Annotated in this window: 54 protein-coding genes; 11 read left to right on the top strand and 43 right to left on the bottom strand. The window is 71.0% G+C overall.

From position 1 onward, the window contains the following. Positions 1 to 440: 440 nt before the first annotated feature. The 16 genes from ABZ135_RS31450 to ABZ135_RS31375 all read right to left on the bottom strand — a co-directional run bounded on the left by ABZ135_RS31450 (position 441) and on the right by ABZ135_RS31375 (position 13,288). The gene (locus ABZ135_RS31450; protein WP_356700527.1) at positions 441 to 911 is read right to left on the bottom strand and encodes a DUF6415 family natural product biosynthesis protein; all 471 of its coding nucleotides are present in this window, start codon (positions 909 to 911) and stop codon (positions 441 to 443) included. After that, a complete protein-coding gene (locus tag ABZ135_RS31445; RefSeq protein ID WP_356700525.1) occupies positions 908 to 1,894 on the bottom strand; it encodes a hypothetical protein in 987 nt (328 codons plus the stop codon). Before ABZ135_RS31445 ends, ABZ135_RS31450 begins: the two co-directional genes overlap by 4 nt. A 2-nt stretch (positions 1,895 to 1,896) precedes the next feature. Beyond that, positions 1,897 to 2,904 carry a WYL domain-containing protein gene (locus ABZ135_RS31440; RefSeq protein ID WP_356700524.1) on the bottom strand — a complete coding sequence of 336 codons (1,008 nt, stop codon included), beginning with the start codon at positions 2,902 to 2,904 and terminating at the stop codon, positions 1,897 to 1,899. 14 nt (positions 2,905 to 2,918) lie between these two features. Then, entirely contained in the window at positions 2,919 to 3,662 is a 744-nt protein-coding gene (locus ABZ135_RS31435) for an SDR family oxidoreductase (RefSeq protein WP_356700522.1), read from the bottom strand. Further along, positions 3,659 to 4,072, bottom strand: a complete 414-nt coding sequence (locus ABZ135_RS31430; protein ID WP_356700520.1) for a hypothetical protein — start codon at positions 4,070 to 4,072, stop codon at positions 3,659 to 3,661. Before ABZ135_RS31430 ends, ABZ135_RS31435 begins: the two co-directional genes overlap by 4 nt. Before the next feature lie 24 nt (positions 4,073 to 4,096). Next, the gene (locus ABZ135_RS31425) at positions 4,097 to 5,104 is read right to left on the bottom strand and encodes an amino acid--tRNA ligase-related protein (RefSeq protein ID WP_356700518.1); all 1,008 of its coding nucleotides are present in this window, start codon (positions 5,102 to 5,104) and stop codon (positions 4,097 to 4,099) included. After that, a complete protein-coding gene (locus ABZ135_RS31420; protein ID WP_356700516.1) occupies positions 5,101 to 6,066 on the bottom strand; it encodes an LD-carboxypeptidase in 966 nt (321 codons plus the stop codon). The genes ABZ135_RS31425 and ABZ135_RS31420 overlap by 4 nt, the downstream gene beginning before the upstream one ends. Positions 6,067 to 6,141: 75 nt before the next feature. After that, entirely contained in the window at positions 6,142 to 7,563 is a 1,422-nt protein-coding gene (locus tag ABZ135_RS31415; protein WP_356700514.1) for a radical SAM protein, read from the bottom strand. Further along, a complete protein-coding gene (locus ABZ135_RS31410) occupies positions 7,560 to 8,591 on the bottom strand; it encodes a radical SAM protein (RefSeq protein ID WP_356700512.1) in 1,032 nt (343 codons plus the stop codon). The genes ABZ135_RS31415 and ABZ135_RS31410 overlap by 4 nt, the downstream gene beginning before the upstream one ends. A gap of 305 nt (positions 8,592 to 8,896) precedes the next feature. After that, positions 8,897 to 10,000: a hypothetical protein gene (locus ABZ135_RS31405; protein WP_356700510.1), complete on the bottom strand. Its 1,104-nt coding sequence runs from the start codon at positions 9,998 to 10,000 to the stop codon at positions 8,897 to 8,899. Positions 10,001 to 10,005: 5 nt separating this feature from the next. After that, positions 10,006 to 10,887, bottom strand: a complete 882-nt coding sequence (locus tag ABZ135_RS31400; protein ID WP_356700508.1) for an NAD(P)-binding domain-containing protein — start codon at positions 10,885 to 10,887, stop codon at positions 10,006 to 10,008. Continuing rightward, positions 10,884 to 12,026 (bottom strand): hypothetical protein, encoded by a 1,143-nt coding sequence (locus tag ABZ135_RS31395; RefSeq protein WP_356700506.1) that lies wholly within the window; start codon positions 12,024 to 12,026, stop codon positions 10,884 to 10,886. Before ABZ135_RS31395 ends, ABZ135_RS31400 begins: the two co-directional genes overlap by 4 nt. After that, the gene (locus tag ABZ135_RS31390) at positions 12,023 to 12,511 is read right to left on the bottom strand and encodes a hypothetical protein (RefSeq protein WP_356700504.1); all 489 of its coding nucleotides are present in this window, start codon (positions 12,509 to 12,511) and stop codon (positions 12,023 to 12,025) included. Before ABZ135_RS31390 ends, ABZ135_RS31395 begins: the two co-directional genes overlap by 4 nt. Further along, entirely contained in the window at positions 12,508 to 12,681 is a 174-nt protein-coding gene (locus ABZ135_RS31385; protein ID WP_356700502.1) for a hypothetical protein, read from the bottom strand. The genes ABZ135_RS31390 and ABZ135_RS31385 overlap by 4 nt, the downstream gene beginning before the upstream one ends. Then, positions 12,678 to 13,115 (bottom strand): ATP-binding protein, encoded by a 438-nt coding sequence (locus ABZ135_RS31380; protein ID WP_356700500.1) that lies wholly within the window; start codon positions 13,113 to 13,115, stop codon positions 12,678 to 12,680. Before ABZ135_RS31380 ends, ABZ135_RS31385 begins: the two co-directional genes overlap by 4 nt. Then, complete coding sequence (locus tag ABZ135_RS31375; protein WP_356700498.1) at positions 13,112 to 13,288, bottom strand: hypothetical protein; 177 nt, start codon at positions 13,286 to 13,288, stop codon at positions 13,112 to 13,114. Before ABZ135_RS31375 ends, ABZ135_RS31380 begins: the two co-directional genes overlap by 4 nt. A gap of 277 nt (positions 13,289 to 13,565) precedes the next feature. Here ABZ135_RS31375 and ABZ135_RS31370 point away from each other — a divergent pair, with 277 nt between their 5' ends. From ABZ135_RS31370 to ABZ135_RS31360, 3 genes are all read left to right on the top strand, one after another. After that, positions 13,566 to 14,438: a helix-turn-helix transcriptional regulator gene (locus ABZ135_RS31370; protein WP_356700496.1), complete on the top strand. Its 873-nt coding sequence runs from the start codon at positions 13,566 to 13,568 to the stop codon at positions 14,436 to 14,438. Next, the gene (locus ABZ135_RS31365; RefSeq protein WP_356700494.1) at positions 14,431 to 14,661 is read left to right on the top strand and encodes a DUF397 domain-containing protein; all 231 of its coding nucleotides are present in this window, start codon (positions 14,431 to 14,433) and stop codon (positions 14,659 to 14,661) included. The genes ABZ135_RS31370 and ABZ135_RS31365 overlap by 8 nt, the downstream gene beginning before the upstream one ends. A gap of 259 nt (positions 14,662 to 14,920) precedes the next feature. Beyond that, on the top strand, positions 14,921 to 15,181 hold the full coding sequence (locus ABZ135_RS31360) for a hypothetical protein (protein ID WP_356700492.1): 261 nt from the start codon (positions 14,921 to 14,923) through the stop codon (positions 15,179 to 15,181). A 79-nt stretch (positions 15,182 to 15,260) separates the two neighbouring features. Here ABZ135_RS31360 and ABZ135_RS31355 read toward each other — a convergent pair whose 3' ends face one another. From ABZ135_RS31355 to ABZ135_RS31345, 3 genes are all read right to left on the bottom strand, one after another. Further along, the gene (locus ABZ135_RS31355) at positions 15,261 to 16,553 is read right to left on the bottom strand and encodes a HEPN/Toprim-associated domain-containing protein (RefSeq protein ID WP_356700490.1); all 1,293 of its coding nucleotides are present in this window, start codon (positions 16,551 to 16,553) and stop codon (positions 15,261 to 15,263) included. A 587-nt stretch (positions 16,554 to 17,140) separates the two neighbouring features. Continuing rightward, positions 17,141 to 17,737 carry a hypothetical protein gene (locus tag ABZ135_RS31350; protein WP_356700488.1) on the bottom strand — a complete coding sequence of 199 codons (597 nt, stop codon included), beginning with the start codon at positions 17,735 to 17,737 and terminating at the stop codon, positions 17,141 to 17,143. A 26-nt stretch (positions 17,738 to 17,763) separates the two neighbouring features. After that, positions 17,764 to 18,792: a bifunctional lytic transglycosylase/C40 family peptidase gene (locus ABZ135_RS31345; protein ID WP_356700529.1), complete on the bottom strand. Its 1,029-nt coding sequence runs from the start codon at positions 18,790 to 18,792 to the stop codon at positions 17,764 to 17,766. A gap of 365 nt (positions 18,793 to 19,157) precedes the next feature. Between ABZ135_RS31345 and ABZ135_RS31340 the strand changes: the two genes are divergently transcribed. From ABZ135_RS31340 to ABZ135_RS31305, 8 genes are all read left to right on the top strand, one after another. Next, positions 19,158 to 20,006, top strand: a complete 849-nt coding sequence (locus tag ABZ135_RS31340) for a hypothetical protein (RefSeq protein WP_356700486.1) — start codon at positions 19,158 to 19,160, stop codon at positions 20,004 to 20,006. Positions 20,007 to 20,008: 2 nt separating this feature from the next. Continuing rightward, on the top strand, positions 20,009 to 20,344 hold the full coding sequence (locus ABZ135_RS31335; RefSeq protein WP_356700484.1) for a hypothetical protein: 336 nt from the start codon (positions 20,009 to 20,011) through the stop codon (positions 20,342 to 20,344). Positions 20,345 to 20,550: 206 nt separating this feature from the next. Continuing rightward, positions 20,551 to 21,132, top strand: a complete 582-nt coding sequence (locus ABZ135_RS31330; protein ID WP_356700482.1) for a hypothetical protein — start codon at positions 20,551 to 20,553, stop codon at positions 21,130 to 21,132. Next, positions 21,122 to 22,978, top strand: coding sequence for a hypothetical protein (locus ABZ135_RS31325; RefSeq protein WP_356700480.1), 1,857 nt, complete (start codon positions 21,122 to 21,124; stop codon positions 22,976 to 22,978). Before ABZ135_RS31330 ends, ABZ135_RS31325 begins: the two co-directional genes overlap by 11 nt. A gap of 4 nt (positions 22,979 to 22,982) precedes the next feature. Beyond that, positions 22,983 to 24,509, top strand: a complete 1,527-nt coding sequence (locus ABZ135_RS31320) for an SCO6880 family protein (protein WP_356700478.1) — start codon at positions 22,983 to 22,985, stop codon at positions 24,507 to 24,509. Next, positions 24,509 to 26,053, top strand: a complete 1,545-nt coding sequence (locus ABZ135_RS31315; RefSeq protein WP_356700476.1) for a type VI secretion protein — start codon at positions 24,509 to 24,511, stop codon at positions 26,051 to 26,053. Before ABZ135_RS31320 ends, ABZ135_RS31315 begins: the two co-directional genes overlap by 1 nt. Position 26,054: 1 nt before the next feature. Then, the gene (locus ABZ135_RS31310) at positions 26,055 to 27,764 is read left to right on the top strand and encodes a type IV secretory system conjugative DNA transfer family protein (protein ID WP_356700474.1); all 1,710 of its coding nucleotides are present in this window, start codon (positions 26,055 to 26,057) and stop codon (positions 27,762 to 27,764) included. After that, positions 27,757 to 28,260 (top strand): hypothetical protein, encoded by a 504-nt coding sequence (locus ABZ135_RS31305; protein WP_356700472.1) that lies wholly within the window; start codon positions 27,757 to 27,759, stop codon positions 28,258 to 28,260. The genes ABZ135_RS31310 and ABZ135_RS31305 overlap by 8 nt, the downstream gene beginning before the upstream one ends. A 35-nt stretch (positions 28,261 to 28,295) precedes the next feature. Here the strand turns inward: ABZ135_RS31305 and ABZ135_RS31300 are convergent, their stop codons facing one another. From ABZ135_RS31300 to ABZ135_RS31185, 24 genes are all read right to left on the bottom strand, one after another. After that, positions 28,296 to 29,870 carry a hypothetical protein gene (locus ABZ135_RS31300; protein WP_356700470.1) on the bottom strand — a complete coding sequence of 525 codons (1,575 nt, stop codon included), beginning with the start codon at positions 29,868 to 29,870 and terminating at the stop codon, positions 28,296 to 28,298. Further along, positions 29,870 to 30,262, bottom strand: coding sequence for a hypothetical protein (locus tag ABZ135_RS31295; RefSeq protein WP_356700468.1), 393 nt, complete (start codon positions 30,260 to 30,262; stop codon positions 29,870 to 29,872). The genes ABZ135_RS31300 and ABZ135_RS31295 overlap by 1 nt, the downstream gene beginning before the upstream one ends. A 214-nt stretch (positions 30,263 to 30,476) precedes the next feature. Continuing rightward, a complete protein-coding gene (locus tag ABZ135_RS31290; RefSeq protein ID WP_356700466.1) occupies positions 30,477 to 32,294 on the bottom strand; it encodes a DUF87 domain-containing protein in 1,818 nt (605 codons plus the stop codon). Between the two features lie 204 nt (positions 32,295 to 32,498). Beyond that, on the bottom strand, positions 32,499 to 35,855 hold the full coding sequence (locus tag ABZ135_RS31285) for a LysM peptidoglycan-binding domain-containing protein (protein ID WP_356700464.1): 3,357 nt from the start codon (positions 35,853 to 35,855) through the stop codon (positions 32,499 to 32,501). 4 nt (positions 35,856 to 35,859) lie between these two features. Beyond that, entirely contained in the window at positions 35,860 to 36,333 is a 474-nt protein-coding gene (locus tag ABZ135_RS31280; RefSeq protein ID WP_356700462.1) for a pilus assembly protein TadG-related protein, read from the bottom strand. Next, positions 36,330 to 36,779 (bottom strand): TadE/TadG family type IV pilus assembly protein, encoded by a 450-nt coding sequence (locus tag ABZ135_RS31275; RefSeq protein ID WP_356700460.1) that lies wholly within the window; start codon positions 36,777 to 36,779, stop codon positions 36,330 to 36,332. Before ABZ135_RS31275 ends, ABZ135_RS31280 begins: the two co-directional genes overlap by 4 nt. Beyond that, positions 36,779 to 37,138 (bottom strand): TadE family protein, encoded by a 360-nt coding sequence (locus tag ABZ135_RS31270; protein ID WP_356700458.1) that lies wholly within the window; start codon positions 37,136 to 37,138, stop codon positions 36,779 to 36,781. Before ABZ135_RS31270 ends, ABZ135_RS31275 begins: the two co-directional genes overlap by 1 nt. A gap of 73 nt (positions 37,139 to 37,211) precedes the next feature. Continuing rightward, entirely contained in the window at positions 37,212 to 37,448 is a 237-nt protein-coding gene (locus ABZ135_RS31265) for a hypothetical protein (protein WP_356700456.1), read from the bottom strand. Positions 37,449 to 37,493: 45 nt separating this feature from the next. Beyond that, positions 37,494 to 38,375 carry a type II secretion system F family protein gene (locus ABZ135_RS31260; protein ID WP_356700454.1) on the bottom strand — a complete coding sequence of 294 codons (882 nt, stop codon included), beginning with the start codon at positions 38,373 to 38,375 and terminating at the stop codon, positions 37,494 to 37,496. Beyond that, the gene (locus tag ABZ135_RS31255) at positions 38,372 to 39,280 is read right to left on the bottom strand and encodes a type II secretion system F family protein (RefSeq protein WP_356700452.1); all 909 of its coding nucleotides are present in this window, start codon (positions 39,278 to 39,280) and stop codon (positions 38,372 to 38,374) included. Before ABZ135_RS31255 ends, ABZ135_RS31260 begins: the two co-directional genes overlap by 4 nt. Next, positions 39,280 to 40,776, bottom strand: coding sequence for an ATPase, T2SS/T4P/T4SS family (locus ABZ135_RS31250; RefSeq protein ID WP_356700450.1), 1,497 nt, complete (start codon positions 40,774 to 40,776; stop codon positions 39,280 to 39,282). Before ABZ135_RS31250 ends, ABZ135_RS31255 begins: the two co-directional genes overlap by 1 nt. After that, on the bottom strand, positions 40,766 to 41,608 hold the full coding sequence (locus tag ABZ135_RS31245; protein WP_356700448.1) for a hypothetical protein: 843 nt from the start codon (positions 41,606 to 41,608) through the stop codon (positions 40,766 to 40,768). The genes ABZ135_RS31250 and ABZ135_RS31245 overlap by 11 nt, the downstream gene beginning before the upstream one ends. Continuing rightward, positions 41,608 to 42,309, bottom strand: coding sequence for an SAF domain-containing protein (locus tag ABZ135_RS31240; protein ID WP_356700446.1), 702 nt, complete (start codon positions 42,307 to 42,309; stop codon positions 41,608 to 41,610). The genes ABZ135_RS31245 and ABZ135_RS31240 overlap by 1 nt, the downstream gene beginning before the upstream one ends. A gap of 38 nt (positions 42,310 to 42,347) precedes the next feature. Continuing rightward, positions 42,348 to 43,052 (bottom strand): ATP/GTP-binding protein, encoded by a 705-nt coding sequence (locus tag ABZ135_RS31235; protein ID WP_356700444.1) that lies wholly within the window; start codon positions 43,050 to 43,052, stop codon positions 42,348 to 42,350. 164 nt (positions 43,053 to 43,216) lie between these two features. Further along, positions 43,217 to 43,807 carry a hypothetical protein gene (locus ABZ135_RS31230; protein ID WP_356700442.1) on the bottom strand — a complete coding sequence of 197 codons (591 nt, stop codon included), beginning with the start codon at positions 43,805 to 43,807 and terminating at the stop codon, positions 43,217 to 43,219. Between the two features lie 221 nt (positions 43,808 to 44,028). Continuing rightward, a complete protein-coding gene (locus tag ABZ135_RS31225; RefSeq protein WP_356700440.1) occupies positions 44,029 to 44,652 on the bottom strand; it encodes a hypothetical protein in 624 nt (207 codons plus the stop codon). Further along, on the bottom strand, positions 44,649 to 45,767 hold the full coding sequence (locus tag ABZ135_RS31220) for a bifunctional lytic transglycosylase/C40 family peptidase (protein WP_356700438.1): 1,119 nt from the start codon (positions 45,765 to 45,767) through the stop codon (positions 44,649 to 44,651). Before ABZ135_RS31220 ends, ABZ135_RS31225 begins: the two co-directional genes overlap by 4 nt. After that, a complete protein-coding gene (locus tag ABZ135_RS31215) occupies positions 45,764 to 48,127 on the bottom strand; it encodes a hypothetical protein (protein WP_356700436.1) in 2,364 nt (787 codons plus the stop codon). The genes ABZ135_RS31220 and ABZ135_RS31215 overlap by 4 nt, the downstream gene beginning before the upstream one ends. Continuing rightward, entirely contained in the window at positions 48,124 to 48,501 is a 378-nt protein-coding gene (locus ABZ135_RS31210; protein WP_356700434.1) for a hypothetical protein, read from the bottom strand. The genes ABZ135_RS31215 and ABZ135_RS31210 overlap by 4 nt, the downstream gene beginning before the upstream one ends. Then, positions 48,498 to 51,068, bottom strand: coding sequence for an ATP-binding protein (locus ABZ135_RS31205; protein WP_356700432.1), 2,571 nt, complete (start codon positions 51,066 to 51,068; stop codon positions 48,498 to 48,500). The genes ABZ135_RS31210 and ABZ135_RS31205 overlap by 4 nt, the downstream gene beginning before the upstream one ends. Then, positions 51,065 to 51,604, bottom strand: coding sequence for a hypothetical protein (locus ABZ135_RS31200; protein ID WP_356700430.1), 540 nt, complete (start codon positions 51,602 to 51,604; stop codon positions 51,065 to 51,067). The genes ABZ135_RS31205 and ABZ135_RS31200 overlap by 4 nt, the downstream gene beginning before the upstream one ends. Continuing rightward, positions 51,601 to 51,912 (bottom strand): hypothetical protein, encoded by a 312-nt coding sequence (locus ABZ135_RS31195; protein WP_356700428.1) that lies wholly within the window; start codon positions 51,910 to 51,912, stop codon positions 51,601 to 51,603. Before ABZ135_RS31195 ends, ABZ135_RS31200 begins: the two co-directional genes overlap by 4 nt. 14 nt (positions 51,913 to 51,926) lie before the next feature. Continuing rightward, positions 51,927 to 52,907 carry a conjugal transfer protein gene (locus ABZ135_RS31190; RefSeq protein ID WP_356700426.1) on the bottom strand — a complete coding sequence of 327 codons (981 nt, stop codon included), beginning with the start codon at positions 52,905 to 52,907 and terminating at the stop codon, positions 51,927 to 51,929. Positions 52,908 to 53,427: 520 nt separating this feature from the next. Beyond that, a partial coding sequence (locus ABZ135_RS31185) for a DUF2637 domain-containing protein (RefSeq protein ID WP_356700424.1) occupies positions 53,428 to 54,744 on the bottom strand: 1,317 nt, incomplete at its 5' end.

Genomic DNA, 54,744 nt, shown 5'->3' with positions numbered 1-54,744 from the left:
GCTTCGAAGCACACCGCGATCATCCGGTAGGCGCCGACTATGGCCAGCGCGTACCAGGCCCAGTGGAGCTCCACGAAGCCTCCTTCATCAAGCAGTTGGAGTCCCCGGTCGCGTCCTTGCACCCGAGGACAGAACACAGCGTGTTCTCACCCCTACTCACCGATACGGGACCCCGTCAGGGTTACTCCTGCGACGCACGTTCTCTCCGGAAGGTGCCGATCCGGTTACGCAGAGTGCCCGCTACCTGCGAACACGTCCGAACGAGTGATCCAAATCACACAACGTCAAGGTTTGGTCGCCAGGCCCGCGCCACCGCGCACCACCTCGTTCACCAGCCCGTCCTGACGACCGCTCACCGACGGCTCTGCGGGATGCGCCCGCGTACGCCGCTGGCGCGGGGGCGCCCCGGCCGGTGCCCGGCGACCGCCGCCCTACTGCGGCTACTCGCGACGGTGGGCTCGCCACGCCTGACCAGCCGTGAGGGCGCGTTCCCGGTAGCGGCGGAGCTCGGGAACGCCCTGGTCTGCGCGCTGAGCGCTGCCGAAGTGCGCGGCGTCCAGTGCTCCGTGGAGTGCCTGGATGAGGTGGGCTGCCTTCTGAGCGCGGACCAGGCCGCCGCCTCGGCGTCGCAGTGCCGGGAGACGGCGGACGGCCTCCTCGCGGGTGATCGCGCCGCGTGCCCGTACCGGGTGATCGGCGGGGAGGCACTGGAGGGCCTTGCTGACCTCCCCGATGAGGAGCTGGGCGTAGCCGGTCAGTTGGAGGGCCGCATCGTTGGTGCCTTTCGGCTCGGGGGCGGTCTGCCGCCAGCCCAGCACCGTGGTGGCCAGCTCCTCGAGGCGGTCCCTGTCGAGCGGGATGTCGGCCGTGAGGGTTCCGGTGGGGTCGTGCAGGACGATGCCGCGGGTCATCTGGTCGTCTCCTCCAGGGCCTGGTTCCAGGTGTTGATGGCGTCAGGGGTCAGCAGGGGGGCGACGGGGGCGCCGACGAACTGGTGCTCCAGGAGGTAGAGGGCGGCGGTGCCGGCGTGGCCGTCGAACAGCTCGCTCATGCGGGTGCGGATCGTCTTCTCGTCCTGGTCGTCGGTGCCGAACAGGAGCTGCGAGTAGATCCGCCGGCTCCAGACGTCGACGGGGTAGTCGGAGGGGTCTCGGGAGGCGTGGGAGTTGAAGACGGCCGCGGTGACGGGGCCGACGCCCTTGATCTGCTGGAGGACTTCCGCGCGGTTGGGCATGGCGGCGACCTCCTCGGAGGTGTGGTCGCGGAAGAAGGCGGCGAGGGCGACGAGGTACTTGTCGCGGTAGCCGAGGCGGTCGACGGCGCGGAACGTCGCGGCGGGGATGTCGGCGATCTCGGCGGGGGTGAACCAGGCCCGCAGGGTGATGCCGTCGAAGTGGACGAGGTGGCCGTAGTTGGTCAGGAGGCTGCGGGTCATCTGCTCGCTGCGGGCGATGGTGGTGTTCTGCAGGAGCGTGGCGATGACGGAGATCTCGAAGAAGTCCTCGGGGCAGGACTGCCGCATGCCGGCCAGGGCGGCGAGGGGGGCGTTCATCAGTGGGACGCCGGTGGCGAGGTCGTGGAAGGCGGCGAGGTCCTCGTCGAGGCCGTAGGAGGCGATCAGGCGGCGTCGGAGGCGGTCGCGGTGCTCGGGCTTGTACTCGCCGTCGGTGTGGACGTCGGCGACGAGCGTGCGGTCGTCCTCCTGGCGTACGGCGACGCCGAGGACGAGGTCGTCGATCCGGAAGGTGCGCCACGATCGGTCGGCGGTGTGGGCCTCGAGGGCGGTCGGGTAGTGGCTGGGCTTCCAGAAGGTGTGGCGGAAGTCGAAGGGGCCGGAGCCGGTGACGGGCAGCGGCAGGGTGTCGGCGTGCTCGAGACGGCGGATCGTGGGCATCGTCAGGCTCCGGGGTGTCGGCCGTGGGTGGATCGCAGGCGGGAGTCGTCGTTGAGCGGCGCGGGCGGCGGGGCCGGGCCGGCGGCGGTGTCGTCGTACGCGGCGAGGGTGCGGCGGAGCCGGTCGGCGATGGCGTGGCGGAGCTCGGCGGGTTCGGTGGGGATGACGTCGGGCCCGTAGCTGGTGACCAGGGGGATGAGCCACTCCCAGCGGTCGACGAAGAGGTGGATGGTGAGCGATCCGTCGTCGTGCTCGTGGACCTGGGAGGTGGACTTCAGGCTCAGGCGCAGCAGTTCGTCCCGGGCCGCCGGGGCGACGTCGAGGGTGACGCGGACGTCGCCCTTGCCGTAGTCCTCCATCTCGGTGTCCCACCAGGTGCGGACGGTGAAGTCCTCGGGGTAGGCGAAGGTGAGGTCGGTGAGCTGGAGCCGGTCGACGAAGTTGAGCCGGAACCGATCGGGGGCGCCGCCGGTGGCGGGGGCGGCGACCATGTGCCACTCACCGGCCTTCCACACGGCTCCATAGGGCTTGAGCAGGGCGGTGGCCTGCTCGCCGGTCTTCGTGCGCCAGGCGGCGTCCAGGACGATCCCGGTGAGCATCGCGGTGCGCAGGACGGGCAGGTGCCCGGAGCCTTCGTCGCGCCAGTACCAGTCGGCGGTGTCGAAGTGGATGCGCCGGGCCAGGCGGCGGACGACGTCCTGGACGGTGTCGCTGACGCCTGCGGCGCGGGCCCGGTCGGGGCCTGCCGTGTCGGGTTCGACGAAGCCGAGCACGTACAGGCGCAGGGCGTGGTCGGAGTCGATGGTCAGCGGGTCGAGGGCGGTGTCGGGGCCGAGGCGGTAGCCGCCGGTCTTGCCGGGCGTGGCCTGGACGGGGATGCCGGCGGCCGCGAGGGTGGCCATGTCGCGGTAGATGGTGCGTTCGGTCACGCCATACCGCTTGGCGAGTTCCTGCGCGGGCACGCTGGCGCGGCTGCGGAGCTGGTGCACGATGCCCAGTTGGCGTGCCACGACGGCATTGACCATCAGCTCACCGCCCCGAGCGGGTAGACGTGGCCGGTGGTGTACGCCCACTGCGGGCCGGCCGCCAGGTCGATGCACGCGGCGGCGACCTCGTCCAGGGTGAGGGGCCGGCCCCAGGGGAGCTGGGCGTAGTAGGCGTCGGGGTCGGTGACGCCCTTGAGTGCCATGACGTGGTGGGCGAGGGGCGAGTCGATCAGGGACGGGGCGAGCAGGTTGACCCGTACGCCGTGGAGCTGTTCCTCCTTGGCGAGGGTGACCACCAGGCTCTCCAGGGCGGCCTTCGCGGCGCTGTAGGGGCCGTTGTTCGCGCGGGCGGCGCGGCCGGCGTCGGAGCCGAGGACGACGACGGAGGCGCGGTCGGTGCGGGCGCGGTCGGCGAGCGCGTGCCAGGTGTGCACGAGGCTGAGCACGTTGGCCTGGTAGACGGCCGTGAACTCCGCGGCCGCGGTGTCGGCGACCGGCTTCTTGGACGACGGGGCCCCGACGCAGGCGAAGACGGCGCGCAGCGGCCCTGCCGCGCGGGTGACCGCGTTGTGCAGCGCGATGGCGGTCCTCGGCTCGGCGGAGTCGTAGTGCACCCACGTGGCGGGCGGCGCGTCCGGGCCGGGGGCGGTGGTGCGGTAGGTGGCGATCACCTGCCAGCCGGAGTCGGTGAGCCGGGTGGCGATGGCGCGGCCGACCGCGCCGCTGGCGCCGGTGACGACGGCCAGCGGCGCGGGGCCGGTCTTCTCCTCGGTGGCGGTCACGAACGCTCGGCCTCGGCGTGGGCGGGGGCGTCGGGGTGGTCGGTGTCCCACATCTCGGCGAACCGCATCTGTTCGGCGGGGATGCCGACGAGCGCGCCGACGCTCTGGGCGAGCGCGATCGCCCGCTCGCCGCCGCGGCGGATGCGGACGACGGTGTGGGGGAAGGCGACGAGCATCTGCTGCTCGTCGATCAGGTGGGCGTAGTACAGCCGGGGCAGCAGGGCGTCGGCGAGCTGGTGCGCGTACGCGGGCGCCTGGTCGGCCGGGACGGTGAGCTCGACGATCTCGATGGGGGTGTGGTCGTCGAGGAGGTGTCGGTAGCGGCGGATCTCGCTCACTCCGGGTGCCTGGGGTACCTGGCCGTCGGTCAGGCTCTCGGTGATCACGATCGCGCGCATCGTTGCGGACATCAGGGGGCGAGCCTCTCGTGTGGGTCAGCGGAAGGGGAAGGGGACGACGGTGTGGATGCTGCGCTCGGCGCACAGGGCGAGGAGCCGGTCGACGCCGAGGCCGAAGGTGAAGACGTCGGCCGGGCCGGCGGCGTCGAGGTCGTCGAAGAAGTCGACCGGGCCGCGGTCGCCGGTGATGCCGTGCAGCTCGGTGCGCAGGGCGATGTTGGCCTCGACCATCGGCCGGTAGTCCGCGGAGCGGCGGAGCTTGAGGCCGCCGTCGGCGCACTCGATGCCGCCGGCGATGAGGGAGAACCGCTCGGCCCGGCCGGTGGCCTCGTCGATCCGGCTGTTGTGCCGCAGCGGGTGGGGGAAGGCGGTCAGCACGGTCGGGGTGGTCAGGCCGGGCTCGATGGCGTGCTTCATGAAGTCCTCCAGCACCTCCCAGTCGGTGGCCCCGGCGCGGTGGTTGTTGCTGGTGAGCCACTTGCGGGCGCCGTCGGCGAGGTCCTGGTCGGCCGGCGGGCCATCCGTGTGGAGGGCTTCGCCGGCGGCGTCGTGGAAGGACTGGATGCGGATGTGGGACCAGTCGATGCCGGGGGTCTGGAGGCGGCCGTAGGCGGACAGGACGGCGTGCTGGATCAGGCCGGTGAGCAGGCTGATGCCCTGGGAGAGGCTGAGGTCGCGGGCGGCGGCCTGGCACATGGTGAACTCGATCGCGCGGCGGTCGTCCTCGCGTTCGGCGCGGACCATCTTGCCCAGGTCGTAGACGCGGTCGAAGGCGATGGCCAGGCGCCGCAGGTGGTCCTGGGCGGAGTGGCGCAGGTGGTAGTGCTCGCCGGTGAGCGGGTTGGTGGTGTCGAACTGCGGGATGGGGGCGCTCTCGCGGGCGCGGCACAGCAGCGGCGTGGACACCTCGGTGAACGACAGGCCGTGGAGGTGTTCGCGCAGGGCGCGGACCATGCGGGCCCGGCGCTGCAGGAGCTTCTTCTCCTCGGGGTTGTCGCGCAGGAAGGTGCCGTAGAGGCGGGCCTCGGGCTGGGCGAGGGTCATCGGGTACCTCCGGGCAGGGACGCGGCGGGCCGGGTCCAGATCGGGGACAGGGTCAGGGCGTGCTCGGCGTCCGGGTCGAGGACGACGTCGGTGCCGATGGGCAGGGTGTGCTTGAGCGGGGTGTGGCCGAAGGGCAGGCCGAAGGCGATCGGGAAGGCGTACTCGGCGCACAGGTCCATCACCATGTCTCGTACGCCCCAGTCGCCGGCCGGGTCGCAGCCGACGAGGTCGCCGACGACCATGCCGGCGATCCGGTCCAGGACGCCGCGGTCGCGGAAGTGCGTCAGCGTCTGGTCGAGGACGTCGACGCTCTTGAAGGCGTCCTCCCAGACGAGGACGGCGCCGTCCCAGATCGGCTCGTACGGGGTGCCGAGCAGGCAGCGCAGCGAGGACAGGCAGCCGGCGATCAGCCGGCCTTGGGCGGTGCCGGGGCGGGCGAAGTCCAGGGGCGCGTTGATCTGCAGGGCTGCCGGGTCGCCGGTCAGGACGGCGGTGAAGTGGTCCAGGGTCGACTGGGGGCTGTCGGCGGCGCCGAAGTCCCAGACGACCGATGGGCCGTGGATGGTCGGCATGCCGGTGCACTCCGTGATCGCGTTCAGCAGCACGGTCGGGTCGCTGACGCCGACGATCGGCTTCGGGTGCGCGGCGAGCAGCGTGAAGTTGAGGCCGCGCAGGAGCCGGTTGGCGTTCTTGCCGCCGCCGGCGACCACGATCGCGTCGATGCCGGGGTCGGCGACCATGGCGTGGAAGTCGTGCAGCAGCTCGGACTCGGTACCGGCGCGGTAGCCGTGCTGGCCGGCGGCGTGCCCGGCGACCTGGGTGTGGAACCCGAGGCTTTTCAGGGTGTCCAGCCCGCGGGCGAACGGCTCGGGGTGCAGGGCCGGCTCCGGGGCCGACAGGGTGACCACCCCGATCCAGTCGCCCTGGGCGAGCGGACGGGGCAGTGGGCGATCGGGGGACACGGTTCTCCTTGGTTGACGTGGAGCGCTGTACGGCCGGGCGCGCGCGGGCGCCCGGCCGTACAACGACGAGCGGGGTCAGGACGTGGGCGCGAGGCGCATCTGGGTCTGCTGGCGGGCCCGGGCCGCGGTGGCGGCGGAGGTCCACGGCGTCAGGCTGGTGTAGTAGTCGAAGTTCGACCAGCCCTCGAGGGAGTCGGGCGGCTCGAAGCCCAGCTCGACCGCCTTGTCCCACAGCTCCCCCACCCCCGGGTAGGGGGCGAACAGGTGCACGCGGGTCTCCGGTACGGGGTCGAGCTGACGCAGTTCCTCGATCAGGGTGTAGGTGTCCTCCACCTCTGCGTCGGTCTCCCCCGGGAAGCCGACGATGAAGGTGTAGGAGCCGAGGATGTTGTTGGCGGCGATGTCGGCAGCGACGTCGAGGATCTCCGCGCGGGTGATCTCCTTCTTGACGATCTCGTTCAGTACCCGGTCGTTGCCCGACTCCACGCCCATCAGCAGGCGGGAGCAGCCGCTCTCGGCGATCCGCTCCAGCAGCGGCAGGCCCTTCCTGCGGGCCTTGAGGATGTCGTTCGGGTTGATGCTGGCCGCCCACCGCAGGTCCAGCCCGCGGTCGATCAGACCGTCGCAGAACGCCATCGCTCGCTGCAGGTTCACGAAGAAGTCGGCGTCGTAGAACTTCACGCCGTCGATCGCGAACCGCTGCTTGAGGTCGGCGATGTCGTCGAGGAGCGGGCCGGCGAGCATCGCCGAGTACTTGCGCTTGTAGATCTTCTCGTAGCAGAAGTCGCACTTGTAGACGCAGCCCTGGCTGGAGACGTAGTTCAGGGTCCGGGACGCCACCGTGGGGTCGTCGCGGATGTAGTCGGCGACGTTCAGCAGCGACCACGGGTACGCGCCGAGGTTCTGGGTCCGGGGCGGGTTCGGCTTGCCCTCGAAGACCGTGGTGCCGTCGTCGATCCGCAGGCCCGGGACCAGCCGGCGCGGGGTGCGGCCGAGGAGCGACTGGACGTACTGCAGCATCGAGTTCTGCCCGGGCCCGGTCAGGACCGCGTCCACGAGCGGGTCGGCAGCGGTCTGCTCCGCGAGCACGTTGACGTGCGGGCCGCCGAACACCACCGGCGGGCAGAAGGCCCGCTTCTTCGCCGCCCGGACCAGGTCCAGGGCGTGGCCGATCTGGCCACCACCGGTCATGATGCTCACCCCGATGCACACCGCCGAGTCCAGGTGCTCGTCGAGGAAGCTCTCCCACGCCTGGGCGTCGCGCTGGTTGCCGTCGAAGAGGACGACGTTCACCAGGCCGCTCTCGAGCAGCGGCTTGGCGAGCGTGAGCAGCGAGAACGGCATCCAGTGGTAGACGTAGTCCTTCTCGTGGTCGATCTTCGGGTACGCGAGGAGCACCGTGGGCCGGCCCTCGACCGGCTCGGTGACGGCGCACGGCGAGGTCCCGGCCGCGGGCGGCGTCTGGGTCAGGCCGGGCAGGCCGAGGAACGTGCTCACCGGCTCACCCCCGCCAGCTCCGTCGGCTCCGCGTGCTTGCGGAAGTCGGCGGCCGCGTACATCTCGAAGGCCGCCTCGACGTGGGCCGCGACGCCCTTGGTGTCGCCGGCGTCCAGGAGCGGGGCGAGGTCGACGGTCACGTCCTCGCGCAGCAGGCAGAACTGCAGCCGGGCGTCCGCGGTGAGCCGCAGGGCCATCAGCGCGTCGTGGCAGGGGAAGAGGGGGCAGCCCCGGCACACCGCTCCGTACCAGGCGCCGGCCGTGGAGTCCTTGACGACGACCTTCGTCCCCGACGGCATCGTGAACACCGTCATCGGGTGCCCCAGGCCGCCCTGCTGGACGACCTGCTCGGCCACGGCGCGCTTCCGGAGCCCCTCGGCCAGGTTCTCCAGCGGGACGTACAGGTCGGGCAGGTTCATCTTCCGCTTGATCTGCAGGCGCCGCTCGTAGCTCTCCGCGCCCTCGCCGAGGTCCTTGATGATGTCGAGCAGCTTCACGCTGTCGACCCCGGCCTCCTCGCACCAGCCGATCAGGGGCTCGATCTCCGGGGTGTTGATCCCGGACATCACCACCACGTTCACCTTGACCGGCAGTCCGGTCGCCACGCAGGCCCGGATCGCGTCGAGGACCTCGGCGTGGTCGTCCGGGCCGCAGATCTCGCGGTGCAGGTCCGGGTCCAGGGTGTCGAGCGAGACGTTGAACTGGGTGACGCCCGCCTCCGCGAGCGCGGGCGCGAGCTCGCCGATCCGCGGGTGCCGGGAGATGACCTCGACCTCGCGCATGCCGGCCTCCTCGCGCAGGCGGCGGACGACGTCGACGAGCGGCCCGTACAGGGCCGGGTCTCCCCCGGTCAGCTTGACCGAGTCGACCCCCTGGGCCTTCACCGCGGCCGCGACCGCGAGCAGCCGGTCCGGGTCCAGGTCCGTGCCGGACTCCGTGGCCACGGCCTCGCCCGAGGGCCGGCAGTAGAAGCAGGACCTCTTACAGCGGGAGTTCACCGTCACCCGCCACTGCGGTAAACGACGCATGTCACTCGTCCCCTCGGTCTGGCGAACATTCACGGTCATAGCCTTCCGATCCCTCTCTCTGAGCAGCAACGATGTGGAACGAACTCGATGTCAGGGTTCGAGCGCAGGGTGGCGGCGAACCCTGACACCGGAGTCGGGACGGCCCCGTAACCCCTGCGGTGCGTGGTGCCGGGCGGGCCCGGCTGACGTGCCCTGCGGCGGGCAGCGGTGAGGTTCGGGCGAGGTCGTGGGCGCGGCCGGCCAGGAACCGGAAGGGTCGGCCGCGCCCACTGGTCGGTCCGCCTTCGAACCGGTCGACCTGACGGTCAGGCGCCGAGGCGGGCCACGGCCTCCTTGAGGAGGACGGCGTTCGCGGCGGAGTCGTGGTTCATGACGAGTCCCTGGTGGGACAGGGCGTCGAGGTGCTCGCGCAGGACGCTGCGGTCGCTGGGGCCGGGCAGGAGGCCGAAGACGTCGGGGTAGCGGTCCTCGGTCGTCTCGTCGAAGAAGTCGCCGTCCTGGACGCCGCGCTCGTTGTCGGTGAGGCGCGGTGCGGCGCCGGCGATGATCTGCGGGTAGAGGACGCCGACCGCGTGGCCTTCGGTGGCGAGCGGCATGGACAGCCAGCTCACGAGCTGGTCGGGCCAGAACTGCGGCTTCAACTCCTTGCCGGACTTCTTCCACAGGGGTTCGCGACGTCCGGCGAGGAGGGCGTCGGTCACGCTCTGGTGCTGGGTGGGGTGCATCTGTTCGCCGGAGGCCAGGCGGGTGCGGACGGTCTCGAAGAGGTCGAGCGCGTCGAGGAGACCGAAGCCGAACGCGGCGGCCGACGGCCAGGGCAGGACCCGCACGATGCCGTCTTCCACCCGGGCGAACACCCGGTCGTTGGCGAGCAGGTGCCAGCCGGCGCGGGCGAGGGTGAGGGCGGTGGTGGTCTTGCCCGCGCCCTTGTCGCCGAGGGTGAGAATCGTGGCGCCGTCCGGGCTGGTGACGGCGGAGGCGTGGAGGATGGCCCAGCCGTCGGCGAGGAGCTGGGCGCGGACGAGTTCGCGGGCGAGTCGGGCGGAGGCGGTGGCGAGCTCGGTCTCGTCGGTGCCGACGATCCGCAGGAGGCGCCAGTCCTCGTCCCAGCGGTAGGCGAGGGAGCGGTCGGCCGAGACGGCGGTGACGAGGCTGCCGTCGCGGACGACGAGGAGGTCGGCCCCGGCGTACTCGACCGTCTCTGCGTCGCCCTGCTCGACGACGCTGGCCAGGGCCAGGAGTTCGGCCTCGTCGAGGTCGGCGGAGACCGTCGGTCCGTCGGTGTCGGTGGTGGGCGCGGCGCTCCACCAGCCGCCGAGGTAGCGGGTGGCCCAGTCGGGGACGGTGTCGGTCGTGCTGGTGACGGTGACGGCCTGACCGTCGGCGGTGGTGATGCGTACGGAACCCATGCGGGTCAGATCTCCTCGGTGAGTCGGTAGGCGGTGTGGAGCTTCTCCGTGGCCGCGTCGAGCTGGGCGGACTCGGAGTCGTCGAGCGGCGGCGGGCACAGGGTCGGGATTCCGTCGGTGTAGTGCACGGGCATCCCGAGCCACACGCCCGTCTCCTGGCGGACGGACACCTCGGTTACTCCGTCGGCCAGGCCGAGGCTGTGGGTGAGGGCGTCCAGGACGGCGCCGGCGGGCCCCAGGCGGGTGCGGCCGATGCCGTCGCTGATCCGGCGGGGCCGGGCGGCGAGTTCGTCGCGTACCCGCTGCACGGGGACGGTGACGGGCTCGCCGTGGACGGTGGTGGTGGACGCGCAGATCACGGCCGCGTCCCCGTGCTCGCCGATCACGTGTCCGCGGACCGCCGCGGCGGGCACGCCGAGGTGGCGGGCGAGGGTGAGGCGGTAGCGGGCGGTGTCGGTCGCCGCGCCGATCCCGACCACCCGCGCGCAGCCGGAGCGTTCGGCGAAGACACGGGCGAGGACGTCGACGGGGTTGGTGACCATGACGGCGACGCCGGTGTAGCCGGTGAGCTGCCGGGCGAGGTGGACGATGAGCGCGGTGTTGGCGATGAGCCCGGCCATCCGCACGTCCCGGACGGCGGTGTTGGTGAAGTGGGCCCGGGGAGAGAGCACGACGGCGTCGCAGGCTCCCATGGCCTTGGGGGTGGTGACCGTGACCCGCATGGCGGAGCCGGTGACCTGGGTGAGGTCCTCCAGGTCGGCGGCGAGGCCGTGGGCGCTGGCCTGCGAACCGGACGCGACGAACAGCTCGCGGCACCAGCCGCCGGCGACGAGGAGCGCGCCGACACTCTGCCCGACCGCTCCGGCTCCGATCAGTCCGATCCTCATGCGGCTGCTGCCTCTCGTGCGCGGGTCAGATACAGGCGCCACCAGGTCGCCCCGTCCTCGGTGCCGGCGAGCGGGGCCGTGGCGCGGTCGAGGAGGTCTGCGACGTGCCGGGCGCGGTCTCTCACTCCGGCCGCGTGTGCGGACAGGGGCAGATCGGCCGGGGCGGTCAGGTAGGTGGACAGGATGTTGAGGCTGTCCATGAGGACCAGGACGACGAGCTCGCGCAGCCACCCGGACCGCTGCTCGGCCGGGAGGCGCCGGGCTGAAGCCCGGACGAACGAGTCGACCCCGCACAGCACCACGCCGGCGGCGGCCGGGCCGCGGGCGACCAGTCCGAGCACCAGGCGGGAGACCAGCTTGGCCGTGTCCGCGACCTCGTTGCCGCGCATCAGGCCCGGGTCGAGGTAGACCGGCCGGCCGCCGTCCACGGGGAAGGCGGCGTGCTCCGGCTTGAGGTCGCCGAAGACGACCGTCCCGGCCGGGGCGGAAGGAACGCGGCGGGCCCGGCGCAGCCGGGTCACGACCGTGCTGAGGGTCTCGCCCTGACCGGTCTGCCGCAGGTAGAGGCCGCCGCTCAGGCCGTTGAACTTGCGGGCGAACGTCCCGGAGATGCCGCGCTCGCGGATCGACGCGCCCTGGACGGCCTCGGCGACGCCCCGGCGGGCGAGTCCTTCAGCGACGTCTCGTACGACCAGGCCGAGCAGCTCGCGCGTGCGGCCGGGCTCGGCCTCGATCAGCTCGGTGAGCGTCGGGCCCGTCACCGGCTCGGTGAACAGCACGCCTCGGGCGTGCCCCGCGAGCGTCACCGTCCCGAGCCGGGCGGGGCCGGCCAGGGTGCGCAGTTGGACGGCCTCGCGGGCAGTGATCGAGCCGGGCGAGACCAGGTAGGCCGCCTGCCGGGCGCGCACGGTCTCCAGATCGCCGCACGCGCCACGCAGCACCGACACCAGCGAGACCCCGCAGACGGAGGTCTTCGCGTACACGTCCCGGCCGTCGACGCTGAGGCGCTGCACGTAGCTGGTGACGCTCGGCGTCACCGGGCCCGGGACGACCTCGGCGCCCGGCCACGCGGTCTGTGCCGCCGCGATCACCTGCTCGGCCGCCATCGCGAGCACGTCGGCCGCCACCGGGGGCATCACGCGGACCACCTGCTCGGGGCCGCGGCGGCCAACGGGTCCGTCCGGCCGGAGAGCGACCGGGGCTCGCGGCAGACGCACGTGCCCGAGGGCATCGCGGTCAGGGTGTAGAGGACGTGCCCCGGGCCGATGACGCTCACAGCCTCCGGGACGTACGCGCCTCGGGCGAGGCGCTCCGCGACGTCCTCGAGCCCGCACCGGTCCTCGACCCAGCGGCGCAGGGTGCCGCCCGGGAAGGGCCGGGCGTCGTCGGGGTCCTCGTCGAGCCGGTCGGCGAGGTGCTCGGCCGCCGCGGTCAGGCGCCGCACGGCGCCCCACGGTGTCGGGGCCCCGTCACGCGACAGGAGCCAGAGGTACGGTTCGATCGGGGTACCGGCCCACGCCTCGCAGTGAATTGTGGCCGTGCCGTCTGCGGGTCCGCCGAAGGGTGGGACGTTGAGGGCGGCGAGACGGAAGGTCGGTAATCCCATCGGGTAGGTGCCGGTCACGGGTTCACCGCCGGCGGGGCGTCGGGGCGGGGCGCGTCGTCCTCGACGGTGAAGATCGCGCCGATCAGGTCGGCCAGCTCCTCCAGGGACGAGTCGAGCCGGGCGGCGGCCCACTGGTCGTGCAGGTCCGGGGTGACGGGCTCCGCGTTCTCGCGGCGGCGGGCGGTCACGGGCGCACCTTCTTGACGTTCAGCTCGCACCAGACGCGCTTGCCGGTCGTGACCCGTTCGACGCCCCACCGGTCGGAGAGGGCACCGACGAGGACCAGGCCGCGGCCGGACTCCTCGTCGGCGCCCGGCGCGGCCGGCGGGGGCATCTCGGTCCGGTCGGTGTCCAGCACCATGATGCGCACGGTCGTCTCGACGGGACGCGTGACGGCCACACCGATGGTGCGCGAGCCCGTGTGCGTGACGGCGTTGGTGACCAACTCGGAGACCAGGAGCTCGGCCGTGTCGGCCAGGTGCTCCAGGCCCCAGGCCCGGAGGGTGCACGCGACGCCGTGCCGGGCGCTCGCCGGAGCCGTGTCCCGGGCGACGTGGTTCGCGCGGTAGCTGGGGTGGGCTGCGGACGCGTCTTCGACCACGCCGGCCCTTGCGCCGATCACCTGGTGGCCTTTCGGAGCGCGGGGGTGCGCTGTATCGGCGGTGTGGAGAACAGCTCCACGTACAGGGCGCAGGTGTCGGTGGTCCAGCGGGCGGAGGGCCCGTGCGCGGCGGCGAAGGCGCTGCCGGGACGGCGCCTGGTGCTGAGAGGGGTGTTGCTCTGGCTCGTCGTCATGTCGGCCTCGGCGTTGTGAGGATCTGCGGCTGGGGAGTGGCGGCCCCGCCCCCGACGGGGGACGGAGACGGAGGCCGCCGTGCCGGGCCCTGCTCAGACCCGGCGGTTCAGTGGCGTGACCGTGCGTACGCACGCGGATGGAACCTGATGAACGGTCATCCGGCCTGCGCCCAGCATGCTCCTACTTGTGGGGCATCCGCAATATTGCGGTCGCGATCCGCAGCTTCGAACTGCCGTGCCCCTCCTGCAAGTTGCAATGTTGTGAAAGACTCCGCGTATGGCCACTACTCAGACGACACCGCCGGTCATACGGCGGCGACTTGGGGGTTTGCTCCGCCAGTTCCGCAAGCAGGCGGGCGTCACCCTCGCGCAGGCTGCCTCGTACCTCGGCTGGGAGAGCACGCGTCTTTCGCGGGTTGAGACAGGGCAGTACCTCATCAAGGCCACGGAGCTCGAGAAGCTACTGACGGCGTATGGAGTCGCGGACAACGAGGTCATCGCAGAGCTCGCCGAGGCTGCGGAAGGCGGACCGCGACCGTGGTGGACGGCGTTCGACGACATCCTTCCCCGGCCCTACGCCGACTCCATCGCGCTGGAGTCGATCGCGCTGACGATACGCGCCTACTTCCCCCAGCTCATCCACGCCCTCCTGCAGACGCCGGCCTACGCCCATGCCGCGATCTTCAGCTCTCCCAGCGAGTCTGTCCGCAAGCACGCCGACTCCTTGGTGCAGGTGCGACAGGCGAGGAAGTCGGTCCTCACCCGGGCCGAGAACCCCGTCGTACTGGAGACAGTCATCGACGAGTCCGCTCTCTACCCGCGCGTCAGCACCGTCGCGGCCGACGTGATGCGAGACCAGCTCCGCAGCCTGCTCGAGATCTCCAAGCGCGACAACATCACCATCCGCGTCATGCCCCTGGACGCACCCCCGCATCCGGGCCTCACCAGCAACATGACGATCATGGACTTCCGGCGCCCCTGGCCCGCCCTGGTGACGGTCGATCACCTGCGGGGTGGGATGTTCCTGGAGGAACCGGAGGATGTCGCAGCGTTCAAGGAGGCGTTCGACGCCGTCCTGGAAGCTGCCCTCCCCGCCGAAGAATCCCGGCAAAAGATCCAGAGCTACATGGAAGGAAACGCCCGTGGCTAGCAAGACCGGCCTTAACGCTCCCGACTTGGGGCCAGTCCAGTGGCGGAAGTCGTCGTACTCCGGCGGTGGAGAAAGTCAGTGCGTCGAGATCGCCGACGTGCCGTCCTGGGGCGGTTTCGCTGTTCGCGATTCGAAGAACCCAGACGGCCCTGCCATCGTCTTCGACGCGACGGCTTTCACCGCCCTCATCACCGCCATTCAGGACGCGCGCTTCGTCATCTGACGATGCAGTGCAGCGGCCTGGTTCCCCCAATCCTTAGCGGGGGGGAGCCGGGCCGCCCTCGTACGTCCGCACCCACACGCGCCTGCGGCGTACCGCCCGGCCCTCCCAGCTACCAGCGGGAGGGCCGGGCCGTCGCCGTCCGCCACGGCTGGCAGTCCCGGTTCGAGGACTGCCACCGGCGAGCTCCCGCTCATCATCATGGGCGAAGCACACCGGGGAGCTCGACGTGTTCCCCGCCCGCCTCCCAAGGAGACAACCGATGTCAATGCACAAAGCGGGCGACTGGCTGACCATCACCAGAGGGCCGGACAAGGGCAAGACCCTTCAGGTCTCCTCCGTCCGCATGTTCGCCGCCGACAACGGCTACTACCTCTGTGGCGGCAGGGGCCTATACAGCCCGAAGGACGTACAAATGGACCGCGCCCGCGATGGCGGAAACCCCTGCGCCGCGCCGTGCACTGCACGCCAGCACGACCTGACCGGCGTATGCGATCACTGCCTCGGCGTATGCCGATGCTGACTGTCCTTGGACAGCGAAGTGAGTCGTGTGCAGGGTCCTGATCTGGGGCGACTAGGTTGAATGCCAACGAGAGGGTCGTTCAGTCGAAGGCGTGGACGATGCTCTCGATGATGGCGTGCACGCCGCTCCAGTCGCCGGTGCCGCTGTGCTGCTCGCGTTGGGCTGTCCTGATCTTCGCCTCGAACGCCTTGTGCACCAGACCCTTGTGTGTCTTCGAAAGCGCCCCCTGGTGTCGCTGCACGGTGGGGATGAAGTTCCCCAAGTGGACTGGCATGAGGGTGCCGTCGGTGGTCAATACGTCTTTGCCGAGGTACATCTCCAGGGAACCGGCAACACCGTTCACGTCTGTCATCGAAATGGTTGAGGACGCTGAATCGGCGGTCGTGGGGTAACTGGCCAGCAGGGGCAAGTCCGGGTAGTGCAAGGCTTTGCAGCCTTCAGGAAGTCCCTGCTTCTTCAGCTTGGCGAACGCCTCATGCCCGCCGGCGTCGTTGTCGGCGATGGCCACGAAACGATGGGCGACGCCGGCCGCGATGAACGCGTTCACAAGGTTCACGAGCATGCCCACACCGCCCTGGGCCTTCCTTCCGGCGTAGTCGATGAAGCGGACGAAGCCCACGAGGTGCGGATGCGTGATGTGCATAGCCTCGGTGAGAAGGCGGGAGTCGGTGCTTCCCTCAGTGAGCACGATCAGCGGGGCATTATCTGGCAGGGCTGCGAGCTGGCTCTCGCGTGTGTGTCCTGCGATGGGCTGCGTCGTGTCGAGGTGCACGCAGCAGCCAGTCAACTCTCCGAGGTTCAGCCCGACCCGCGTGTCGTCGAGGGCCTGGTCGGTGATCAGCCGTATCAGGCTGCGTCCCTCAACGAACCAGCGGAGCTCCTCGACGTCACTGACGGTCTCGGTGAACTGATTCTCGTACTGGAGGTACTCCTGCAATGTGGCGAACGATTCAGCCGACCGGCGCGGTCGGATCGCCTCGCCGATGGCGGCGAGTAGTTCGTTGGGCTCGCGCGGGGGCCGGACGGTCTCCCACACCGAGTCGCCCTGCGCCAGCCGTTCCCGCGGTTGCCTCTGTTCCTCGCTTTCATAGCGCTTGCGCCACTCTTCGATGCCCTCTCCCAGGCTGGCAACGGCACGACGCGAGGTGAACCCCTGCGTGTTGAGACGCTGCCGCAACGCCCGGGCGGTGGTGTAGTACCCGAGCGCGTACTCGCTCTCGGGCCCCTCGTCGCCAGGGATGACCTCGCCGCCGTCAGCGCCGATGAACTTGCGGTCGGTCTCGATGAAGAGCGCTGCCAGTTCCGCGTCGTAGTGATCGCGGGCGTAGAGGAACTGGCAGTCGCCAGCAACCAGATATGAGTAATGCCCCATCCAGGCAGGGTGCCATGCCTGGGGAACGTCGCACCCCCCTTTGTGATGGCGGGCCCGCGGTCGGTGGGACCGGCGTCGCCGGAGATGCTGACGGTGGTGGCCGCGAGCAGTCCGGGTACCGCAAGGGCGAGAGCACCGAGGGGGCCGGGGGCGTGGGTGGTCAGGGCGGGTGAGCCGACGACGGTGTACCGGGCTCCGTCGCCGGGTCGCGCCTCGAGAGGAACAGGGCGAGGTCGCCGGGCCAGAACGCGGCGGCCAGGCGCTCGGCGTCGGGGATGAAGTGCAGCAGGTCGCAGGCCCACCGTCCGCCAGCCGCACCCGCCGCCCCGGGGCAGCTCCGCGATTCGCGGAGCCATCCACCGCCGGCGCACCGTCCCCGGCGGCGCGCTCCTCCTCGCCGTCACTGGCTTCGCTGCCGTCCCCAGCACCCCGCCACTCGGCTCTGCCCGCCCGCCTACAGATTCCGCCCCGGCGACGCCCGCCCCCCCCGTGACGCGTCGAGGCCCCGGGTCCATCCCGCCCAAGACCCGGAGCCGTCGACATGCCGAGAGGCCGACCGATCAAGTCTCGCGTCTGTGCCGGCGCGCTTACGGAAGCTGATTGGCGAAGGAGCGCAGCCAACCTCTGGGCGCTGTGGTCGCTGCGGCAGGAAGGGGCTGGTCCTGGGCTCTGGTGAGCCGGTCGCGTGTGTGGGCGGCTACGGTCGAGTCGGCCCCGAGGACGTCGGTCACCGTAGCAAGCAGTTCGCCGCCGAGGCGTTGGGATTCGAGCCCGTCGGGGACGGAGCACCACAGGCTGTACGCACGGCGGGCGGCTTCGGCTGTGTCCGGGTGGTCCACGCCTTGGACGTTGGCACGAAGCTGCAGTGAGTGCAGGTAGAAGCCCACTGCCGCTCTCTGGTCTCCCATCAGGTGAGCCAGGTATCCCCTGACTTCGCGTGCTTCGATGGTGTTGCGATCACTCTCTCCGTGCTCGGCGGTCGCGTCGTTGTCGATCTGTTCGGCGAGGATTATGGCGTCGTCGAGGTTCCCGCCTGCGGCCGTGGCAGCGACGCGGGCCAGGCGTTCGCGGATGCTCTCGCCGTGGCCGGTGGGAGGGGTGTCGTCACTCTCGATGGCAATGTCGGTCTGCCAGAAGTCGGCGGTGGGCGTGCCCCAGGGGCGGTAGAGCGGTTCGGTGGGCATGGTGGTCTCCGGTGTTGAACGTGGCATCACCAGTCCACGACCCGGCGGACTTCGGTGATGCGGGTGACAGCGCTCGTGGAGGTACGCCAGGCGCGGTAGCTGACGACGCGGGTCTGGACGCCGGTGCGCGGCGCTTCGACGATCATGTCGTGGCCGATGTACATGCCGACGTGGCCCGGGCGGGCGTCCGAGCCGTCCGAGCCGGCGTTGAAGACGAGATCGCCGGGCTTGGGGGCGTCCATGTGGACTTGGCGGCCGGTGTTGACCTGGTCGTACGTGACGCGGGGGATGGTGATTCCGGCGGCCTTGTAGGCCTGCTGCATCAGCGAGGAGCAGTCGCACCGCTCAACGGGGTTGATGCTGTGGGGGTTGGTGCACATGCCGCCCCACTGGTACCAGCCGCCTCTAGCCCGCAGGGCCCAGGCAACGGAGGTCTTGATCTCGCGCGGGGTGTCCGAGGGGAGTTCGTACCCGGCTGGAAGCGGGATGGCACCGCCTGGAGCCTCGGCAGTGAGCTCGATGCTCATCTGCATGATGACCTTGACGTAGCGGTAGGTCTCCCCTTCCTTCTGGCCTGGCTTGCGCGCCCACCAGATCGGCGGCACGCCGCGGAACTGGTCCACGCGCCTCCAGCCCGCGTTGTAGCCAGCAAGTGCGAGCTCGATCGGGCTGCCCTTGTAGCCGGGGTGGTTCTTGGCGGTGCGTAGCAGCTTGCACATCAGGCTGCCCTGGGAAGGGATGGCATCGGCGGGGTTCCAGACGTCCTTCGTGCCGTCACCATTTCCGTCGATGCCCTCGGTGGCCCAGGTGCCGGGCAGGAACTGCGCGATACCCATCGCGCCTGCGGAGCTGGTGGCTGTCGGGTTGAAACCCGACTCGCGCTTGAGCTGTGCCGCCAGGACCTGCGGCGTCAGGCCTTGGTCGCATGCTGCGGCGGCATCCGTGATCATCTGAACGTACTGCGCTGGTACGGCGCCCGGTCCGACCTTCAGGCCGGCGCCGATCGGCGAGATATCGGTTCCGTCCTCGGAGTCGTTGAACGTCGCGATCAGCATCACGACGGCCACCCCTAGGGCGAGCGGAGTCATCACCAGGGCTAATCCCACTGGTGCGATTAGGCCTCTGAGCCTCACGTCACCCCCGTGCCGCATCGGATTTGCACACTGGAAGCGTGCCCCTCGTCGCTGCCACCCCTGAGTGGTTGGCAGTGACGAGTCGTAACCCTATGCCATCAACCCAAGCCAGTAGGACTTTCATATCTTCACTTCAAGGGGGGCCTGCGTGATGTGCAATGATCCACCCTTGCTGCACAGGGAACTGCAGACGGCGTTACTTCGCGGACGCAAATATCGTGTATGGCGTTAGGGGTACGGTGAGGAAAGCACCTGCAATCCGACCTCAGTTACCTGAGCCGGCGCGCGTGGTTCTGCCGGTGATGGCGGCGACTGGCGGCAGCGGCAGAACCACGGTTGCTGCTCTGCTCGCGGGCGAATTCGCAGCGTTCGCTCGGACGGTGGTGCTGGATACGGCCCCGCGCCTCACCTCTCCCTGGCCCGAGTACGGCTCCGCTCCCGAGAGCAGCGGACTGGCCGCGCTTGCGCCCGATCGGCCCCTGACGCGCTCCGCTGTCCTCGCGGCCAGCGTGCACCGGCACAGCCCGGGCGGCCGGTGGCAGGTCCTTACGGACACCCGAGAGTGGCACGCACCGCCACTGTTTCTGCCTGAGCCGCCGGCCGCCTGGTATCAGCTCGCCGCGATCGGGGGCTGGCAGGCCGTCATCGCGGACACCGTTCATCCCGTCGCGCACGACGTGCTCGCCGCTCGATACGAGCAGCGGCAGGGACAGACCAGGGGCTGGTGCGAACTGCTGTACTCGGTTCCCCTCCTGTGCGCCGCGGCTACCGCCACCGGCGTCCAGGCCCTCCAGCAGGCGACCATGGCCCTACACGCCGAGGGCCTGCCGCTGCAGCGGATGGTCGTGGTCCTGGTGGGCCTCTCCGATGGTCGCCCGGCTCCAGCCGTGCGGGCCGCTGGCGCCATGCTCGCCTCGCGAGCCGCGGCCGTTGTGCACCTGCCCTTCGACACCCAGATCCGCGCACACGGACTGCGCGAGCCGCTGCGAACCCAGAGCACAACGCGGCAGGCCGCCGACCGAATCGCTAAGGCCGTACTCGACACCGCCCACGGCACGTGGGGAACGCCGCTGCCGGCAGCCCCAGTCCCGGCGGCGCTGTCTCACCCCGTCGCTCGCTACCTGACAAGGCATTGACGATGAGTCAACTCCTGCACGTGATGGCCACCCTTACTGACCCTCACTTCCGTGTTCCTGCAGACGGCCCCGTGCCGGCCTTCACCCCGTCGCTGCCGAGCAACGTCAGCACGCCGATTCAGACCATCCTGGCGTGGACAGCCGGTCTCGGCCTGGCCGGTGCCGTCCTCGGCGGACTCATTGGCTGGGCCCTGGTGGCAGTGGGGCACAACACCGAACGCGCCCCCTTGGCCGCACGGGGCAAGCAGAGCATTCTGTGGTCCCTGATCGGAGCTGGCGGAATCGGCCTGACCGCCTCCCTCGTCATGGCGTTCTATGGCTTGGCCAAGGGGCAGTGAGCCCGGTGGCGAGCCACGACCGAAGCGCCCGTCGTGCCCAGTTCACCCTCGCCGGCATCGGTCTTCTGGCTGTCGCTGCCGTCACGACCGGCGTCGTCTTCACTGTCTCCGTGCTGGAACCCGCGGACGGCAAGGCGCCCCATGCGGCGAAGCCGACAACCAGCGCTCCAGTCTCATCGCACCCGAGTGGCCTGTGGAACAAGGACATGACACCGGCGAAGGCCAAGCCGTTTCATCTCGTCGCGCCGACGGGGCAGGCAAACGGCATCTCCACCGGCTTCCCTCACAACACCAAAGGCGCCATCAGCATGGCCGTGTACTTCACCGAGGAGTACGCCCTCCTGGACGACCAGAAGGCCCGACAGCAGCTCGAGGCGGCCGTCTCTCCCGATACTTCCGGTTACGTCGACCAGAAGGTCAGCGAGGTCCGCAAGCTCCGTGAAGGCGTCGGCCTGCCACCCTCCGGTGGCAACCCGGCCGGACTGACCTTCACCACCAGCGTCAAGGCTGTACGCGCCAAGACCATCCGAGCCGAGGGGCTGCCGCTCGGTGACGTCCTGCACATCTGGTTCGTCTATGACCGGTACGCCACAGGCCCCGACGGGGGCGCGGACAAGAACCCGCTCCGGGACGAGACGTCCGACGTGATCGTGAAGTGGCAGAACGGGGCCTGGAAGCTCACGAACGAACCGGAGCTCTGGGCGAAGCGGACCTATCCCGTCGCCTACGACCCCGATTCCCCCTACGCGTGGCAGGACGGCTGGTGGCAGGTGCTCCATGAGGACTGATCACACCGCGCGGCGCTACGCCAGCGTGGTGTGCCTGCTGCTCGCCTTATGGTCCTGCTGGGCGGGAGGACTGGTCACCGCTCCAGCGGCCATGGCCGACAACCCGCACGCGCACGCGGACGTCGGGCCGCCCGACCCGATCCCGAAAGAGTGGGCCGCGGCCGGCGACAGCGTGGGTATCGACAACGACGGCAAGTACTGCCTGATCGACGACCCCGACGTCGAAGGCTGCCGCCCGGCGGAGGCGGGCGAACTGCCCGGGACGATCGACATCTGCGAGGGCCCCGACGGCGTCGCGTCACCGTCCTGCCCGGAAGCCGACCGCAGGGACTTCGAGATGCGGCAGCTCGCCAAATGGCGGGAGAAGGCCAAGCTCCAGAAGGGCTTCGAGAAGCGCAACACGATGATCAGCGGGTGCGTCGAGACGGGCGGTGCGTTCCTCGACTGCAGCCAGAAGGCCTACGCGAAGTACCCGTTGGAGACCGACGGCCCGCTCGACTGGGTCGCCGGCAAGATCTCCGAGCTCGCCTCAGACGCTCTGCAGGAGGCCGCCAGCTACATCGGCAAGGCCGTCGTGTGGCTGCTGGAAGAGTTCGCGAAGGCTTTCGACAGCGCCTCCACTATCGACCTGGACAACACCGGCATCGGCAAGGTCTGGGGCATCGCCACGGCACTGTCCGTGGTCATCGCCACCTTCCTGCTGCTGATTCAGTGGGGCAAGGTCAGCATCTCGCACCAGGGTGAGCCGGCCGCCACCGCGATCGTGGGTCTGGTCAAGTGGGCGGTGATCTCCTCGGTCTACTGGACCGCAACCCAGGCCGCGCTCGGCGTTGCCGACGCCATCAGCACCTGGATCATCAACTACAGCTTCGAAGGCGGCGGCACCCGCGAAGCCGATGCCACCAAGGCCTTGCAGCAGCAGCTCGGCAAACTGTTCGGCGGTCTGATCACCGGAGGCGGCGGAGGCGCCACCATCGGCGGCGCCCTGATCACCGGCGAAGGAGTGGCCGCGTCCGCCGTCGGCGTCATCATCGTCATCGGCATCGTCTGCATCATCGCGATCGCCGCCCTGTGGCTGGAGGTCCTGCTCCGCCAGGCCGGAATCATGATCCTGGTGGCATCCATGCCGATCGTGCTGGCCGGCCAGATGTTGGACGCCACCGCCGACTGGTGGCCGAGGGCCCGCAACGCTCTCATCAGCCTCATCCTGATGAAGCCTGCGATCGTCCTCGTCTTCAGCATCGGCTTCTTCGCCATGTCCGAAGGCCGCGGCGTACAGAACATGATCGTCGGGCTGCTGATCTTCCTGCTCGCCTGCCTCGCCTGGTCCGTCCTGGCCAAGTTCCTGACCTTCACCACCAATGGCGGCGGCAGCTCCATGGCCTCCGGCCTGCTCAGCACAGCCGGCTCCTCGGCCACCGGCGGCCGCCCCGAGCTCGGAGGAGCCGGAGCGGTCGGGGGCGGCAGCGGATACACCCGCGCGCTGGAGCGCGAGAACAGCCAGGCCGCCCCGCCCACAGGCGACCTCGGCTTCGCCGCTGGCGCCCGCAAGGCCGGTGCCCGCTCGTTCGGCACGAAGGTGCTCGGCACGGTCGCGCTCCCCCTGCAGGTGGCCGCAGCCGGAAAGGACGCGCTGGAGTCCGGCATGGCCAACACCGCGGCGAACGCCGGACTCGACCACGGCTCGCCCGGTGGTCGGCACGTCGTCATCGCCCGTCGGTCCGGTTTCCCCGAGCCGCACAGCGCCCAACCCGGTCATCCTCCAGCCGCACCTGAGCCGCAGCGGCCCGTGGAAGTGCCGCCCTCCCCGCGTCCGCCGGCACCCCGACCTGCGAAGGAGGACTGATCCGATGTCGTCCCAGCCCGTGACCTACGGCGGCTGGCAGAACGAGAAGTCCGGGTTCATGGGCAACCTGTCCGGCCCCGGCTTCGCCATGGTTGCCGCCGCCTCCGTGGCCACCATCATCCCCCTGAACCTCGGCAGTTGGAGTGCCGCTGGCCTCTTCCTGCCGATCGCTCTGCTCCTCCTGGTCCTCGCCTTCGGGCGAGTGCTCGGACTGAGCGCCGACGAGTGGATTCTCCTGGCAGTAAGGCATCAGATCGCTGTGGCTCGAAAGCAAAACATCTTCATGTCCGGGGCGTACGCTCCGCGCTCCCAGGTCACCGGCGAACAGCCGATGGACCTGCCGGGCGTGCTGGCGCGCCTGCGGATCCTGGAGGCCCCGGACGGACTCGGTGGCCACCTGGGCGTCGTCCACGACCCGGTCGCCGGCACCTACACCGCCATCGCCCGGGTCACTTTCCCCGGTCTCGCCCTGGTCGACACCGACCGGCAGGCCAGCCGCGTCGCGACCTGGGCCAGCTTCCTGCGCACCTACTGCACCGAGGACACACCGATCACCCGGATCGCAGTGCACCAGCGCTGCCTGCCCGACGACGGAGCGGCGCTGCGGTCGTGGACGACCCGTCACCTGTCCCCCGATGCGCCGCAGGCCGCCGTACAGGCACTGTCGGAACTGATGGAAGGTGCCGGGCCCGCCGCCACCACCCGCGAGACCTATCTCGCGGTGACGCTCTCGGCCAGCCGCGCCCGCCTCGCCATCAAGGGCGCCGGCGGCGGACAGATCGGCGCCGCCGCCGTCCTGGTACGCGAGATCAGCACCATGCACGGCGCCTTGAGTACCGCCAGCCTGCAAGTCGTCGAGTGGCTTAACCCCCGCGGCGTCGCTCGCACGCTGCGCACGGCCTACGAGCCGACCAGCCAGATCGAGTTCGCCACCCGCGCCGCCGCCGCACAGCAGCCGGACTGGCAGGGGACCCCCGCCGGTGTCGCCCCGGAGCTCGCCGGCCCCGCCTACGCCGTCACCACCATGGGCGCGTACGAGCACGACGGCGCATATTCCGTGTCGTACCAGGTCCGCGGCTGGCCGCAGTCCGAAGTGCACGCCACGTTCCTGCAGCCGCTTCTGCGACCCAAGCAGAACGCCCGGCGGGCGCTGAGCATCGTCTACGAGCCTATGGGCCCGCGCCGCGCGCGCCAGGAGCTGTCGAAGGAGAAAGCCCGGCGTTCCAGCGCCCGCTACTTCCGGGCCAAGACCGGTCGCGACGAGTCCGAGGACGAGCGCCGCGAGGTCGAGACCGCACGCCGCCAGGACATGGCGCGGGCTGCGGGCCAGGGCGTGCTGCGGATGACGGCCGTCCTCGTCGTTACGGTCACCGACGCCGACGAGCTGGAGACCGCGTGCGCCGAACTGACCGCGGACGCCTCCGCAGCCGGTCTGGAACTGCGCCGCATGTGGGGCAGCCAGGACGTCGGCTTCGCCATCGCCGCACTGCCCCTCGGCCAGGGACTCCCGGACCGGAGGATCGGCTTCTGATGGGCCTGCTGCGCACCCGCCGCCGCGACGACTCCACCGATCTGTCCGGCGCGCCACTGATCGTCTCCGCCCGCGAGCCCATGGCCGCGCCCCCGGCCCCGTCCGCCCGCGAGCAGCGCCGCGCACGGATGCTCGAAGATCCCGACGCGTCCATGCGGCTCGCCCCCAAGAGGGGGTGGCCGCACCCCTACGCCGGCCGCGCCGCCTCGATCCCCCGCTCTGAAGTCGTCCGGGCCGACACGGCCAACGCCGCAGGCGCGTACCCCTTCCTGCACGCCGCCTCGCTGCCGGCCGTCGGCGCGTTCATGGGCCAGAACACCCTGACCACGGAAGCGTTCAGCGCCCACCCGGCCGTCTGGGTGCAGGAGGGCCTGGTCACCAACCCGAACGTGATGGTGACCGGCATCCCCGGCTCCGGGAAGAGCGCGCACGTCAAGGCCCTGTCCTTCCGGCTCATGGCCTTCGGGCACCGCACGCTCATCGCCGGCGACGTCAAGGGCGAGTACGCCGCCCTGTGCCGTCACCTCGGCGCCGAGCCCGTACGGCTCGGCCCCGGGCTGCGTGGCCGGCTGAACCCGCTCGACGCCGGGCCGCTCGGGCAGGGCCTGGAAAGGATCACCGACCAGGCCGAACTCCGCTCACGGCTGCAGGAGATCCACCGCCGCCGCCTGACCCTGCTGAAAGCTCTGCTGGAGCTCCAGCTCCGCCGGGGACTTGATCCCCAGGAGGAGGAAGCGCTCGACGTCGCGGTCCGCGAGGTCACCGGCGAGCTGTACGGGCAGACCACTCTCTCTGTCCCCACCCTGCCGCTGGTGTACGACAAGCTGCGCGACCCCACCGCCGCCATGGCCCGTGAATTGCGCGTGCGCGACAACGAGGTGCAGCTCGCCCGCGAGCAGATGGCGTCCATCCGCTCCGCGCTCGGCGGGATGGTGACCGGTCACCTGGGTGGCCTGTTCGACCAGCAGACCTCGATCAGTCTGGACTGGGATGCTCCGATCCAGTCCGTCGACATCAGCGCCCTGGAGGGCTACGGCGACGAGACCGTCGCCATGGTTCTGTCCTGCGTCAGTTCCTGGGCCCAGTCCGCCATCGACCGCCCCGGCGCCCGCCCCTGGATCGTCGTCCGCGACGAGCTGTGGCGGCAGATGCGCTCCGGCGGCGCCGCCATGGTCAAGAAGATCGACGCCGACCTGAGGCTCAGCCGGGCGACCGGCACCATCCAGGTCCTCGCCACGCACCGCCTGAGCGACTTCGAATCCGTGGGAGCCGCCGGCTCCGAGGCTGTGAACATCGCCAAGGACCTCATCAGCTCCTGCGAGACCCGCATCCAGCTCGCCCAGGACACCCGCCCCCTGCGGCTGACCCGCGAGGTGATCGGCCTGACCGACGCGGAATGCGACCTCATCAGCTCATGGGGAGCCGGCCAACGCGGCAGAGCCCTGTGGAAGGTCGGCCGCGGCGGCGGCTCCCACGCCGTCCAGTTGGTCCTCTCTCACACCGAAGAGCAGCTCTTCGAAACCGACGAGCGGATGGTGATCTGAAGTGGGCAGGTCAGGAGGCGGAGCCTCAGTCGATGACAACACGCTGCTCGCCGCGTACGGGGCCGGCGCCCTCCTCACCGTCGGCGGGTCGGTGATGCTCGCCGCCCCGCTCGCCGCGCTGCTGACCGGCCACGGCTGGGCCCGCAGCACCGCATCCGTTCCTGAGACGGTCCTGCTCGCCCTCGTCCGCGGCCCGGGCCGCGTTTACGACCCGGCCCCGCCTGCGTGGCTCTTCTACACGCTCGCCGCACTCCTGGTCGTTACCGTCCAGCTGCCGCTCGTGAAGGTCGTCTCTGCGTTCACCGGCCGCGGCAGTGTGGGCGGCGCCCAGTGGGGCGGGGCCAAAGTGGAGCGCAAGCTCTCCGTCCACGCCGACCCGGCCCGCCGGACCAACCGCATCACCGCCGGCCGCGGCAAGCACACCAACAAGATCGTGGCCGGACGGCCCAACATCTCCGCGACCGCGTTCGGCACCCCGGGATCGGCGAAGACGACCGGGCTGTTGCTGCCGAACGCAGCCGAGTGGACCGGTCCCGTTGTGGTGACCACCACCAAGGCCGCAGACCTCGACGTCATCTACGCCCGCCGCCGCCACCTCGGGCCGGTCTGGGTCATCGCCCCCGCCGGCATCCCGGGGCGCACCACGCACCGATGGTCCCCAGTGGACTACTGCACCGACGCCCGCGCCGCCGACCGCATGGCAGGCTGGATGGCCGAAGCCGCGTCCAGCGGGGACGACAAGCGCTCGGCACCCTGGATCGACCAGGCCAAGAGCGTCCTGAAGGGCGTCCTACTGGCCGCCCACCTCTCCGGCGGCGGCGTCACCGCGATGCGCCGCTGGCTCGGCCTGGGCAAGGACGCCGTCGACCACGTCAAGGCGGTCCTGTTGCAGCACGGCTACACGGAGGTCGCCGACGACTACGCCTCTCCGTGGCTCCGTCTGCACGAAGACGGCATCGGCTCCATCCAGTTCAGCCTGAACGTCCTGGCCCGCGTGTACGCCGACGAGGAGGTCCGCGAGACGTCGTCCGGCACCGACTTCACCGTCGAGGAGCTCCTGGACCGCAACGGCACCGTCTGTCTGATCGCGTCCGAGTCCGACGCCGACCGGTTCGCACCGCTGCTGACCTCGATCATCGCCTCGGTCATCCACGGGGCCGAAGTCCGGTACAACACCACCGGCAAGCCGCTCGAACCCGCGCTCGGCGTCCTGGTCGACGAGGCCGGCAACATGCTCCGCTACCCGCGCCTGCCGAACATCCTCACCACCGGCCGAGGCATGGGCATCGTCCTGCTGACCGTGTGGCACGACCTCAGCCAGCTCCGCGAAGTCCTCGGCATGCAGAAGGCAAACACCGTCCTGTCCGCGTCCGGGCTGCGCATGCTGCTGCCCGGCTGCGGCGACCTCGAGACCCTGCGCTACTTCTCCGGCCTGTACGGACGTACCGAGGTGCTGCGTACCTCGCACAGCCGCGGCTCCGGCAACGCCTCAACGAGCACCTCGCCCACCGAGACCGATCTCGCCCCGATCCACTCCCTGCAGCAGCTCGAAGACTTCACCGCGATCGCCCAGTACGCCAACCTGCCCCCCATCAAGATCAAAATGCGTTTGACGTTCCGCGACAAGGACATCAAGCGCTACCTCACCCACGTCCCGGACGCCGGCGCCACCGTGTCCCTGGAGAAGGAGGGTGCGGGCAGCGGTGTCTGACGACTTCCTCAACCCAGCCGCGCTGTGGCCCGGCCAGCCCGCCGCGAAGGCCCCTCCGAGGCGCTGGGTCTGGGCGGCCATGGAGCCGGCCGACCGTCGCCAGCGACTGCGCGAGCTCGCCCGGTGGGTCGGCTGGCTGCGCGACACCTTCGGGCTCCACAACAACATCCCGGCCTGCTGGTACCGGCACCCGCCGGTCGTCGAGCACCTGACCGCGCTGTACGTGGGCTGGGTCCGTACCTACGCCGGGGCAGAAGGGCCCGGGCGGGAACTCGGCGAGGCGGACTGGATCAACACCCTCCACGCGCTGACGCCGCGCCTGAGCCTGCCGGCCTGCACCACTAGCCATCAGCCGGCCCCGGAGCCCCACGTACCCGACGCGGGGGACGACTTCACGACGTTTCTGGCGAACTCCCCCATGACCACCAGCCCAGCCGCTCATCCGGCCGAGGCTGAAGCCTCCCGGCTGACTGGCGGCATCGATCCGCCCCTGTGAGGAACGCACGCGTGTATGCACCGGTCGACCGCTAGTTACCTGGTCAACCCCGAGCGAGACTCGGCGGGCACAGCGGGCCGAGCCACCTGCGGACCCGGGGTCGGCGTTGCGGTCTGGCCGGTCCACCCTCGGCTGGCGGCGAGCATCTGGTGGGCGGCGGCGTCGAGACCCGCCCTGGGAACGGAGGCACCGACGGCCTGAGCTGTCCTCAGCAAAGCCCCCGCAGCCTTCTGCTCGGCGCCAGGTACCGCGTCGTACGCCTTCGTCAGGGCCTCCACTTGCCGGGGATGAACCTGGTAGAAGCGCAGCCGGGGGTCAAGGTTCTTCGGACGGCGCTCGATCGAGTCGGTAACCAAGCGGGGCTGGATCCGCTGAATAGTCACTGGGGCTGCCACCGCTAGCTGCCACCCTGTCGCGGGCAGCCGGTACAGCGCGGCGCCAAGCGCCCCCTGGCCGCCAACGTCCCTGAGGATCGCGGCGCCAGATCGGGCCTCCCCTGGATTCCCCTTGTCCGGACGCCAGTCTGCCCCGAACAACAACTGCCCGATCCGGACCGCGGAGGTATGCGCGATGACGGTCGCCGCGTGCGGGACCACTTGGGGGAGGTGGACGACTTCGCCGCGCCGCACGATCGCGTAGCTCGGCGGGGGTAGCTTGGGGTGGGAGCGCGGATCGGCGGCGTCGACGATCCGGTCCCACGCTGCTGCTGCCTGCTGCCACGCCTGTGCAGACTCACGTAGCGGCCCCGCCGCCTCCCGGAGCCCGGCCGCCAGGGCGTCGTCAGGGTGCTGCTCGGCGACGCGCAGGAGGACCCGGCCGGCCAGCAGCCGGCCCATCGACATCCACCTTGATAGTTGCTGCAGGTCCGAGCCGCTCAACGCGTGCTCGGCGGAGTCGTAGAGGGCTTCGAAGGCCACACGGGACAACCGCTCGCAGTCCTCGGACAGTCGTGTGGTCACCCACCTGGTGGCGTCGTTCACCGTGACCTGCACCGGCTCGACCGGCAGCGCCAGCGGGAACGCGCTGATGGTCGTGTCCGCGTTGGACGCGGCCTGACGCCCCAGGGCCGAAGCGCGGTCCAGGGAGCCGCGCGCGTCTTCGAGCGCCCCGACCACAGCCGGATCACCAAGTCCCTGCGCGAGCTGTACGGCTACGCGTCCCACCTGCCACGTGAGTCGAGCGGTGCGCATGGCCAGGTAGTCGAGGGCCGGCTGGCTGCTGAAGGCGTGCGCGTACGGGGTCAAGGGGGCTCGGTCGGGGCCTCGGTGGCTCTCGATGAGGTCGCGGACGGTCGTGATTGTGCGGGTCGCTTCGGCGATGCCCATGTCAGCCGGCCCTAGCGCCGCTCTGTCGGGCGCGGGCAGTAGCTGGCGGACCGTCCGCAGTGAGGCCTGCGCCTGTTCGAGGTGCAGTACGAGGAAGCTCTTCTGTGGCGGGCGCCGCCCGCTCGCCGGCCGCGCTGGCAGCACTCCCAGCAGCCGGCTGACCAGGCCATCAAGATCCTCAGCGAGCGCGGCCCTCAGGGCCGGGCTCGCCGTCTTCAGCGTTATGCGGGCTGCGGCCTCGAGCTGGTTGTCCGCCGTATCGAAGAGATCTCCCAGGGTCGCCATTACTGCCGCCGAACGGCTGCGAGTGCTTCGGCGCCGACGGCGGCGTGCCGGGCCGCCTCGGTGAGCACGGCTCGCGCATCGGCGCTCTGCTCATCGTTCAGTCGTACGAGCGCGGCGCTCACCTGGTGCAGCAGGTCGACCCATGGGGCGAGTCCTTCGGGGCCGGCTGCTACGGCTGGCGTATCCATAGGACGGCCGAACTCCGGCAGCGGAAGAAGAGCGCGACCCGCCGCGCACGCCTGCGCGGCGGCGAGCGCGTGCAGTTCGTCCGCCTCTGGCTCCCAGGCAATGGCATCGGCCACGCGTCCGACCACATCGAATGCGTCCCAGGCTGCAACGAGTACCTGCTGCGGCTCGAATGAAGCGAGCGACTTCGTGGTGTCTGACAGCATGAGCTTTCCCCGATCGTTCAAGTTGAGACTCGATCCTCGCGCTGCCTGTACTGCTGATGTGGGCTGCTGTGGACAACCGGGTCTCTGTGGAAAACCGGGCGACGCAGGCAAACGTCACGCTGCCGGGCAACGTTCTCCCGTTCGGGGCAACGTGCGAGTCACCGGGTCGGAGCGAGTAGGAGCGGCGGCCTGGCCGACTGTGGGCGGCATCCCCCTATGCCGTGCGAGCTTCCTCTGCACTGTCGGCATTACTGGGCCCAGCGCCGCTGGCGCGAGGCCGGTTACGCGCCCATCGCTTCAGGTCATCGACGCGATAGAGGAATTCTCTGCCTCGCTTGTCCTCCGGCTCGGGAAAGTCGGGGTCATTGGCACGTGCCCAGCGCAGGGCCGCGAGAGAGATGGAGGGGAGGTCCTTCTGGGCCTGACGGAGCCCGGTGAGGTCGTCAGCATCGGGGCGTGCGGGCCCTGGCTCCGGCGAAGTGGGGAGCGGTGCTGGTGCCGGGCTCGCATTGGAGGCGGTAGCGCGAGGTCCCGACAGGACGGTGGCTGCCGGGGCTGCGGCTGTCCGGGAGCGCCCTGGGACGCCAGCAACCGCCCATGCGCGAGCTTCTGCCTCGGAGAGGTTGAGCACCTGGGTTTCCCTGGCGACGCCGCCGAGCACGACTTGTACCCGGCCGGGATGCCGGGTCGGCTTCGGGGCAGGGTGGACCTCGGGCACGAGCATGCGCCAGGCGTTGAGGGTGTAGCGGACGAGGATGCGCGTAGAGAAGTTCTCCCGCATCTCCGGGCCGCCGAGCGCGCGGGCCGTAGCTGACTGGGCGACGAGCAGCACGTGGAGACGAACCTGGCGTCCCATGAACAGGATCTCGGCGAGCGCGTCGATGGCTGGAGAGGTCTTCGGGTCACCCGTCTCGCGGATCTTGTCCCAGTACCTCGCGAGCTGCTTCATCGTCGCGTTGACCTCCTCCAGGAGGATCACGATCCGGGGGCCGACCTTCTCCGGTTCGGCGGCGAGTACGTCATCGCCGAGCTGTTCGGCGAGCCGGATCCGACGCTGGCCCTCGTGGCCCAGGCGGAGCAGCGCGTCGTGGATGTCTGCGATGTCGCGGCAGTACGTCACCCCGGGCACGCCGCGGGCCCAGCCGTGGCTGATGCGCTTGAAGTCGAGGATGAACGCGTCGGCTCCGTTGTGGAGGAACTGGCTGGCGATCGTGCGGAGGATGGTGGACTTGCCGCCGCCAGTGCCGGCGGAGATCAAGACGTGCGGGGAATCGTGGTCGAGGTCGACGGAGACGGGCTTCTTTCCGGCACCGAGCCCGATCAGTGGAGCGGATTCCGGCATGCCGGCCAGGAGGTCGCGCACGCCGGGGTCGTCGAGGTTGAGGCTGGCCGGCGGCTGGTGCTTCTTCTTGACGATGAGGTGGGTATCGCGTCCGGCGAGCCGCCAGGAGAAGGAGGCGTTCTGCAGGGCGAGCTTCTGCATGACGACCTCGGCGATCTGGTCGCGGTTGAACTTCAGATGCACGGGCAGGTCGATGCGGATCTCGGCATCGTCGTCGGTGAAGTTCACGGGGACATGGAGGTAGCGGCGCGGGTCGCTGGCTTCCGGGATCCCGAGAGGGTCCACCAGCGCCTGGTGGAGCGGCTCGACCCACTCACGCATCAGCTCGCGCCGCTCCCGGCCCGCCATGCCGAGGGCGATTCCTCCTGCTGCGGCCGCGGCCGCAGCGACCGGGCCGCCGTAGGTGAGGGCCTGGAGGACAACCTCGGGGTGCTGCCAGTAGCCGTAGCTGCCGCCGGCGGCAGCGGCCAGTGTCGCGGCGCGGACGGCCAGGCGCTGCCACCCGGCCCGGTAGGAGGCGCGGCGAACGGGCCCGTCGGTCTTCGCCAGAACGCGGGTTCCCGGGCGCCAGAACGTGGCATCGGTGCGCTGCACTCCGTCGAGGTCCTGCCCGGTGAAGAAGTTCCCGGCGGCGGTGGCCAGGGTGTCCAGGGCCTCGTCGAGGTCGCGGGCGCGTGGGGTGGATGACATCGGTGGCTCCTTGAGGAGCTCGGGGACGTGGACGTCCCAGGTTCGACGCTCTCCTCACCATGGCGCTGACCATGGGGAACGCCCCGATGTCACGGGGGCGCAACTCCTCGCGGGAGGCGGCCCTCCGCCGTGGTGAGCGCCTTCAGGGGGTACTCACCACGGCCAGGTGTTCGGGTCTGCCGTGCAGGAACCGGCCGTGGTGGGTCAGGCGCTGCGGCTCACGATGCGCTCGTAGAGGGCTTCGGTGTCGGGTTCGGTGCTGACGTCCAGGCGCCGGTTGATGGTGAGGAGGGTTTCGTACGCGGCCTGAACGCCGTGGCGGTTGCCGGCCTGGTCCTCAATGAGCATCCAGTCCTGGTAGAGGAGTTCGGCGCTGTCGTCGATGTCGAGGCCGAGGCGGATGGCGCGGCGGGCGGCATCGAGGTCGGGGCGGGGGCCGGTGCGGTGCCAGGTGGCGAGGGTGTGGGCGGTGTCGGTGATGCGGGCGAGGATCTCCTGGACGCGGGTCGCGGCCCAGGCAGGAGGGGTGTCGCCGAAGGGGCGGCCTCGGACGAGGCCGAGGGCGGCTTCGAGGTCGGCGGTTCCGGTGGAGGGGCCCTTGGTGAGGCCGCGCTCGGCAAGGCGTGTGAACCGGTCCCAGTCGCTGCGGACCTTCGGGGAGAACTTGTAGATACCGGTGCGGTCGCGCGGGAGGTAGAGGTTGCCGTCCTGGTCGGCGCCGAGGCGGTTGCGGAGTTCGGAGATCCGGGTCTGCAGGGTTGCTTTGGACCACGGGCGGCGGGGGTCCATGGCCTCGGCGACAGCGTCGGGACTGCTGGGCTTGAAGTAGAGGTAGGCGGCAAGCTGGGCGAGCTTGGGGCCGTGGCCGGAGGCGCTGATGCCGGTGACAGTGACGGGTCCGAGGACCTGAACTTCGGGGGCATGCAGGTCGACCGGTTCTTGAGGGAGGGGTTCGGGCTCAGGGGCGGAGGCAGCGGTGAGTTCGGCTGGCATGTGCAGGTTTCCTGCGGGCTCGGGCGCACTGGCCTCGGTCTGCGGGCTGTCGGTGCCAGAGCTTGGGGCTGGAGCGGTGGGAAGGTGCTGTTCCGGTTCCACGGGCGCGACCGGTGGAACAGGAGCGAGGTTCCGACTGCTTGCCGTGAGGGCGGAGAACGGGGTGCCGGGCAGTGCTGCCGGGCTGGTCGAGTGCTCGCCGTCGGCTGGGGTGGTGAGGGTGACCTGGACGGGCGGGACGGACTTCCACGGTCCTTCCGCGGGTCGAGCGGGCTCGTCCGCGGTTCGCAGCAGGTCGAGGAACTCCTCGTACTCGGTCTCGTTCAGGGACTGGACGATCAGGTCGCTGCCGAGGGCCTCGACGCGCTGAGCGGCGCTGGGGCCGACGGCGAGCTGGACGGCTTCGTCGAAGGACCCGAAGGCGCCGGCGGTGCCTTGCGCGGGCAGGACGAGGGCAACGGGCAGGTCGCGGGCCGCCGTGAGGGTGTCAGCCAGCAGGCGGGCCTCCTCTTCCTCTATGTCGGCGGCGCACACGAGCGTCCAGGGCAGGCGGATCGGGGCGTCGTCGGTGCCGGCTGTCTGGCGCTGTTCCAGGAGGAGTTCGGCGAGGTCGGTGCTGGCGGCCTTCAAGTTCGGGACGGCCCGGAGCCGGCTGGTGGGGAGCAGGGTGGGTAGTTCCTCGCCGAGGCCGACGGTGAGGATCTCGGAGTGGTCGCTCCAGGTGCTGGTGGCGGCTTCGAGGGCGAGGACGCGGGCGGTGTCGCGTACGGCGTCGGGGGTGCCGTCGAGGAGCAGGACTCGGGAGACGGTGAGGTTGATGAGCAGGTGGTTGCCGTCGGGGTCGGTGCCGAGGGTGACCAGGCCCGGGTAGGGGGCGGGCACGAGGGCGGCGTCGTCCGGGTCGAGCAGGTCCTGGGTGCGGTCCAGGACCCAGCGGTCGGCGGCCTGCGGGGTGAAGGGGGCGAGCACGACCTCGCCGGCGGTGGTGTTGTCCTCGTCGTCACGGTCGGTCTCGGCGGGGGCGAGGAGGAGTTCGACCGTGCGGTCGGTGATCCGCGCTCCGGCGACCTGGGGCAGTTCGACGTCCTGGTCGGCGGCGTGGTGAGCAAGGGTGCGCAGGGCGAGGTCGAGGAGTTGCATGCTGCTGGGTTCGGTGGCGGCGTGCAGGGTGTGTTCGGCGGCGTGCTCGGTGGTGGCGGGCAGCTCACCGGGCTTGCGGCGGCGGCGCTGCAGCAGGCGCTTGGTGCCGAGAGAGGCGAGCAGGCCTCCGGCGACGAGCATTCCGATGCCGGCGGCCTCACGTACGCCGGCCCCGCCCTGCTCCTGGTCGTCGGCCGGCTGCGGCGTAGGCGCCGCGGACGTGGAGGCGGCAGGCGTGGTGGCGCCGGGGCCGGTCTGGGCGGGGACGCTCGTGGCCGGGGCGGGAGCGGGAGGTGCGGTCGAGGCCGGAGGTGTGGTCGGAGCGGCCGTCGCGGTGGCAGGGGGAGAAGCCGGGTGCGTAGGAATCGCTCCGGGACGGGCGCCGGTATGGGGCGGAGTGGCTTCGGCCGTTGGCTTGGCCGGGGACGGCGGTGCCGTGTCGGCGGCGGGGCCGTCATCGGCCGGGCGGGGCTTGGGCGGCGGGGTGCTGTGGTGAGCGGGCGGCTCTGCCGGGACGGTCGCGTGGGGAATCTGGAGCTTCCAGCCGACCTGGAGCTCGTCGGGATCGGTGAGACGGCTCCCGTCCGGCTGGGGCACGCCCTTGTTCGCCTGGAAGAGTTCGTTGTACCGCTCGCCGTCACCGAGTTCGTCTTTGGCGATGCCCCACAGGGTCTCGCCCTCCCCCACCGTGTGGGAGTCGGGGGTCTGGTTGTCGGCGGGGCGGGCGGGCGCGGCCGGTGCGGTGGTGGGTGCCTCGGGCAGGCGCAGGACCCAGCCGGGCTGGATGGGGGCGTCGGCGTGGAAGACGCGGCCGTCGGTCATGGTGCGGCCCTCGTTGGCGTCGGCGATCTTCGTGTAGAGCTCGCCGTGTCCGTAGAGCTTCTCCGCGATGGACCACAGGCTCTCGGCCGGTCGCACGGCGCGGACCGTGTAGGTGTTCTCGGCGGTCGGCGCTGCCGTGGTGGCTGTCTGGGGGATGCTGGGCTGGGCGGTGACGGCGGCGGGCGCGGCCGCGGTGGCGGGCTGGCCGGCGGTGGGGTGGGCCAGGGCGGGGGTGGCGGAGGCGAGGGTGCTGGAGGTGAACAGCACGATGATGCCGCTGACGAGGGTGCCGGCCGCGCGCTGGGACAGGCGCAGACCCGGGAGGCGGGGGGCGGTGCGGCCGCGGAGCTGGGCCGGGATCTCCACCAGGAGCGAGAGTGTGAAGCTCGCCCAGGCGATCCAGCCGACGAGGCACAGGGCGAGGACGAAGGCGTTGCCGGTGTCGGGGCGGGTGAGCAGGTGGGTGACAGCGTCGATGCCTGGTGCCCACACAGCGGCGGTGGCCTTGGCGAGGATCCAGGGCAGGCCGGCGGTGGCGGCGGCGAGGACGAGCGCGCTGGCCAGGGCGCGGGGCAGGCGCCGCCCGAGGGAGCGGTGAGCGGGCATCGGGTCAGTCCTTCTCGGGTTGGTTGATGCCGTGGAGGAGGGTGGCGGAGCTGGTGGCGCTCACGGTCCAGGTCTTGGGAACGAACACGCCGGTGTAGGTGCCGGTCGCGCGGATGGTGATCCGGTGGCCCGCGTCGGTGACGGTGACGGTGCCGCCGGCGCCTGCGCGTTGGAGGTAGGTGCGAGCGGCCGCGGCGGCCTTGGCGGGGTCGGCGACGACAGCTTCGCCGGTGACCGCTCGTGCAGGGTCGATGGCCTGAGCGGCGGCGCGGGCGGCTTCGGTGGCGACGGCGTCGGTGCGTTCGTGAGCGCGGCTGACGCCGAAGGCGTCGACGGCGAGGAGACCGCCGAGCAGGAGGAGCGGGACGGTGATGATGGCGATGAACGGGGCGATCCCGCCACGGTCGTCGGCGAGTTCGAGACGGCACGCGAGGTGACGGAAGAGGCGGCCGCGGAGCGAACGGTTCTTCGTGGTCATCCGCGTCCCCGGTAGGCGTCGACGATGGAGGTGAAGGAGGAGGAGACCGTGCGGACGCCGGGGCCTCCGCCCAAGAGCAGCAGGTCGCCGAGGGGGACGGTGCACGAGACGGTGACGGTGACGGAGGAGACCTGGCCGAGCTGTGCACCCAGTCCGCTGGTCGTGGCGCGTACGCGGGTGGACGTGCAGGGCTGGTCTTCATGGGCGAGGACGTCGGCGGCCGCGGCCTGAGCGGCGGCTTGCCCAGCGGCGGGATCGCGTTCGAGGGAGGCGGCGCGGGCGGCGGACTGCGCGGCTGCGTCGGTCTTCTGCGCTGCCAGCGAAAGGCGGCCGCCGGCGATGACAACCAGGGCGAGCGCGAGCAGCAGGGGGACGACGATGACCGCTTCGATGGCCACGTCCCCCTGGTCGCCGCGTCGCAGAGCGGTCTTCCAGCGCGCGAGCATCAGTTGCCTCCCGGATCGGTCCACTTTTCGACGGGGCCGGAAGCGGTGGAGGTCACGGTGATGCCACCGAGTCCGGGGACGAGGGAGACGGCCTGGCCCTCAACACGGATGCGCAGCCGGTCGGTGCTGCTGCCGGCGGTGGAGACGTGGACGCCGGTGAGGAGGTTGCCCCCGAGGTCGGCGGCCGCCTGGCGCGCCTTGGCCGCGCCGTCCTGCGGGCTCGCCTCGTACATGCGCCCTGCGGCGACGCCTTCGCGGGCGGCGGTGGCGACGGCGTTGTGCGCCCAGGCGATGGTGAAGCCCTGCACGATCCCGAAGATGAGCAGGATGACGACCGGGAAGATGATCGCCACCTGCAAGGGGGCGGATCCTCTGTCCCGGTCGTTCGGCGCGGGGCTGAGCGGGGGCATGGTGGCGTCCTGGTTCTGGGCGTCAGCCGCCAAGGATGCCGTTGAGCTTGCCGTTGGCCCGGCCGTAGGCGGCGGCCAGTCCGCCGGCGATGAGGATGGCGCCAGTGACGGCGGCAATGATGATGACGACGGTGGAGATGGGGCTGTCGCCGCGGTCGCCGTTGGCCTTCGCCTGCTGCACCGCGGACTCGAGGCGGGAGCGAAGGGCGGCGGCGGTGACGGTGAGCACGGCCTGGGCGTAGAGGAGCGGGCTCTTCACGAGTGGATCCTTCCGGTCGTCCGGGCGTAGCCCGGGGTGGTTCAGTCAGATGGAGAAGATGTTGAGGACGGCCGGGAACGCCATGGCGATCATGGCGATGACGGCCAGCAGTGCTGCCGGGGTGTGGAGCTTCTCGCTGTCAGCGTTGGCGCGTGCCGCCTCGGCGGTGAGCAGCTCGTTTGTGAGGCTCTTGGCCCGGTTGCGCAGGGTGTCGTAGACGGAGGCGCCGTCGTCGGAGGACAGGCGCATGATGTCGGCGACGTCGGTGAGGACCTGCAGGTTCAGCTCGGTGCCGAGGTCATCGAGGGCCTGCCAGGGCGAGGACTTCTCCGTCCGGGCGCGCAGGAGGGCTTCTTGGATGCGGGAGAAGGCCCAGCCGCGGCCGATGCGGGCTGCGTCTTCGAGGGCCTGGTCGGCGGCGACGTTGGAGGCCATGCGGGTGGCGACAAGGTCCATCCAGGCGGCGGCCGCGTGCGCGAACTCGGTGCGCGCCTTGGCCGCCTCGGACTTGACCGCCCAGTCGGGCACGAACCAGAGCACCGGTGCGAGCAGGACGCCCGCGATCGCCGGAAGGTAGAGCGGCACGCTGAGGCCCATGAGCACCCAGCCGATCGCGGGAACGAGCGGGACGAGCAGGCCGAGCATGGCCAGGGCGACTTTGTTGGTGACGAACTGCTCTGGGCTCTGGGCCAGCAGGTCGAGGTCGGCCCGCGGCAGCCGGCCCGGCATCCGCTCGGCGAGACGTCCGGCCCACGCATCACCAAGGGCATGCTGCCGTGCGGGGTGCTGTCCGGGGCGGGAGGTGGGCGGGTCGAGGCGCCGCAGCGCAGGCCCGAGGCGCGGGGCGGACGGCAGCAGTTCGCCCGCCAGCAGGGCCACTCCGGCACCCACGGCGGCGCCGCACACGACCAGGGCGGTCTGGCTCACGAGGTCTCTCCCACCGTGTCGGGCTGCTTGACGCGGCTGCGCGGGTCGTTGATCAGGAAGCGGGGTACGGGCTGGTGGCTGGCAAGGCGCCGGGTCCACCACAGCACGGCGGCGAACGCGGACCCCAGGAGTGCGAGAACGAGCTGGCCGAGCAGTGTGGTGTAGGGGGCGGTGTAGGGGATGAGGAAGCCGGCCAGGACGAGGCCCGTACAGATGAGGGTCATGGTGCGAACGGCAGTGCGGGACTTGGCGCGGTCGGCTTCGATCTTCCGGCGGGCGGAGACTTCCTCGCGTAGCTGGGCGGCGGTGTCCTCGAGGACCTGGGCGAGGCCCGGGCCGGGGTCGACGGCGCACAGGATCAGGGCCGCGCAGGCCTTGTCGGCGGTGACGTCGTCGAGGCGGTCGGCGAAGTCGCGCAGCGCGTCCGCGGGCGACCAGCCTGCCTTGATCTTGTCGGCGAGTTCGGCCACCTCGTCGGTGATCGCCGGCGGCGGGTTCTTGCGGCTGGTGATCAGCGCCTGTTCCAGGGCGAAGCCGAGGCGCAGGATCTCCGACAGACGCTGGGTCCAGTCCGCGAGCGCCTCCAGCTTGGTGATGCGGGCCTTCCCGCCGGCGGTCGGGGTCAGCAGCCACGGAACGCCGACGACGCCGGCACCCAGCAGCAGAGCGGCGACGAACGCGCCCGAGGCGAACCACACCACGACGAACGTGACGCCGGCGGTCGTCAGCAGAGCGCGGCGGCGGGCCGCCTGCTGGTGCGTACCGGGGCCGCCGGTCCACGCCGTACGCAGGCGGGCGGCCGGGCCCGCGGTCTTGGGGGCGGTCGTTCCGATGGTGGCGAGGATCGCGGCAAGGACTCCGCCGGCGACGAGCGCGCCGCACAGGGTCCACCAGAGAGCTCCCATCAGGCGCCCACCCCCCAGGCCGGCTGCTGGTCCAGCAGGTGCGCGGGGAACCCAGCCTGCTCCAATCGACGGCGGGAACGTGCTGAGAGCGGGGCGGCGGGCACCGGGCGCAGGTCGGTTTCGGAGGCGGGGCGGAAGATCTCGTTGTAGGCGGGGCGGCCCATCTCTCCGATGCCGGTGATCTCGAGGATGTGGGAGACGAGGCGGCGGCCGTGGTCGTCGACGGACATGAAGACCACGAAGTGCAGGCCGTTGGCGATCTGCCGGTAGGCGAGCTGCTCGGAGAAGTTGCCGCGGGCCAGGAGGTAGAGCTCGGCGATGCGGTCGAAGACGACGTGCGGCTCGGAGGCGTGCATCGTGCACATGCTGCCGGGGCGGTCGCTGGTCAGGGCCTGCATCATCGCGGTGATTTCCGGGCCGCGGACCTCGCCGACGACCACGCGCTTGAGGCTCATTCGCTTGGCCCGGTACATGAGGTCGAGCAGGGTGATCTCGCCGGTCATCTGGCCGTTGACGCGTTCGCCGTTGGACTCTCGGGCCTCCATCGGCACGACCTGCGTGTGGTAGCCGTTCTTGTGCGCCCACAGCTCGAACTCGGTCTCGATCGTGCCGAACCGCTCGTGCTGGGGGATCTCCCGCAGCAGGGCGCGCATCAGGGTGGTCTTGCCGGACGACTGCTCGCCGACGACGATCACGTTGCGGCGCGCCTTCACGCAGGCGCGCAGCAGCGCGGCGATGGTGCTGTCCATGGTGCCGGCCTGGACGAGGTCGTCGAGGGTGGCGTTTTGCAGGCCGTGGCGGCGAATCGTGACGAAGGTGCCTTCACCGGTGATCTCGGGATGCAGGGCCTGCAGGCGGGAGCCGTCGGGCAGGCGGATCGCAGCGTCCGGGCTGGCGGTGGAGAAGGTCCGGCCCGACTGCCCGGAGTTCCGGATCAGGTCGCGCACGAGCTCCTGTAGCTCTTCTTCGGATTCGGCCACCGGTTCGGCGGGGACCGGGTCACCGTCGCCGGCGTATTTCAGGAACACCCGGTCGTGCCCGTTGATGTAGATGTCCTCGATGCGCGGGTCGTCGAGGTAGCGCTGGAGCCGGCCGGAGCGGAAGAGCATGTCGAAGACGAGCGCGGCGAGCTGGTCTTCCTCTGCCGGGGTGACGGCGCGGGTCTGCCGCGCGGCGTCTCCCCAGACGGCGACGCGCTCGCTGATCAGGGCACGGGCCCGCTGCTCGCGGACTTGGCCCACGAGCGACGGATTCGTCTTGGCCTCGGCCATGAGCTGGTTGTTGACCTGCCGCTTGAGCTCGCTGGCAGCCTTCGCGTCGACCCGGACGCGCGGTGCGGCGGTCCGGCCGGCCTCGTAGGTGGCCAGGGCCGAGTGGCCGGCGCGGGTCGTCTGACGCGGGTCCTGAGCGGGAGGCCCGGCCGGGCGGGGCGGCATCGGCTGCGCGGTCGGCATGCCGTGAGGCACGGGAGCGGGGTGCAGGGGGTCAGCGCGCACCGGGGACACCTCCCTGCAGCCGCTGTTGGAGCGGGGAGGTCAGGCGGGCCCGGCGGGTGGCGATGTGCTGGCGGATCGGGGTGGTCGCGTCCCGGGCGGCGGTCATCAGCTTCGAGGCCATGAACTTGCCGCCTTCGGGGGCGCCGTCGGACAGCACCGCGGCCTCGTCCGGGCGGTAGGGCAGGGTCGCTACGACACGCACTCCAAGCTCGCTCTCGACCTCGCGGGGCCCGTTGGGGCCTTGCCGGATCAGGAGCAGGCCGAGTGCTCCTGATCCGCGGCCGGTCTCGCCGTCCATCAGGGTGCGCAGGGCCTTGATCCGGGAGTTGGCGGCGTGGAGGCTGCGGATGGTTCCGCGGACGACGACGAGGACCAGGTCGGCGCGCAGTGCGAGGACGCCGGCCGGGCCGAAGGCGCCGGTGCGCCCGAGGTCGACGATGACGTCGTGGCCGTGATGCTCGATGCCGGCGAACAGGTCGGCGAGCTGTCCCCATACGGGGGTGAGGCTTGGGGCCTGGTCGATGGAGGTCAGTCCGGGCAGCAGGAGCCGGTTGCGCTCGCTGCGGCGTTCGTCGTTCTCCACGGCGATGAGCTGCGGCCAGAACGCGGTGACGAGGTCCTGGGTGCGGGAGGACAGGGCCAGATTCCGTAGTCCCCATTCGGCTCCGACTTCGCCTTGGAAGGCGCCGGGCAGGACCGCCCCGCCGTCGGGGTCGCACTCGGCGAGCACCATGCGTCGGCCTGGTTCCAGGGGCCAGGTCCGCAGCAGCGCGAGGGCGCTGGTCGTTGCGCCGGGGGCACCGGGCAGCCCGACCAGGGTGATCACGGCCATCAGGACTCTCCGGGGGCGTCGACGACCAGGGCGACGTTGCCGGTCGCGGCCTGCGCGGCGAGTGCGGGCCCGAACTGGGACGGGACGGCGACGTCGACAACCGTGTCGCCGGTCGAGGCCTGCTTCTCCCCCACGCGCACGATCCGGGCGGCGATCTGCCGCGGCTCCGCGTCGTCCTTGCCGGCCGGGGTGGTCTGCCCGTCGGCAGGGGTGGCGACCACGAGGACCTTGTCGCCCGGGGACAGCCGGGTCGCGGGCATCTGGGCCGCCTTCAGCCCGATGCCGACAAGCCGCTCCCCCGGCTTGACCAGGGTGCGGGTGGTGACCTGGCCCTGGGTCAGCATCGAACCCGGGGTCAGGGCGACCGCGGCCCGCTTGCCGACGATCTTGTCGCGGTCCGCGGCCGGCACCGGCTTGAGGGCGGGGTCGAGCTGTACTTGGGCTTCGATCAGGTCGGCGTCCTTGATGACGTCGCCGGCCTGGACTGACCTGGCCACGGCGAGGACCGGGGTCCGCTCCCCCGTGGCCTGGAAAGCGAGGAACCCGCCGCTGCCGCCGGCGGCGATCAGTGCCACGGCGAGCGCGTACATGCCGGGGCGTCGCCTGCGGGCCCTGAACCCGGCCGTCGCGCTGGGGATCTGCGGGGGCGCCGCCTGCGCGGGTACGGGGCCCGCGCTGGCCGGAACAGCCGTCTTGCTCACGGTCTTCTCGCCTTTCCTCATGAATACGACGCAGGTGTTCAGCTACCGACGGCCTGGAGTTCGCCGACGCGGATGTCCACCGAGCTCTGCCGGATCTGGGTTAGCTGCCCGCTCTGTCCGGTCGAGGCCTGCCAGTCGATCGCCCAGGTCGAGGTGGCGACCACGTGGTAGGAGCCGGCGGTGGAAGCCTTCGTGTAGCGGTAGCCGCAGTCCGGCGACGGCCGCGCACCGAACGACGCCTGGTAGGGAGTGCCCGCGGTGGTGCAGGTAACGGTCTTCCCGTCGCCCATCTGCCACACGATCCGCGAGACCTTCGCCGTCGCAGTGACGGTGATACCGCCCGCCGACGCCGACGCCACGTTCGGGCCGTACGTCTCCGGGCCCCTCTCGGTCCACAGGTAGACGGGCATGCCGACCAGGCCCATCCCGCCGGGCTTCGGAGTGATCCCGATCTGCGGGCCGCGGAGCACCATCTGGTCCACCGCCCGCTGAGCCAAGACAGCAGGGTCGATGGCTGGGGCTGCGGGTCCCCCGGGGCCGCCGACGAGCGTCTCGGTGATCATGGTGGAAGAACCGTCGGCCATGAAGTAGCGGCAGGTTCGGACGTACAGGACCGCGCCCTTGGCGGGGTCCTGCCCCTTCCAGACGTCACTGCCAGCCGACGGCTGCGGATCGACCTTCTCGGCCGGGGTGCACTCCGGCGGCTTGGGCTTCGGCCCCTTTCCACCGCCCCCACTGCCCACCGGGGTCGTGCCGCCTCCCGAGCCAGGAACGTCGACTTCCACCTCGCAGACGAAGGCACCACATTCCGTGCCGCCTGATCCTCCAGGGGCGTCGGCGTGAGCAGCCGCTCTGGGGAGAGCTGCGACAGTCAGTGTGAGGAATGCCGCGGCCACTGCGCGGCGGCTCAGCACTTCTTCCCCTGCGGCTTGTCCTCGATGACGACCCAGCCCTGCTCCCACTTCTCGACGGTCGCCTTGATGACGTACTTCAGCAGGCGGTTCTTCGGGAGGTTCGACGCTGGCTTGCCGGTCTCGGTGTTGGTGACCGTCCACCGGGAGATGTCCAGGCAACTGGAGATCACGACCTTCGGGACCTTGCGGTCCAGGTCCGCACTGATGACCGTCGGATTGAGCACCGTGACGTTGCCAAGGATGACCAGGTTCCGCCGGTGCATGTCCTCGGCGTCCTTCTCGACCTGGATTTTCGCGACGACGGCAGCGTACTTCTTGAGGTCGCCTGCCTTGTCGGTCTTATCAGCGTAGCGCTTCTCCACCTCTTTCCAGTGGGAAAGGTAGGTGTTGATGGCCTGCTTCTTCGCCGTCTCTTCTGGGTTCTCAGGCGTGGGTGAGACCGTCGTGGGCGAAGGCGTCGACGAAGCGGTGACCGGTGGCTTGGAAGAGGACGGTTCATTCGTCGTGCAGCCGGTTGCCATGACGGCTGCAGCGGCAACAACTGCGGCCTTTCGCAGGTGTTCCGAAGTAGTCGTGCGCTGCATCGAGTCCCTCCTGGGCATATGCGGCCGACCGGTCTCACCTGCGTGTCTCATGCTCGCCGTTGCAGAAAGAGACCGCTCGGTCGGGTGTCAAGGTTACGCTCAACCGGCTCGAACTACACAGCCGGTAAGTGAACTTGACGGACTATGCGGGCCGGTACCGCAATGAATCCGGCGATTTCGGCACAGCGTCCTCCGGACGCCCGGTGAATTCCGTGGTCAGCTCATCGGACCGGCATCCACTCGTTCCTGTCCTGTTCGAACAGGATTGTGGCGGGACGGCCGTCTTGGGTCTCTCCCAAGGCACTGGTCCCGGCCCACACCAGCCGAACCACAGCCCGGTCGCCGGGGTGGTCGCCGCGGCGGGCGATCGCAGCCTGCACACGGACGTCGCGGTACGGGGCGCGCAGTGTCTCGTCAGCGAAGTACGTGGGCCAGCGTTCGCGGCCGGTTCCGGTGGTCTCGGCGAGCCAGATCCGTGCGGCGAGGTCGACTAGATAGCGGGCGGTGGTCTCGGGAAGGTCGGCGGGGGATGCCCCGTCGAGGACGTGCTGGATGGCCGGGTCTCCTGCGGGCCCTTCGCCGGTGAGCGGCAGCCCGTTCGGCAGTTGCTGGGGCGAGGTGTCGGCCGAGCTGGGTTCCGGCGGGCGGGTGGCGGTCGCCGGCGGCTGGCCGGCGGGCCTCGCGCGGGCCGGAGTGCGGGGTGCAGCGGGATTGCTGAGGGCGGGGCGTTCATGTGGGGTCGTGGTGGCTCCATGGCGGTCGAGGGTGAGAACGGCGATCCCTGCGGTCAGGAGCAGCGCGGCCGTGAGAAGGAGGCGCGTCGGCGGGGTGGGGTGTGCGGTCACAGCAGTCGGGTCCCTCCGGCGTAGCCGTGGTCCCAAAGGGGTTCGGTGCGGACTAGGGTTCCGGGGCGGGCGGCGTTGATCATCTGGTTGTTTCCCAGGTAGATGCCGACGTGGTGGATGGTGGAGTCGCTGGTCGGGTCGAAGGCGAAGAAGACGAGGTCGCCGGGCTTGAGGGCACCGACGCCTGCGGAGGCGGGGATGCGGGTTCCGGCTCCGGCCTGTTGGGCTGCGGTGCGGGGGAGGCGGATGCCGACCTGGGCGTAGGCGTAGAGGGCGAGGCCGGAGCAGTCGAAGCCGACGATCTGCGTGCCGCTCTTGCCGCTGGGTGAGCAGCAGATTCCGGTGCTCGGGCCTTGGGCGTTGCCTCCTCCCCAGGAGTAGGGCGTGCCCCTCTGTGCGAGGGCGGCGGCGATGACGGTGCGGGCGGTGCCGGTGGCGGGTTGTCCGATGGGGATCTGGCCGGTGGCGAGCTGGCTGTAGCGGTCGATCCAGCTCAGGACGTCATTCACGTAGGCGTCGGAGTGGTTGTACTGGAAGATTGCGGCCCTGAGCTGGGTGTGGTCGGTGAGGTTGCGGCCGCGGCCGCAGAGGTAGACGGCGGCGCCGAGGGCGGCGTCGTCGGCGTTGTGCGGGTCGGCGGTCTGGTCGTCGTTGCCGTCGCGGCCGCTGGTGGTCCAGGTGGAGGGAAGGAACTGGAAGGGGCCGACGGCGCGCTCCGCGGCCACGCTGCCGTCCCAGCGCCCGTCGTCGGTGTCGGGGAAGGCGGTGGTGTTGCCGCCGACGCCGGAGCCGTTGAGGAGGGGGCCGAGGATGCGCGGGGTGATGTCGCCGCGCGGGCTGATGGTGCGGCCGGTGGCGTGGTTGGACTCGATGCGGGCGATGCCGGCGAGTACGGCCCAGGTCAGGCCCCGGCAGGACGGGGCCTCGCGGGGCAGGCGCGCGGCGGCGTTGTGATAGGCGGAGAGCATCCGCTGCGGGATCCCAGCGACCTGCCCGACCGTCTGCATCGGAGGCGCCTTGGGGCGTGTGTTGTGGGCGGCGGCCACCGCCAGGAGCACGACGGGCAAGGCGAGCACTGCCAGCAGGACGGCGCCGCACCCCAGTCGGCGCTTCACTCCCCCACTCCCGGGTCCTGGCCTGCGGCAGGGCGTCGGCCAGGGAGCACAGTGCCGTCTGCGGAGTCCTGGTGGTCCCACCAGGTCCGGCGCCAGGAGCGTGGCGGCTCGCCCTGCCCCGGTGTGGCCGGGCGAGTCGGCGTCGGTGCGTGCCCGTGCCGTGCGCGGCGACGGGGCGGCTCGGTGGCGGGGGCCTCGTACGAGCGGCGCTCGGTGCGGGGCGGGGCGGAGGCGGGCTCGGCCGGGCGGGCGCCGAACGCGGCGGCGGTGTCCTGAGCCCAGCGGCCCGTGACGCGGGCGTAGTGGTCGCGCTGGCGGCCGAGTTCGTGGTGCAGTTCGTGGGAGGCGGCGGTGTTGAAGCGGTGCAGGCGGGTGAAGGCGGCGGGCGCGCCGATGGTCGAGTAGAACGCGGCCTTGGTGGTGCCGAGCAGCACGCGGCCGGCGCGGGTGCGCTTCAGGGATGCCTCGAGGCGGCTGCCGGCCGGGACGAGCGCGGGCGCGGTCGTGCCACCGCGGGTGCGGCCGGCAGGACCTGGAGGAAGCGGGAGGCCGTCAGGTCCGACGGCTTCAGGCTGGACCGGTGGGCGCTTGGGGCCGATCAGGACGGTGTGCGCGGTGCGTGCGCCGAGGGCGAGCGGGGCGAGGGCCCGGCTGCCTTCGGCCAGAGCCTCGGCGGCGAACGATCCTGACCGGCCGAGCATGGCCGCGTGACCGGGGAACGCACCGCCTGGGGTGTTGCCGTAGCCGAGCGCGGAGAACGCGGCGGCGGTGGAGGCGGCGCTCTCGCCCATCGTGTGGCTGCCGCCGATCTTCGCGTAGCGCATGCGGTCACTGAACCGGCGGCCGAGCTGGCGGCTGCCGTTGATGATGCGGCGCTGCATCACGAGCGCGGTGGCGGCGAGTCCGTCGAGGATGACGAGGCGTTCGATGAGCGAGCTGGTGGTGTCGGCGAGGATGGCGCGGGCGCCGATGCCGAAGAGCGGGAGGAAGACGGCGACGGCGAAGAGGATGAGCATGGAGCCGGCCAGGTAGCCGCACCACTTCCACAGCAGGCCGCGGCCCGGGCCGGGCAGGAGGGCCAGCGCGAAGACGACGACCGTGCCGACGGCGGCGATGACGCAGCCAAACTGGGCGGTGATCAGGGCCAGGGCCAGCAGGACGACGACGAGCGCGAGGATCAGCGCGGCGATCAGGACGAGGAGGGCGCCGATGACCTTGTCCCACTCGTTGGTGCGCATGTAGGCGAAGACGGCTTCGCCGTCGGGGCCGAGCTTCTTGAATTCCTCGGCCCGGTTGGTCCAGGTCTCGCCGTTGGCCTGGCAGAAGTCGTAGGCCGGGCCTTTGATGAGGCGGCACTCCTCCTTCGCGGCCGCCGGCTTGGGCGGGGTGACGGCCTTGAGGTGGACGGCATACAGGGGGCTGTCCTTGTCGATGACGTGCCCGTACTGCAGGAGCATGTAGGGCTGGACGACGAGGGTCTCGGTGAGGGTGTTCGTGATCGGCCTGGAGACGTCGGCGGCGTTCACGGGCCGCTCGCCGCTGCGGCACACGTCGCGGGCCGGGCCGGCGATCGCGGCGCACTCTTTCGTGTGGTCAGGTCGGGCTGGCGCGCCGGGCCGGTGGTGGGCCTGGTTCTGCAGGCAGAGGCTGTGGGCGGGGCCGGCGATGTTGTCGCAGGGGCTGGACGACGTGCGGGTGGGGTTGCCGGAGTTGGCGGTGATGGTCGCGGCTTCGAGGGCGGCGCGTTGGGTCTGCTGGACGGGGCCGTCGTAGCCGAGGAGGACGGCCGGCTGCACGAGGGTGGTGGCGGTGATGCCGGCGATGAGCAGGGTGAGAAGTATTTCGCCTGCTCCGCGGGCGACGCGGCCGCGCATGATGAGGACGAGGCCGAAGACGAACGCCCAGGCGAGGCAGATCCCGGCGAGCCCGAGGGGGCTGATGATCTGCTGCTCGTAGGCGTCGGCGAGCTTCTGGGCCGGGCTGGTGAGCTTGCCGATGACGGGGAAGCGGTAAGCCCAGTCGATCAGCCAGCAGGCGAAGCCGGTGATCGTGCGGGCGAGGGCGAACATGCCGCTGCCCAGGAAGCGGCGGACCTGGGCGCCGAAGTCGTCCATGGGCATGACGCTGGCGTTGTAGTTCGTTGCGGGGTCCAGGGCGCCGTCGGCAGGCATGGCGGGGGGCATGGGGTCGAGCTCGTAGCGGTCGAGCGGGACGCCCTCGGACGAAGTGACGTTCAGCGGCCCCAGAATTCCGCCGTCACCCGAGGCGGAGCCGTCAGCGGCGAGCGCGAGACCTGTGCCGGCCGCCCACAGCAGCAGAGTGGTGGCGGCGACGGTGAGTGCGCGGCGGGCGGAACTCATCGTGTCCTCCCGCGGCGCAGGACGAGGAGCAGGCCGATGGCGGCCGCGAGCAAGGCGATGGGCCACACCGCCAGGCAGGAGGGCCGTGCGGCGGCCGCGTTGGTGGTCGGGGTGTCCTGGGTGGCCTGGAGGCAGTAGTCGTGCGCCGGGCCGACGATGAGTGCACACGGCTCCTCGCTGACCGGGTCCTGCCGCGGGCCGGCCTGGGGCGGGTTGGGGGTGGCGGCGAATGCCTGTCCAGTTTGCGGCCACCAGGCGCTGGGGGGTGCGGCGTTGATGGTGATGATGGCGCCGATGAGGGCGGCGGCGAGCAGGATCCCGGTGAAACAACGGGCGGCCCGGGCAGCGCGGGGGCGGGTGAAGGTGTGGCTCATCGGGTGCTCCCGGCGGTCGAGGGCTCGGTGGTGGGGGTGGTGAAGATGCCGGCGAGGATCCGCTCGACGTCGGGCACGAGCACTTTGAAGCGGCCGATCGCCATGCGGGGGTCGCGGGCGAGGAACTCGCCGGCTCGTTCGGTCTTGCCGAACGGCGACAGGTCGGTGGTAACGAGGCTGACGAGGTCCTCGTCGCTGCCGTCCAGGCCGAGCCAGTTGAGGCCGCGGGCGGCGAGGACGGGATCGGCCGTGCGGGCGAGGAAGCGGTAGGCGAGCAGCCCCTTGGTGGTGGAGGTGCCGAGTTCGTCGACGTCGTGGCATCCGAGACCGGTGCCGGCGCCGTGCTTGCGGCCGTCGTAGACGATCTCGTCGATCAGCGCCTGGCCTTCCGCCGAGGAGGTGAGCCAGTAGGCCTCGTCCAGGGGAAGGAAGGTGAAGCGGGGGTCGGTGAACGCGGTCTCGCGGGCTATCGCGGCGATCAGGTACAGCACGGCGCGGCCGATGAGGGCTTCGAGCGGCTGGGAGCGCATCAGCTCGGGGTTGGTGGCCGCCTCCCTCGGGGGCAGGGTCAGGCCGGTGGTGGTGATGACGACGAAGTCAGCGGCCACGGTGGACAGCAGGTCGAGCGGCGGCAGGGCGGGGTCGAACACGGATGCCGCCAGGGGTTCGTCGGCGGCGACCCGCAGCCACTCGGCCAGGGCGTCGGCGCGCTGCCCACGCGGACTGTCCTCCTGGGCCATCTCTTCGAGAGCGGTGAGCACGCCGGCCATGCACGGGGTGGCCGACGCGGACGCGTGCTTGACGGCGGTCTTCAGCAGCGCCCCGTGCTCGGTCATCGGGCCGACGCCGAGCTGCACGGTCAGGTAGCTGAGGGCGTAGCGGGCGCCGACGGCCGCATCGGCGAAGACCCGCAGGGGGTCGATGGACACCTCCGCGCTCGCGGCGTCGACGACCTGGCAGCGCCCGCCGGCCGCGGAGCGGGCGAAGCGGGCCCACTCCCGGGACTTGGTGCGGTCGATCGCGATGACCCGGCCGCCGCGGTCGACGATGCTGCTGGAGATGAGTTTGAGCAGGGTGGACTTTCCGCCGCCGAGGTCACCGGCGAGCCCGAGGGAGGCGGAGGCGTTCTTGGCGGGGGCGTCGGCAATGTCGAGCAGGACCGGGCTGGCGGTACCGACGTCCTGAGAGAAGCCGACCATGGCCCCGGTCGGGTCACCGAACGTCTGGCCCGCCAGGGCACCGTGCATCGCCCAGTCCTCCCCCAACTGGTGCTGGACGTACTGGCGAGTGGCCGGCGGCGTGGCAGCGCCGGGAAGCCCCAGGGTGAACAGCTCCTCCTGCCCGCCGACCGGGCGAACCAGCCGGTAGTTCGCGCCACGCAGCCTCGCCTGGAGGGCGGCGGCGCGCTGGTCGCACTCGGCCGGGCTGCTCCCCCACACGGTCATGGCGGTCACCGTCTGGACCTCGACCTCGACGCTGGTGCGCGAGGCCCGGGCGGAGAGGTCGCCGAGGTCATCCGCGGCGTCATGCATCGCTTCGGGAAGACCGGTGGCCCGGCGAGCGGCGTACTGCTCGGCCTGGTCGACCAGGTCCCGCTTCTTCCGGGTGACCGCCGCCACGACCTTCTCCGCCGACAGCAGGGTCATGTCGACGACCCAGTCCACACCGAACGGGAGCCGGTCCAGCTCAGCGAAGAACTCGGCCCCGGCCGCGGTGAAGTGCCGAGGCATCTCAGCGAGCGCAAGGTGTGCCTGGTAGGAGGTGCCGGCCTCGGACTCGACCTCGAGCCACCGGCGGCCCACCATGCCCACCGCGCGGCTGCCCGCCCCACCAGATCCGCCCGTACCGGCGGCGTTGGTGCCGCCCTCGAGGAGCCGTACGTGCCCGAGGTCGGCATGCGACGGTGCCCGCAGCACGCCCCGCTCCAGACGGCTGCCGCGCAGTGCGGACTGCTCGGCCTCGCCGAGGAGCTCCTCGTCCAGGCCGCGGGCGACGGCGTGCTGGTGGATCCACACGATCTCCGCCGGACGGGCCCGCCGGAGCTGAACCACGCCGGTGAGCTCCGCCTCCAGTCGCGCGGCCTGGTCACGGAAGACGGCGACCTCACGGGCCGCGACCGGCGCGGGGGCCAGGCCGAGCATGCCGGACAGCTCCGACCACGCCGAGGCGAAGCCGGCGGACCACTGTGCCCGCGCACCATCGGCGGCGAGCGGGACCGCGAGCCACAGGGTGCGGCGGTGCATCTCCACTGGCTCGTCCAGCTCCTCACCAGCGAGGAGGCGCAGTTGCGCGTCAGCGACCTCCGCCCACGCCGCGTGCCGGTGGTAGTCGACACCTTCGACGGTCTGAGCGACGACCTCCGCCGGATCGACCCGGGCGCACAGCCCGTGCAGGCGGGCCTTTCCCGGCAGCGAGCGCACCAGGTTCGCGATGCGGGTGTGGAGGTCGTCGCGGACGCGGTCGCTCATGTAGCGCGATCCGCTGGGCGTGAGTGACCAGACGGCCCACACGGTGCCGGTGGTGGACCACACGAGGTGGTCGACGATGTGACGGATCTGCACCTTCATCGTGGGCTCTCCTCTCGGACTCGGGTGTGCAGGAGCTGCTGCAGTGGCGTCGGCGCCGGCCCCCTTGCCGGGCGGGTGGACGGCTTCGTCGCGGATGCGGGTGGCGGGGCGGGGCGGCGTGAAGGGCGCCTCGGGTTCGGGCGGGGGTTGGGGAAGGTCTGCTCGATCAGGAAGGAACCGGTGAGCATGTGGACGCCGGCGGGGCGGGCGGTCCGGCCGCCGATCCGGCCGGTGGCCGGCTGAAAAGCCCGCTGCAGGAAGCCGTAGGCCACCCACAGCGGCATGCGCCCGCCGATCCTGCTGGCGCGGGCCGCCCACACCGCGAAGCCGAGCCCGACGGCCGGGACCGGGCCGAGGACCGGGGCCCACCAGGAGAAGGTCTTGATCAGGACGAAGACGCCGACGCCGAGGATGATCAGTTGCGGGGCGTTGTAGGGGCCGAACCACAGCACGAAGTCGCCGATCTTCCCCATCACCCAGGGAAACGTCCGCGCGAGCGTGTAGCTGCGGCCCGTCCGCACGGTCGTGGTGTTCACGCCATACGCCCGGCGGTGGCGTCTCGGTGCTGGGAGGTGGGATGGGCCGGGGCCGACTGCATGTCGGTGAGCTCCTGCTTGAAGGCGTCGGCGAGGTCGGTCCGGGCGGAGTAGATGCCGAGGCAGATCGCCAGGCCGAGCACGGCGCCGATGCCGGCCTTGATCGACATCTTCTTGATGACCGTGATGGCGACGATGGCGATGAGGAAGAGCTTCAGCGCCCTCTCGGCCCAGCTCTCGCCGAGGCCGAACAGGCCGTTGCCGATGTTCTCGAACGCGCCGGCAAGCACGAAGGTCGTGGTGTTCATGGAAGGTGTCTCCTTCAGGAGTTGGTCTTGGGGGTGGTGGAACCGGAGTCGAGGGCGGCGATCTCCCACCGGCCGGCGCGGGCGGTCAGCGTGAGCGCGTAGGTGAGCGGCCACCGGCGGCCCGCTGCGTCGGTCGCGACGACGTCGGCCCGTACTCGGATGCGCGCCCCGTCCGGGCTGGGCTTGTGTTCGCGCTCCGGGCGGTCGGCCAGGACCTGCTGCGCCTCGACGCTGAGGTAGGTGGCCGGCGGCAGCGGCGGCAGGACGGTCCCGGGAGCGAGGTACCGTTCGGCGCCGCCCGCACTGCCGAGGTAGGCGGTGAGGAACCCGGTCACGCTGTCCGCGAGCGGCCGCTCCGTCACCGGTGTCGTGGAGGTGGAGTCGGGAAGGTGCGCGACGGTGGGGCCGGCGACCTCGCTCGGTGACCCGGCCGTGAAGCTCCACCCGCCGGCCCTCGTGCTGCGCTGGTCGGTGAGCGTGACCGGGACGGTGAAGTAGCGCATACCGGCGCCCGCCGCATCGCTCTGCTCCCCCGCCGGGTTCGTCATGGCGGCGGCGACGGTCACCGTCCAGGCGCTGTCGCCCGCGGGGACGGTTCTCACGGCCACGAGCTCGTCGACTGCGACGGGGCTCTTGCCCCACACGGGCGGCTGCACGGAGGGCGCCATCGTCTTCAGCGTGCGGGTGGCCAGGCTCTGCTGGCCGGTTCCGCTGCGCAGCCACACGCCGAGGAACAGCTCCGCGAACCCGGCCGGCCCCTGCTCGCCGGACGGGACCGACGGCGAGGACGGGCGGGCGGCGGGTGCGGGTTCGGCTGGTCCTGCCGGGGCAGGCTGCGACCAGCCGGTGAGCAGGGCGACCGGGCCGGCAGCGAGTGCCGCCCACACTCCGGTCCTTACGAGGGCGGCGCGCCGCATGCGCAGGGGGCGCGGGGTGGCCGCGGTGTCGGGGGCACGGGTGCCACGCCTGTCACGGCGCGGCGAGGAGAGGGCCATGGTGGCTCCAGTCAGAGCTCGGAGGAAGTGGACACTCCGACTCTCGACAGGCCGCTCACCAGGCCGCTGACCGCCAGGACGTACCAGCCGTCACGTCGGCATAACTCCTGGTGGTAAGTGCAGTGGTAAGTGTGCTGGCGGTCTGGTGCTCGCTCACCATGGCGGCAAGACCGGTCTGTGACATGGGTGCCGGCGGGGTTGATGCGCCGAGACGGCCATGGTCTGACCGGTGAACGCGACACGCCTCGGCAGCCGCTGCGTGACCGATCGGTCGGGGATCGGTCATGGCCGGTGACCGATCCGAGTACATCGGTCACCGGTCCCCGGCCGATCGGTCACGGCCGTCGGTGCCTCGTGAGTCCACCGGTCGCGGCCGTGGGTGACCGATCCTGATGTCGCTTCCCCGGTAGCTTCCCGGTGATCGGTCACCGGGTCTGTGGACGCGGCGGTGTCCGGCTCCGGACATGACTGTGGCCGGTGACCGTTTCGGTCACCGGCCACATGGGCTCGAGGGCGCTGGTCAGTTGCGGACGGGCCGAAGGTGTGCCCGGCCGCTCTGCTGACGGATCTCGGCGAGGTGTTCGGCGGCTGCGATCACGCGTCGCTGTCCCGTCTTGGGGGACACCCCGAGCCGTCGGGCGACCTCTGCCCCGGAGAGCTTGCCCCCGGTCTCCTCAGCCTCGGCAAGCCACTTCGCCACGAGCTCGACCTGCTGCTGGACGGGATCCGTTCCGTCCTCCCCTACAGGCTGCTGTTCAGGGATCCGGGCGGTCGCCTCGCCGGTATCGGTCACCGCCCGCTCCTGTCCTCGCGGCTGACCGATGGTGGCCTGGGCCGTGATCGGGTGGCCAGTCCCGGCCCTTTGAGGGGTCTCGGGGTCGACAGCCAGATCGACGGCGAGCTCCTGGAGCATCGGCTCAAGCTCCCGGCTCTCGCCGGCTTGCGGCAGGTGGGGCTCGACCGTTTCGGCGGCAGGAGGACCAGCGGGCTGAGGGCGGCTGAAGAATGGATGCGGCACCGCCTGGGGCACCGCCTGGTGCACCGCCGGGGCGCCGCCCTCACGCTGTCCGCGATCGGTCACGTCCGACTCGGGAAGCTCCGTCCCCGGGTCATCGGTCATGACCGATTCCGGTGACCGGTCCCCCACCGTCTCGTGTGACCGGTCATCGGTCACCGGCTCCACCGAGGCCGAACCGGCCACCACCGCGGCCAGCATGGGAGGAGTTCCGGTGAGGTCCTCCTCATCGCCGAGTGGGAGAGATCCGGGCGACGTCACGCCGGCTGAAACCGGGAGCGTCTCTGCGTGGTGCGCCGAGTCGACCCGCTCCACCGTCACCGTGACGAGGTCAAGGCCGGCTTCGATGAGAACATCCGGTGCGCTCTCTGCGAGCGGCACCCCGTACTTCGCGAGCCTCAGCGGCATCAGCGCCTCCACCGGCGCCTTCCGCCGCCACGCCCGTCCGTACTTGGACTGCAACTGGGCTTGGTACACGAGGCGGTGCTGCTCCAGCTTGATCACCTGCTCGTACGAGCGCAGCTCCCACAGCTTCATCCGCCGCCACAACCGGAACGTGGGAATCGGCGACAGCAGCCAACGCGTCAGCCGCACGCCCTCCATGTGCTTGTCGGCCGTGATGTCCGCGATCCGCCCCACCGCGTGCCGCGCCGCCTCCACCGCGACCACGAACAGCACCGGGATCACGGCGTGCATGCCGACACCCAGCGGATCGGGCCAGGCCGCCGCGCCGTTGAACGCGATCGTCGCCGCCGTCAGCAGCCACGCGGTCTGCCGCAGCAGCGGGAACGGTATCCGGATCCACGTCAGCAGCAGGTCGAG

This window comes from Streptomyces sp. NPDC006339 (genome assembly GCF_040612775.1).
GTDB lineage: Bacteria > Actinomycetota > Actinomycetes > Streptomycetales > Streptomycetaceae > Streptomyces.
The sequence above is the reverse complement of the archived record's forward strand: the minus strand, read 5'-3'. Positions and strand labels throughout refer to the sequence as shown.

What these genes read in the sequence shown, in the direction of transcription:
- ABZ135_RS31285 (WP_356700464.1), bottom strand. Translation starts at nt 35,855, where the DNA reads ATGCCCGCTCACCGCTCCCTCGGGCGGCGCCTGCCCCGCGCCCTGGCC.
- ABZ135_RS31445 (WP_356700525.1), bottom strand. Translation starts at nt 1,894, where the DNA reads ATGCCCACGATCCGCCGTCTCGAGCACGCCGACACCCTGCCGCTGCCC.
- ABZ135_RS31320 (WP_356700478.1), top strand. Translation starts at nt 22,983, where the DNA reads ATGTCGTCCCAGCCCGTGACCTACGGCGGCTGGCAGAACGAGAAGTCC.
- ABZ135_RS31335 (WP_356700484.1), top strand. Translation starts at nt 20,009, where the DNA reads ATGAGTCAACTCCTGCACGTGATGGCCACCCTTACTGACCCTCACTTC.
- ABZ135_RS31230 (WP_356700442.1), bottom strand. Translation starts at nt 43,807, where the DNA reads ATGCAGCGCACGACTACTTCGGAACACCTGCGAAAGGCCGCAGTTGTT.
- ABZ135_RS31400 (WP_356700508.1), bottom strand. Translation starts at nt 10,887, where the DNA reads ATGAGGATCGGACTGATCGGAGCCGGAGCGGTCGGGCAGAGTGTCGGC.
- ABZ135_RS31290 (WP_356700466.1), bottom strand. Translation starts at nt 32,294, where the DNA reads ATGTCATCCACCCCACGCGCCCGCGACCTCGACGAGGCCCTGGACACC.
- ABZ135_RS31410 (WP_356700512.1), bottom strand. Translation starts at nt 8,591, where the DNA reads ATGCGTCGTTTACCGCAGTGGCGGGTGACGGTGAACTCCCGCTGTAAG.
- ABZ135_RS31195 (WP_356700428.1), bottom strand. Translation starts at nt 51,912, where the DNA reads ATGAACACCACGACCTTCGTGCTTGCCGGCGCGTTCGAGAACATCGGC.
- ABZ135_RS31325 (WP_356700480.1), top strand. Translation starts at nt 21,122, where the DNA reads ATGAGGACTGATCACACCGCGCGGCGCTACGCCAGCGTGGTGTGCCTG.
- ABZ135_RS31215 (WP_356700436.1), bottom strand. Translation starts at nt 48,127, where the DNA reads ATGAGTTCCGCCCGCCGCGCACTCACCGTCGCCGCCACCACTCTGCTG.
- ABZ135_RS31255 (WP_356700452.1), bottom strand. Translation starts at nt 39,280, where the DNA reads ATGGGAGCTCTCTGGTGGACCCTGTGCGGCGCGCTCGTCGCCGGCGGA.
- ABZ135_RS31330 (WP_356700482.1), top strand. Translation starts at nt 20,551, where the DNA reads ATGACACCGGCGAAGGCCAAGCCGTTTCATCTCGTCGCGCCGACGGGG.
- ABZ135_RS31245 (WP_356700448.1), bottom strand. Translation starts at nt 41,608, where the DNA reads ATGGCCGTGATCACCCTGGTCGGGCTGCCCGGTGCCCCCGGCGCAACG.
- ABZ135_RS31315 (WP_356700476.1), top strand. Translation starts at nt 24,509, where the DNA reads ATGGGCCTGCTGCGCACCCGCCGCCGCGACGACTCCACCGATCTGTCC.
- ABZ135_RS31210 (WP_356700434.1), bottom strand. Translation starts at nt 48,501, where the DNA reads ATGAGCCACACCTTCACCCGCCCCCGCGCTGCCCGGGCCGCCCGTTGT.
- ABZ135_RS31275 (WP_356700460.1), bottom strand. Translation starts at nt 36,779, where the DNA reads ATGCTCGCGCGCTGGAAGACCGCTCTGCGACGCGGCGACCAGGGGGAC.
- ABZ135_RS31300 (WP_356700470.1), bottom strand. Translation starts at nt 29,870, where the DNA reads ATGGCGACCCTGGGAGATCTCTTCGATACGGCGGACAACCAGCTCGAG.
- ABZ135_RS31190 (WP_356700426.1), bottom strand. Translation starts at nt 52,907, where the DNA reads ATGGCCCTCTCCTCGCCGCGCCGTGACAGGCGTGGCACCCGTGCCCCC.
- ABZ135_RS31450 (WP_356700527.1), bottom strand. Translation starts at nt 911, where the DNA reads ATGACCCGCGGCATCGTCCTGCACGACCCCACCGGAACCCTCACGGCC.
- ABZ135_RS31280 (WP_356700462.1), bottom strand. Translation starts at nt 36,333, where the DNA reads ATGACCACGAAGAACCGTTCGCTCCGCGGCCGCCTCTTCCGTCACCTC.
- ABZ135_RS31405 (WP_356700510.1), bottom strand. Translation starts at nt 10,000, where the DNA reads ATGGGTTCCGTACGCATCACCACCGCCGACGGTCAGGCCGTCACCGTC.
- ABZ135_RS31345 (WP_356700529.1), bottom strand. Translation starts at nt 18,792, where the DNA reads ATGCTGATCGCGACGTTCAACGACTCCGAGGACGGAACCGATATCTCG.
- ABZ135_RS31360 (WP_356700492.1), top strand. Translation starts at nt 14,921, where the DNA reads ATGTCAATGCACAAAGCGGGCGACTGGCTGACCATCACCAGAGGGCCG.
- ABZ135_RS31205 (WP_356700432.1), bottom strand. Translation starts at nt 51,068, where the DNA reads ATGAAGGTGCAGATCCGTCACATCGTCGACCACCTCGTGTGGTCCACC.
- ABZ135_RS31350 (WP_356700488.1), bottom strand. Translation starts at nt 17,737, where the DNA reads ATGCCCACCGAACCGCTCTACCGCCCCTGGGGCACGCCCACCGCCGAC.
- ABZ135_RS31370 (WP_356700496.1), top strand. Translation starts at nt 13,566, where the DNA reads ATGGCCACTACTCAGACGACACCGCCGGTCATACGGCGGCGACTTGGG.
- ABZ135_RS31375 (WP_356700498.1), bottom strand. Translation starts at nt 13,288, where the DNA reads ATGACGACGAGCCAGAGCAACACCCCTCTCAGCACCAGGCGCCGTCCC.
- ABZ135_RS31355 (WP_356700490.1), bottom strand. Translation starts at nt 16,553, where the DNA reads ATGGGGCATTACTCATATCTGGTTGCTGGCGACTGCCAGTTCCTCTAC.
- ABZ135_RS31430 (WP_356700520.1), bottom strand. Translation starts at nt 4,072, where the DNA reads ATGTCCGCAACGATGCGCGCGATCGTGATCACCGAGAGCCTGACCGAC.
- ABZ135_RS31295 (WP_356700468.1), bottom strand. Translation starts at nt 30,262, where the DNA reads ATGCTGTCAGACACCACGAAGTCGCTCGCTTCATTCGAGCCGCAGCAG.
- ABZ135_RS31425 (WP_356700518.1), bottom strand. Translation starts at nt 5,104, where the DNA reads ATGACCCTCGCCCAGCCCGAGGCCCGCCTCTACGGCACCTTCCTGCGC.